The 57,671-nt window shown below is 59.4% G+C and carries 45 protein-coding genes, 1 pseudogene and 1 riboswitch (1 of these 47 running past the window's edge); of the genes and pseudogenes, 20 read left to right on the top strand and 26 right to left on the bottom strand.

Annotated elements, in window-relative coordinates:
• The 3 genes from ACXAF5_RS19345 to ACXAF5_RS19335 all read left to right on the top strand — a co-directional run.
• A protein-coding gene (locus ACXAF5_RS19345) for a helix-turn-helix domain-containing protein (protein WP_474947890.1) crosses the window boundary here: on the top strand, positions 1–495 show its 3' portion. The gene continues 195 nt to the left of window position 1, outside the view; the window shows 495 of its 690 coding nt (coding positions 196–690); its start codon lies beyond the left edge, outside the window; the stop codon is at positions 493–495.
• 118 nt (positions 496–613) lie between these two features.
• Complete coding sequence (locus ACXAF5_RS19340; protein WP_474947889.1) at positions 614–1,246, top strand: TetR/AcrR family transcriptional regulator; 633 nt, start codon at positions 614–616, stop codon at positions 1,244–1,246.
• A 30-nt stretch (positions 1,247–1,276) separates the two neighbouring features.
• Positions 1,277–2,842 carry a 5-guanidino-2-oxopentanoate decarboxylase gene (locus ACXAF5_RS19335; RefSeq protein WP_474947888.1) on the top strand — a complete coding sequence of 522 codons (1,566 nt, stop codon included), beginning with the start codon at positions 1,277–1,279 and terminating at the stop codon, positions 2,840–2,842.
• Between the two features lie 122 nt (positions 2,843–2,964).
• Here ACXAF5_RS19335 and ACXAF5_RS19330 read toward each other — a convergent pair whose 3' ends face one another.
• On the bottom strand, positions 2,965–4,032 hold the full coding sequence (locus tag ACXAF5_RS19330; RefSeq protein ID WP_239367473.1) for an FAD-binding oxidoreductase: 1,068 nt from the start codon (positions 4,030–4,032) through the stop codon (positions 2,965–2,967).
• Between the two features lie 6 nt (positions 4,033–4,038).
• Positions 4,039–5,265, bottom strand: a complete 1,227-nt coding sequence (locus ACXAF5_RS19325; protein ID WP_474947887.1) for an aromatic ring-hydroxylating oxygenase subunit alpha — start codon at positions 5,263–5,265, stop codon at positions 4,039–4,041.
• Positions 5,266–5,405: 140 nt separating this feature from the next.
• A riboswitch (cobalamin riboswitch) is annotated at positions 5,406–5,609 on the bottom strand.
• Between the two features lie 302 nt (positions 5,610–5,911).
• Between ACXAF5_RS19325 and ACXAF5_RS19320 the strand changes: the two genes are divergently transcribed.
• From ACXAF5_RS19320 to ACXAF5_RS19285, 8 genes are all read left to right on the top strand, one after another.
• Entirely contained in the window at positions 5,912–6,928 is a 1,017-nt protein-coding gene (locus ACXAF5_RS19320; protein ID WP_239324239.1) for a C4-dicarboxylate TRAP transporter substrate-binding protein, read from the top strand.
• An 88-nt stretch (positions 6,929–7,016) separates the two neighbouring features.
• The gene (locus ACXAF5_RS19315) at positions 7,017–7,691 is read left to right on the top strand and encodes a TRAP transporter small permease subunit (protein ID WP_474947886.1); all 675 of its coding nucleotides are present in this window, start codon (positions 7,017–7,019) and stop codon (positions 7,689–7,691) included.
• Positions 7,688–9,088: a TRAP transporter large permease gene (locus ACXAF5_RS19310; RefSeq protein ID WP_239324243.1), complete on the top strand. Its 1,401-nt coding sequence runs from the start codon at positions 7,688–7,690 to the stop codon at positions 9,086–9,088. The genes ACXAF5_RS19315 and ACXAF5_RS19310 overlap by 4 nt, the downstream gene beginning before the upstream one ends.
• A gap of 293 nt (positions 9,089–9,381) precedes the next feature.
• Positions 9,382–10,062, top strand: a complete 681-nt coding sequence (locus tag ACXAF5_RS19305; protein WP_474947885.1) for a response regulator — start codon at positions 9,382–9,384, stop codon at positions 10,060–10,062.
• An 86-nt stretch (positions 10,063–10,148) separates the two neighbouring features.
• Positions 10,149–12,416 carry a sensor histidine kinase gene (locus tag ACXAF5_RS19300; protein ID WP_474947884.1) on the top strand — a complete coding sequence of 756 codons (2,268 nt, stop codon included), beginning with the start codon at positions 10,149–10,151 and terminating at the stop codon, positions 12,414–12,416.
• Complete coding sequence (locus tag ACXAF5_RS19295) at positions 12,416–12,886, top strand: response regulator (protein ID WP_239324252.1); 471 nt, start codon at positions 12,416–12,418, stop codon at positions 12,884–12,886. Before ACXAF5_RS19300 ends, ACXAF5_RS19295 begins: the two co-directional genes overlap by 1 nt.
• Complete coding sequence (locus ACXAF5_RS19290; protein WP_474947883.1) at positions 12,879–13,976, top strand: sensor histidine kinase; 1,098 nt, start codon at positions 12,879–12,881, stop codon at positions 13,974–13,976. Before ACXAF5_RS19295 ends, ACXAF5_RS19290 begins: the two co-directional genes overlap by 8 nt.
• Before the next feature lie 213 nt (positions 13,977–14,189).
• Complete coding sequence (locus tag ACXAF5_RS19285; protein WP_474947882.1) at positions 14,190–15,728, top strand: caspase family protein; 1,539 nt, start codon at positions 14,190–14,192, stop codon at positions 15,726–15,728.
• Positions 15,729–15,821: 93 nt separating this feature from the next.
• On the opposite strand, the gene ACXAF5_RS19280 is transcribed toward ACXAF5_RS19285, so the two are convergent.
• Positions 15,822–16,664 (bottom strand): M15 family metallopeptidase, encoded by an 843-nt coding sequence (locus tag ACXAF5_RS19280; protein WP_239324257.1) that lies wholly within the window; start codon positions 16,662–16,664, stop codon positions 15,822–15,824.
• Between the two features lie 178 nt (positions 16,665–16,842).
• On the opposite strand from ACXAF5_RS19280, the gene ACXAF5_RS19275 reads away from it, so the two are divergent.
• A complete protein-coding gene (locus ACXAF5_RS19275; protein WP_474947881.1) occupies positions 16,843–17,406 on the top strand; it encodes an OmpA family protein in 564 nt (187 codons plus the stop codon).
• A 45-nt stretch (positions 17,407–17,451) separates the two neighbouring features.
• On the top strand, positions 17,452–19,635 hold the full coding sequence (locus ACXAF5_RS19270; protein WP_474947880.1) for a serine/threonine protein kinase: 2,184 nt from the start codon (positions 17,452–17,454) through the stop codon (positions 19,633–19,635).
• 42 nt (positions 19,636–19,677) lie between these two features.
• On the opposite strand, the gene ACXAF5_RS19265 is transcribed toward ACXAF5_RS19270, so the two are convergent.
• The 20 genes and pseudogenes from ACXAF5_RS19265 to tssA form a co-directional block, all read right to left on the bottom strand.
• Complete coding sequence (locus ACXAF5_RS19265) at positions 19,678–20,400, bottom strand: PP2C family protein-serine/threonine phosphatase (RefSeq protein ID WP_239324261.1); 723 nt, start codon at positions 20,398–20,400, stop codon at positions 19,678–19,680.
• A complete protein-coding gene (tagF, locus tag ACXAF5_RS19260; RefSeq protein WP_474947879.1) occupies positions 20,397–21,080 on the bottom strand; it encodes a type VI secretion system-associated protein TagF in 684 nt (227 codons plus the stop codon). Before tagF ends, ACXAF5_RS19265 begins: the two co-directional genes overlap by 4 nt.
• Entirely contained in the window at positions 21,080–24,655 is a 3,576-nt protein-coding gene (gene tssM, locus ACXAF5_RS19255; protein ID WP_474947878.1) for a type VI secretion system membrane subunit TssM, read from the bottom strand. The genes tagF and tssM overlap by 1 nt, the downstream gene beginning before the upstream one ends.
• The gene (gene tssL, locus ACXAF5_RS19250) at positions 24,652–26,052 is read right to left on the bottom strand and encodes a type VI secretion system protein TssL, long form (RefSeq protein ID WP_474947877.1); all 1,401 of its coding nucleotides are present in this window, start codon (positions 26,050–26,052) and stop codon (positions 24,652–24,654) included. The genes tssM and tssL overlap by 4 nt, the downstream gene beginning before the upstream one ends.
• 22 nt (positions 26,053–26,074) lie before the next feature.
• Positions 26,075–27,415, bottom strand: coding sequence for a type VI secretion system baseplate subunit TssK (gene tssK, locus ACXAF5_RS19245; RefSeq protein ID WP_474947876.1), 1,341 nt, complete (start codon positions 27,413–27,415; stop codon positions 26,075–26,077).
• 28 nt (positions 27,416–27,443) lie between these two features.
• Complete coding sequence (gene tagH / locus ACXAF5_RS19240) at positions 27,444–28,946, bottom strand: type VI secretion system-associated FHA domain protein TagH (protein ID WP_474947875.1); 1,503 nt, start codon at positions 28,944–28,946, stop codon at positions 27,444–27,446.
• Between the two features lie 99 nt (positions 28,947–29,045).
• Positions 29,046–29,678 (bottom strand): DUF6931 family protein, encoded by a 633-nt coding sequence (locus ACXAF5_RS19235; protein WP_239324273.1) that lies wholly within the window; start codon positions 29,676–29,678, stop codon positions 29,046–29,048.
• Positions 29,679–29,688: 10 nt separating this feature from the next.
• On the bottom strand, positions 29,689–31,881 hold the full coding sequence (locus ACXAF5_RS19230; RefSeq protein WP_474947874.1) for a type VI secretion system Vgr family protein: 2,193 nt from the start codon (positions 31,879–31,881) through the stop codon (positions 29,689–29,691).
• Positions 31,882–31,953: 72 nt separating this feature from the next.
• Positions 31,954–34,752: a type VI secretion system contractile sheath domain-containing protein gene (locus ACXAF5_RS19225; protein ID WP_474947952.1), complete on the bottom strand. Its 2,799-nt coding sequence runs from the start codon at positions 34,750–34,752 to the stop codon at positions 31,954–31,956.
• 747 nt (positions 34,753–35,499) lie between these two features.
• Positions 35,500–36,006: pseudogene (gene tssB, locus ACXAF5_RS19220) on the bottom strand (type VI secretion system contractile sheath small subunit); the annotation flags it as partial.
• Positions 35,999–36,850 (bottom strand): ion transporter, encoded by an 852-nt coding sequence (locus tag ACXAF5_RS19215; RefSeq protein ID WP_474947951.1) that lies wholly within the window; start codon positions 36,848–36,850, stop codon positions 35,999–36,001. The gene ACXAF5_RS19215 and the pseudogene tssB (ACXAF5_RS19220), both read right to left, overlap by 8 nt.
• A 220-nt stretch (positions 36,851–37,070) precedes the next feature.
• The gene (tssH, locus tag ACXAF5_RS19210) at positions 37,071–39,800 is read right to left on the bottom strand and encodes a type VI secretion system ATPase TssH (protein WP_474947873.1); all 2,730 of its coding nucleotides are present in this window, start codon (positions 39,798–39,800) and stop codon (positions 37,071–37,073) included.
• 1 nt (position 39,801) lies between these two features.
• Positions 39,802–40,875, bottom strand: coding sequence for a type VI secretion system baseplate subunit TssG (gene tssG, locus ACXAF5_RS19205; RefSeq protein ID WP_474947872.1), 1,074 nt, complete (start codon positions 40,873–40,875; stop codon positions 39,802–39,804).
• Entirely contained in the window at positions 40,839–42,716 is a 1,878-nt protein-coding gene (tssF, locus tag ACXAF5_RS19200) for a type VI secretion system baseplate subunit TssF (protein WP_474947871.1), read from the bottom strand. Before tssF ends, tssG begins: the two co-directional genes overlap by 37 nt.
• A gap of 1 nt (position 42,717) precedes the next feature.
• Positions 42,718–43,215, bottom strand: a complete 498-nt coding sequence (tssE, locus tag ACXAF5_RS19195; protein WP_474947870.1) for a type VI secretion system baseplate subunit TssE — start codon at positions 43,213–43,215, stop codon at positions 42,718–42,720.
• Positions 43,208–44,011 (bottom strand): type VI secretion system accessory protein TagJ, encoded by an 804-nt coding sequence (locus ACXAF5_RS19190; RefSeq protein ID WP_474947950.1) that lies wholly within the window; start codon positions 44,009–44,011, stop codon positions 43,208–43,210. The genes tssE and ACXAF5_RS19190 overlap by 8 nt, the downstream gene beginning before the upstream one ends.
• 101 nt (positions 44,012–44,112) lie before the next feature.
• Complete coding sequence (locus ACXAF5_RS19185) at positions 44,113–44,613, bottom strand: Hcp family type VI secretion system effector (RefSeq protein ID WP_239324287.1); 501 nt, start codon at positions 44,611–44,613, stop codon at positions 44,113–44,115.
• Between the two features lie 75 nt (positions 44,614–44,688).
• A complete protein-coding gene (gene tssC / locus ACXAF5_RS19180; protein WP_239324289.1) occupies positions 44,689–46,185 on the bottom strand; it encodes a type VI secretion system contractile sheath large subunit in 1,497 nt (498 codons plus the stop codon).
• A 19-nt stretch (positions 46,186–46,204) separates the two neighbouring features.
• Positions 46,205–46,720: a type VI secretion system contractile sheath small subunit gene (tssB, locus tag ACXAF5_RS19175; protein ID WP_139663463.1), complete on the bottom strand. Its 516-nt coding sequence runs from the start codon at positions 46,718–46,720 to the stop codon at positions 46,205–46,207.
• A 77-nt stretch (positions 46,721–46,797) separates the two neighbouring features.
• Entirely contained in the window at positions 46,798–47,853 is a 1,056-nt protein-coding gene (tssA, locus tag ACXAF5_RS19170) for a type VI secretion system protein TssA (protein WP_474947869.1), read from the bottom strand.
• 170 nt (positions 47,854–48,023) lie between these two features.
• Here tssA and ACXAF5_RS19165 point away from each other — a divergent pair, with 170 nt between their 5' ends.
• From ACXAF5_RS19165 to ACXAF5_RS19140, 6 genes are all read left to right on the top strand, one after another.
• Positions 48,024–48,869: a hypothetical protein gene (locus tag ACXAF5_RS19165; RefSeq protein ID WP_474947868.1), complete on the top strand. Its 846-nt coding sequence runs from the start codon at positions 48,024–48,026 to the stop codon at positions 48,867–48,869.
• Between the two features lie 52 nt (positions 48,870–48,921).
• A complete protein-coding gene (locus ACXAF5_RS19160; protein WP_474947867.1) occupies positions 48,922–49,344 on the top strand; it encodes a hypothetical protein in 423 nt (140 codons plus the stop codon).
• 2 nt (positions 49,345–49,346) lie between these two features.
• Positions 49,347–49,994, top strand: a complete 648-nt coding sequence (locus ACXAF5_RS19155; RefSeq protein WP_474947866.1) for a MotA/TolQ/ExbB proton channel family protein — start codon at positions 49,347–49,349, stop codon at positions 49,992–49,994.
• On the top strand, positions 49,991–50,401 hold the full coding sequence (locus ACXAF5_RS19150; RefSeq protein WP_474947865.1) for an ExbD/TolR family protein: 411 nt from the start codon (positions 49,991–49,993) through the stop codon (positions 50,399–50,401). Before ACXAF5_RS19155 ends, ACXAF5_RS19150 begins: the two co-directional genes overlap by 4 nt.
• Positions 50,398–50,811: an ExbD/TolR family protein gene (locus tag ACXAF5_RS19145; protein WP_474947864.1), complete on the top strand. Its 414-nt coding sequence runs from the start codon at positions 50,398–50,400 to the stop codon at positions 50,809–50,811. Before ACXAF5_RS19150 ends, ACXAF5_RS19145 begins: the two co-directional genes overlap by 4 nt.
• 311 nt (positions 50,812–51,122) lie before the next feature.
• Positions 51,123–52,433, top strand: a complete 1,311-nt coding sequence (locus ACXAF5_RS19140) for a DUF4384 domain-containing protein (RefSeq protein WP_474947863.1) — start codon at positions 51,123–51,125, stop codon at positions 52,431–52,433.
• 9 nt (positions 52,434–52,442) lie between these two features.
• Here the strand turns inward: ACXAF5_RS19140 and ACXAF5_RS19135 are convergent, their stop codons facing one another.
• Positions 52,443–53,933, bottom strand: coding sequence for a caspase family protein (locus ACXAF5_RS19135; protein WP_474947862.1), 1,491 nt, complete (start codon positions 53,931–53,933; stop codon positions 52,443–52,445).
• Between the two features lie 217 nt (positions 53,934–54,150).
• Between ACXAF5_RS19135 and ACXAF5_RS19130 the strand changes: the two genes are divergently transcribed.
• On the top strand, positions 54,151–55,191 hold the full coding sequence (locus tag ACXAF5_RS19130) for an OmpA family protein (RefSeq protein ID WP_474947861.1): 1,041 nt from the start codon (positions 54,151–54,153) through the stop codon (positions 55,189–55,191).
• A gap of 54 nt (positions 55,192–55,245) precedes the next feature.
• On the opposite strand, the gene ACXAF5_RS19125 is transcribed toward ACXAF5_RS19130, so the two are convergent.
• Together ACXAF5_RS19125 and ACXAF5_RS19120 are read right to left on the bottom strand one after the other, a co-directional pair.
• The gene (locus ACXAF5_RS19125; protein WP_474947860.1) at positions 55,246–56,370 is read right to left on the bottom strand and encodes a ParB/RepB/Spo0J family partition protein; all 1,125 of its coding nucleotides are present in this window, start codon (positions 56,368–56,370) and stop codon (positions 55,246–55,248) included.
• Positions 56,367–57,671 (bottom strand): AAA family ATPase, encoded by a 1,305-nt coding sequence (locus ACXAF5_RS19120; RefSeq protein ID WP_239324305.1) that lies wholly within the window; start codon positions 57,669–57,671, stop codon positions 56,367–56,369. The genes ACXAF5_RS19125 and ACXAF5_RS19120 overlap by 4 nt, the downstream gene beginning before the upstream one ends.

Raw genomic sequence — 57,671 nt, 5'->3', positions numbered from 1 at the left:
CGCACGGGCCTTGCGGTTTCGACCATTTACAAGATCGAAAACGGCAAAGTGTCTCCGAGTTTTGAGAATCTGCTGCGACTCGCACGGGGGTATGGCGTCGGCCTGGAGAAGCTGATTGCAGAGCCGGAAGGCGAGGTCACGACGACGCGCCTCACGGTGACGCGCGCGGGTCAGGGGCGTTCCGTCGAGGGCAAAGCCTATGCCTATGAAATCCTGTGCAACGGCCTCACCGGCAAGAAAATCATCCCGCTCATCGGAACTGTTGGCGCCGCAGGCGGGACCACGCCCGAACATCTTGACCGGCATGATGGCGAAGAGCTCCTGTTCATACTCGCAGGAGAGGTCGAATTGCGCGTGGAACACTATGAGCCGGTGATCTTGAAGGCCGGAGATTGCGCCTACTATGACAGTACCATGCGGCACGGGGTGCGCAGTACAGGGGCCGAGGATGCGCGTGTATTCTGGGCGTGCACGCATATCGAGGGGCTTGATTGAGTATCCTCACGGCCCTCTGGGGACATGGAAGTTGATCTCAGGCTATGTGGTCTGATCCACTTTAGCCTTGATTTCCGCACCCTGTTGCACGAATGTGCAATAAATCGTGGGGTCTGGAATGTCTGACAGCAAACCTAAATTTCGCCGGGAAAGCCCGGAGCTGCGCCGTGAGCAGCTTGTCGAAGCCACACTGCGGGTGATTGCGCGCAAGGGGGTTTCGGCAGCGACCGTGCGCGAAATCTCGGCCGAGGCCGGCGTTGCCTTCAGCCTGATCCGGCATCACTTTCGCACCAAAGAAGATCTGATGTATGCGGCCTATTCCTTTCACATGCAGAAGATGGCGCATCTCTCCCTGTCGTCGGCGACGGATACAGACCGGACACTCGCGGACCGATTGCGCCAATGTATTCGGGACACGCTCTCTCCGCCGGTGACCAACGGGGCCGGTTTGCAGATCTGGGCGGGTTTCATTCAGATGGTTCCGCATGATGAGCGGATGAAACAGATCCACATCGATACCTATCTCGGCTTTCGCAATGCACTGGAGCCGTTGATCACAGAAGCGCTCGAAGCCCGTGGCGCGCCCGTCGACCCGGCCTTGGTCGAACAGAAGGCGATCGCCTGCAACGCGGTCCTCGACGGGCTTTGGCTCGAAGGGTCGATGCTGCCGGACATGCTGCCGCCGGAGAAGTTGATCGCAGTGGCAGAGGCGACCCTATTCGCCATTCTGGGGTTGCCAGCAAAGAGCTGACCCCGACCAAGGAAGATACAAGGAGAAAGCATGCCTACGATCGGTCAAGCCCTGGCGCAGAACCTCGTTGATCGCGGGGTTGAGGTGGTTTTTGGCATCCCCGGAGTGCATACCATCGAACTCTACCGTGGGATCGAAGCTGCCGACATTCGTCACGTTACACCGCGTCATGAACAGGGGGCGGGCTTCATGGCGGATGGCTATGCGCGTGTGTCCGGCAAACCTGGCGTCGTGTTCGTGATCACCGGCCCGGGGTTGGTCAATACGCTGACGCCCATGGCGCAGGCACGTGCCGACAGTTCCCCCATGATCGTGGTAACGGGTGTCAACCGCCGCGACAGCCTTGGCAAGGGGCTGGGCCTGCTTCATGAACTGCCCGATCAGTTGGGATTGTCGAAAACAGTATCAAAGCACGCCGAGCAGGTTGAGGACGCAGCCGGGCTCGACGGGGCGCTGGGTCGTGCGTTTGCCGGGCTCGCCGGACGGCCGGCGCCCGTGCATATCGAGGTGCCGACGGACGTCATGGGCCTGCAAGGTCCGGATGATCTGTCGCTGACCGATGCCCCCGCCCCCGGTGACCCGGATCTTGCGCCCATCCTGGCACGTCTCGCAGAGTGCGCGCGCCCCGTCATCATCGCCGGTGGCGGTTGCCGCAGACAGGACGCGGTGCTCACCCAATTGGCGGAGAAACTCGACGCACCCGTGGTGCAAACCGTCAATGCGCGCGGATTGATGCATGGGCATGCGCTCACCGTCGCCGCCAGCCCGTCGCTGCACGCCGTCCGGGAGCTGATCGAAGACGCCGATTGCGTGCTTGCGCTTGGCACTGAGCTTGGTCCGACCGACTACGATATGTACGCGACAGGAAGCTACCCGAGGATGGCGTCCTTGTTGCGCATCGACATATGCGCCGATCAACTGCGCCGCCACCCGGCGGAGGTCACGGTGACCGGTGATCTGGATCGGTGCCTTTCGCGACTGGCTGCCGAGATCGACAGCAAGCCCGGGACTGGTGGCGCGGGCCGCGCAGAGGCTGCACGCAATGCGGCGCTGCGCGAAATCGACACCACCGCACCTGGCTATGGTGCGTTGATCGAGCAGATCGAAACCCTGCGGGATGCGGCCCCGGGCGCGATCATGGTCGGGGATTCCACGCAAGCGGTGTATGCCGCAAACCTGGCTTACGATCACGACCGCCCCGGCGGCTGGTTCAACGGGGCCACCGGCTTCGGTGCGCTCGGGTTTGCGATCCCGGCTGCGATCGGGGCCGCCATCGCCGATCCGACCGCACCTGTCATCGCGCTCATGGGCGATGGCGGCGCTCAGTTCACCTTGCCGGAACTGGGTGTGGCGAGCGACGAGAACATCCCCATCCTGTTCGTGGTCTGGAACAACAACGCATTCCTCGAGATCGCGAACTCCATGGAAGCCGCAGGCATTAAGGCCACTGGATGCCACCCCGGAGCACCGGATTTCGAGGCAGTATCCGCCGCCTATGGTCTCGGTTTCAAACGCACGTCCCCAGATCAGCTGCGTGCCGCGCTTGCTGACCTTTTTCCTCTCTCGGGTCCGATGCTGCTGGAAATCGAAATGTAGGGACCCACACCAGGGCGTGCCTTGCCCACCGCCTCGTGAGGATATGACCTGCCCTCAACGACAGAAGCCGCGCTCGTGGAACCGGGCGCGGCTTCTTGCCAATCCGACAGGTGAAAGTCGGCTCAGACTTCGACCGACACCTTGCCGATCGGGTTCGAGCAACAGGCGAGAATGTAGCCTGCCTCGATGTCATCATCCGAAATCCCACCGTTGTGCACCATATGCACATCGCCGGAGGTTTTCTTCACCTTGCACGTGCCGCAGACCCCAAAGGTGCAGCCGGATGGGATATTGAGGCCATTTGCACGCGCGGCTGCCAGAACCGTATCCGTCTCGGCCACCTTGGCAGTGACACCGGAAGTTGCGAAGGTGATTTCGGCCTTGGCGTCATCATCAAGCACAACATCATCGAGATCCGGCTGATCAGCTTCATTCGCGACCGGCGCGTGAAAGCTCTCCTGATGATAGTTGTCCATGTCAAAGCCGAGACCGGCCAGCGCGTCCCGGACCGCCTGCATGAATGGTTCCGGACCACAGCAGTAGACCTCGCGCTCCAGATAGTCCGGCGCCATCAGGCCCAGCATCAACTGATTGAACACGCCCTGGTAGCCTGTCCAGGGGCGGTAGAGATCAGGCTCTTCCACCACGAACTTTAGGTCGAGCCCTTCGGAACGGCTGGCCATCTGCTCCAGGCGTTGCCGGAAAATGATCTCCGACGGCCGCTTGGCACAGTTCACAAAAACGATGTCCAGATCATCCCCGTCGTCCCACATGCTGGTGGTCATCGACATCATCGGCGTGATGCCCGATCCGGCGGAAATGAAAAGGAACTTTTTCGACTGGCTGCCGGCGTTCGTGAACAACCCCGCCGGGCCGATGCCTCTGATCCGCACCCCCGGCTTCAGATTGTCGAGCATCCAGCGCGTTCCGATGCTGTCCGGCTGCGCCTTCGCGGTGATGGTGATCGTGCGCGGGCGCGATGGCGACGAGGAGATCGTGTAGGTGCGGTGCACGGGGCCACCGGGAACCGGAATCTCAAGCGTCATGAACTGGCCGGGATCAAAGTCGAACAAGGCACCGGACGGCGCCTTGAAGGTGAAGGACGCGGTATTGTCCATCTCCGGTATGATGGAGACACATTCCAGCATCTCCGTATCATTCCAGATCGCGCGTTCACTCATTTTGGGCATTTGGTCTTACTCCGCCGCGATGGCTTGGGGATCGCGGTTGCGCTTAAGGGTATTGAGGTACCACTCCACGAATTGCAGCACGCCGCTTTCCTGCACCGCGGAATACGGCCCGGGCTGATAGGCGGGGGAGTTGATACCCATCTGGTTGTACTCGACGACCTCGCGGTCCTCGTCATTGGTGGCGACCCAGACTTCGGTCAGGCGATTGAGATCGTAGTCCACGCCCTCGACCGCGTCCTTGTTCACCAACCATTTGGTGGTCACTTCGGTTTCCGTCGGGCTGATCGGGGTGACGCGGAACACGATGGAGTGGTCCGACAGGAAGTGGTTCCAGGTGGTCGGATAGTGAAATTTCAACAAGGAGCCGGCATCGGCAAACGCCGCCCGCCCCAGCCAGCGCCGCACCGCCGTCTTGCCATCCAGGGTATAGCTTTCAGCGCCTTCCTTGAGCGGCATGCGGGCAATCCGAAACTGCCCGTCGTCGTTCAGGAAGAAGCTTGACGGCATACCGGCCCCTTCGCAACGGTCGAAATGCGCTTGCAGGTTGGCGGGGGTTTCGCCGCCCTCGATACCGGTGATCGACGGATCATCGGGGAAGGTCCGGCACAGGGAGGGGTGGTTGCCGCCGCAGTGATAACACTCGCGGTTGTTCTCCCAGACCAGTTTCCAGTTGCCCTTCTCCACGATCGAACTCTCGTAGGCCACTTTGGCGTTCGACAGGTCGTGCACGTCCAGATAGGGGCGAACCGTGTCGGCAAACGCGTCAAAGCTCGGGGCGTCCTCCGCAAGACAGATATAGACCAGCCCCGACAGTTCGCGGCAGTGGACTGTCTTGAGCCCGTGTTGTGCAGGGTCGAAATCCGGTCCCATATCCCGAGCCCAAAGCAGACGCCCGTCCAGCTCGTAGGTCCACTGATGGTAGGGGCACACCAGTTTCGGATTGTTGCCTTTCTTCGCCTTGCAGATGACAGACCCGCGATGCCGACAGGAATTGTGGAACGCCCGGATCACATCATCGCTGCCGCGCACGATGATGACATTAAAGGCCCCAACCTGATGGGTCACATAGCTGCCGGGCTTTTCCAGTTCGCAGGCGGGAATGGCAAAGAGCCACTCCTTGTAGAAGATCTCTTGTAGATCGGTCTCGAACACCTCGGCGTCGGTATAGAACGCCTGCGCGAGCGCATGACCCGGCGTATGATTGGCGATCAGCGCATTGAGATTGCTGTTCATTCCCTGACTCTCCTGCCGCCTGCTCGCGATCCTGAGACGGAGCGTCACGCGGTTGGTTTTTGTGCAGATGGCAATGGGAATCCGTCAGGTCGCAACGGAGGAAGCCGCGCCCTTCAAGATGCCCAAACCGCCACCCGCGGTTGACGATATCTTTCGAGGCTGGTTTCCGGGCTCAGGAGAAGACCAGATGGTCCAAGTGCGACGCCTTCCCGGGTTCCTCCCCCCAGTGGCCGATGTCACACCCGCTGTCTCCATGACCGTTGCGGGGGCAGCGCCGGATTTACACCGGCTTCCCAATTCTCCACCCGGACACGCCGGGCGGCACCTCTGGGACCGAGTTGTACCGAGATTCGCAAATCCCGATCTGCGATTTGCGACATTGTTTATTTGGTTCGAGACAAGGCGCGGATTCCCGGTGCGCTGCAGCGGCCCTGTCGACATGGTCTTGCCGGGACGGCCGCCGGCTAGTGCAGGCTAAGTCCAATCCGTGACGAGGTTCTTCTCAATCCGCTGTGGAACGCCTTGCTACGCAGCGTCTGCCGCGTTCACCGGCGATCGGATCCAACTTTTGGGTTGGCAAACCGGGGCATAATGGTGATCCTGCGCCCATACCGCGCACTTCAGATGCGTAATTGGGGAGGAAATTATGAAAAATGTCTTGGGGCTTACCGCCCTCGCAACCCTGACCTGTGCCTTTGCCGCCGAAGCCATGGCGACCGAGTGGAACGTGTCCGTCTGGGGCAAACGCCGCGCCTTTACGGAACACGTCGAAAAACTGGCGGAGTTGGTTTCGGAAAAGACCGATGGCGCGTTCACCATGAACATCAGCTACGGCGGCCTGTCCAAGAACCGCGAAAACCTCGATGGTATTTCCATTGGTGCGTTCGAGATGGCGCAATTCTGCGCGGGATATCACCGCGACAAGAACCGCGTCATTACCGTTTTGGAGCTGCCCTTCCTCGGTGTTTCCAACCTGGAGGAAGAAGTTGCCGTTTCCGCGGCCGTCTATGGCCACCCGGCAGCCACTGACGAGATGGCGCAGTGGAATGCGAAGCTGCTGATGACGTCTCCGATGCCACAGTACAATATCGTCGGCACCGGCGAAGCGCGCGACGAGCTGGCCGAATTCGAAGGCATGCGCGTGCGTGCCACGGGCGGGATCGGCGAAGCCTTTAAAGCTGTTGGCGCAGTGCCGACCTCGGTCACCGCAACCGAAGCCTACCAGGCCATGGAGTCTGGCGTCGTCGACACGGTCGCATTCGCTCAGCATGCGCATCTGTCCTTCGGCACCATCAATCGCGCCGACTGGTGGACGGCAAACCTGAACCCTGGCACCGTGAATTGCCCTGTTGTGGTGAACATCGACGCCTATGAGAGCCTGTCCGACTCCGAGCGCGAGGCCCTCGACAGCTCGATCCCGGAAGCACTGGATCACTATCTGGCCAACTATGGCGAACTCCTGAAGAAATGGGACGCCGTTCTGGAGGAAAAAGGGGTCGAGAAAGTCGAGATCTCAGATGAGGTCCTGGCTGAGTTCCGCGCCACCGCAGCGGATCCGATCCGCGAAGCCTGGATCAAGGACATGGAGGCGCAAGGGCTGCCCGGGCAGGAACTGTATGATCTTGTTCAGAAAACCCTGAGCGACCATCGCAACGGCAGCTGATCGCACTGCGATCACATCGGGCCCGGATCTTCAGAGCCGGGCCCGTACCTATTCTATTCACCGATAAAGACAACAACCGGGGGCAGGAATGGCAGGTTCATCAACCGTGCTCAGTGATTCCAGTGTAATCTCGCGGCTGGACAGGGCGTTGCTGCCGATCGAAAGAGCAACAGCCCTCCTGTCCGGACTGGCCGCTTTTTCGCTGATGTTCCTTGCCGCGTATTCCGTGGCCGGTCGCCAATTGGACCGGACGTTTCTGGCCCCTGTTTTCGACCGGCTTGGTCTGATGGACGGCCCCCTGCCCGGCTACGTTGACTATATCGAAGCGCTGATGCCGCTGATCGCCATTCTGGGCGTGTCCTACGTACAGCGGGAGGGTGCGCATATCCGCATGGATATTCTTGTGGGACGGTTGCATGGACGGGCACTTTGGTTGTTCGAGTTTGTCACCGTGCTGTGCATGCTTGTGCTGGTGTTTGCGCTTGTCTGGGGATCCTGGGCGCATTTTGACAGATCATTTGATTGTGCACGCCCGCTGTGTTCGCGCGACAGTTCGATCGACATCGGTCTGCCGATCTGGCCGTCGAAACTGGTGGTGCCTGTCGCCCTCGCCGTCTTGAGCGCCAGACTGCTGTTGCAGCTCGTGGCCTATGCCCGTGCCTTCGTCCTTGGGCTGCACAGCCCGGCCGCAGTACCGTTGATTCAATCTGTCGCAGAGCAGGCCGCTGCCGAAGCCGATCAACTCAAGGAGCACGATAAATGAGCGATATCGAGATCGGTCTCTGGGTCAGCGGGGCAATGCTGGTCCTGGTCGTGCTCGGCATGCGGGTGGCTTTTGCAGCTGGCCTGGCGGGGTTTGCAGGCCTGGTGTGGCTGCGCTGGAACGGGTTCGACTACGATCCTGAGCGCTTTGGAAAATCTGTCGAAATCAGCGTCAAGATCGCCGGCCAGGTCCCGCATTCCAAGGTGTCCAGCCAGGCGCTGAGCCTGATACCCACCTTCATCCTGATCGGGTACCTTGCCTATTACGCGCAAATGACCACGGCCCTGTTCGAAGCCGCCAAACGCTGGGTTGCCTGGGTCCCCGGCGGGCTCGCGGTCTCGACCGTGTTTGCCACAGCGGGCTTTGCCGCCGTGTCCGGCGCATCCGTCGCCACAGCGGCGGTGTTCGCGCGTATCGGCATTCCTGAGATGCTGGCGGTGGGATACAACAAACGGTTTGCTGCGGGCGTCGTGGCCGCAGGCGGAACCCTTGCCTCACTCATCCCCCCCTCTGCGATTCTGGTGATCTATGCCATTATCGTCGAGCAGGATGTGGGCAAACTTCTGCTGGCGGGCTTTATCCCCGGGGCATTCTCGGCGGTTGTCTATGCGGGTCTCATCATCGCCATTGCCATGATCTTCAAGACGGTTGGACCTCCTGTCACGGGCTTCACCTGGCGTGAACGGCTGGTGTCCCTACCCCCGGCATTGCCGATCCTGGCAGTCGTGGTGATCATCATTTTCTTTGTCTACAATCCCTTTGGCGAGGCTTGGGGCACTCCGACCGAGGGTGGCGCGGTCGGCGCGTTCATCGTCTTCATCATGGCCCTGATCCGCGGCATGCGTCTGCGCCAGTTGCGGGACGCCTTGCTGGAAACGGCCAAGCTCACGATCATGATCTTCACCATCATCTGGGGTGTCCTGATCTACGTCCGTTTCCTCGGTTATGCAGACCTGCCCCATGCCTTCGCGGATTGGATTTCCTCTCTGTCCGCGCCTCCGATGCTGATCCTGATCTGCATTCTCCTCGCCTATGCCGTGCTGGGCATGTTCATGGACGCGATCGGAATGCTGCTTCTCACCTTGCCCGTAGTCTACCCCGCCGTGATGGCGCTGAACGGCGGCGAGTTGGTGTCCGCGTCGGATTCGGCCTTCGGCATGTCCGGGCCGATGTGTGCCATCTGGTTTGGCATTCTGGTGGTGAAAATGGCAGAGTTCTGCCTGATCACACCACCGATCGGCCTGAATTGTTTTGTCGTCGCAGGTGTGCGGGAGGATCTTTCGGTACAGGATGTGTTTCGCGGGGTCATGCCCTTCTTTATCGCCGATGCCGTCACGATCGCGCTTCTGGTTGCATTCCCGATGATCGTTCTCTGGCTCCCCGGCCTCGCCAGTTGAACGCCTTTGCGCCCGCTTTATTGTTTCTGCCCTGGGCGCAAAGGCGGCGCAAAAAATACATTCCACATCCACAATTCCATGTAATCCACCCCTTTCGCCATGGCGCGAAAGGGGTTCATTAATTCAATTCGACAAGTCTTTCCTTTGAAGCAGCCCAAACACCAATGATACCCTTGGTTGTGAAGGTTGGTCATTGTACCGCAGGCTAGAACAGCCGCTTTGTGTGAGTAAAAGGTCAAGAAATGTCGAATATGCATGTTCACGATTACCCGTTGACGACGGGAGCAAAACCGATGCTCCTGAACGTCCTTTCCATTGATGACGACGAAATCGACCGGATGCGATTGCTGAAGATCTGCAGAAAAGCCGGTCTGATGGTTGATTTCACCGAAGCTGCCAATCTCGATGAAATGCGGGAATGCCTGGAGATTGACAGCTACGACCTTGTCTTTATCGATCATGACCTTGGCATGGACACGGGCTTGGATGCCCTCGGGATTCTGCTGTCCCACGAAGAGCAGGTCAACGCGGTTCCGATCATGCTGACCTCCTCCGTCGACTATCATATTGCGGTCGAGGCCATGCGGCGCGGATGTGCCGACTACATCGTGAAGGACGAGCTGACGGTCGACTCCCTGATCAAGTCGGTAACATCCGCGATCGAACGGCGCGCGCTCTATGGTGCGCTCACCGATGCCCGGGCGTCCGAATCGGAACTGAAATCAGTCTTTGAAAAATTCATGGTCAGCTGTGGCCCGGAGATGCGCGAACTACTGCGTCGCAGCATGATGGGAGTCAGAGCCGTCAAGATGCAGGCCCGCAGCGACGATGCCGTTGACCCGACTTTGTTGTCAAACTTGTCCATGTTCGAGCGCAGCGCAAAAGACCTGGTCGCGTTTATGGATGATCTAGAAAGTGTTGTTGGCGCTGGTCGGCGTTTGACAGTCAACGAATTGCGCAAACGCATTCAATAAAGTCTGGGCTCAGCCGTTGCAGGAATGAACAGAAACGTGGTTCGACAATTGATCCGAACCAATCCCGCCAAAGACTTGCCGAGGAGATGGCAGGCGTGTCATTGAAATGGATTTCAATCAAAACCAAAGTTGCATTGGGTGTATGCCTTATTCTAGGCGTCTCTTTTGCTGTGTTCTTTTCGCTCAGCTATCGAGACACCAGTCAGCGCATTCGTCAGCATACTGAACAGCTGATCGCACAAAACCATCAGACGCATTCACGCTATATTCTCGATACGCTGACAACCATGTCTCAAGATGCAGAGACGATTGTGGGATTTCCGCCCATTGCGGGGATATTTCGCTCCTTGATGACGCCCTCGGGCATAGATCCTTATGACGGATCGAGCCTGACGCATTGGCGGAAACGGCTGGAAACGCTTTTTGTCAGCCTCATTCAGAATCGCGATGCCTATAGTCAAATTCGGCTTTTGCTCCCACAGCGCAACTGGCGAGAATTTGTCCGCGTGGACAGCATCAACGGCTCGGTGCGGATTACATCGCAGGATGAGTTGCAGGCCAAGGGCGATGAGCCTTATGTCCGGACGCTGGTATCCGGGTCCTCGGAAGAAAGTCAGTTCTCTCATGTCACGCGCAATCGGGAACATGGGGTCGCATCAGGACCGCCCACCCTGAGATCGTTGAAGCGGATCGCCGATATCGACGGCAACCTGATCGGCGCGATTGTCATAAACGCGCATATCGCTGAGCTTTTTGCCCTGCCAAAGACTGGCAACGAGATCGGTCAAACGTATTATGCCATCGAAAACAAGACCTCAGCAGGGACACTTCTTGGCCCTGAGGACATGCGCTTTGCCGTGCAGGCAGAGAGCGGAGAAAGTCTGGAAGCAGTCGACGACATCTTCACGACAGGAGAAGGTCAGCTGGTTGCCGGTGACAGCAACACCGGGATCTTTGTCACCCGCGTCGATCTCAGTTCTCACAACATCCCGTTCACAATCCGCATCGCTTCCTTTGTGGATCTGCGTCAAATGCTGGCAGCGGCTCGAACGGCACTTCTTCACAATGTTCTGAATGCGCTGGGATTAACCCTCTCCGCGTCCTGCATGGGTTATTTTTTGACCTCGCGGCTGCTTGCGCCCTTGGAAAAACTCCTAACTGATATTCGATCCAGCAGCAGTTCCTTGCGCCCCGTTCCCGAAGAGTTTGACGGACACGATGAAGTTTCTGTTATTGCAAAAGAATTTTCACATCTCACCAATGATCTCATTCGCGAAACACAGCGCCTGGAAATGGTGCTCAGCAATGCTGCAGAGGGCGTTGTCACGCTTCGCGAAGACGGATCAATCGAAGACGTGAACCCGGCAGCGACGCAGATCCTCGGCCTCGCTGCCCCGCGCCTGATCGGGCGCAGGTTGGCGGATGTTCTGCACTGCGACCCAGAGTTGACGAGGTCCAATCTGATGCACCGCGCGGACTCAGATGAGCCTCTGCGCTTTTCTGTTACCTGCCGACACGGAGCGTCAGAAAGCACAATTCTGCAAGTCGCGGTGCAGCGCGCCCTCTACGCTGAGGGAACGCGCTTTATTGTCATGCTCCGTGACATCACGACAGAGACCTTTGCCGCGCAAAAAGCCGACGCGCTGATTGCAGCGTTGAAGAGGTCAAATGCAGAGCTGGATCAATTTGCATATATCGCATCCCACGACCTAAAGGCGCCATTGCGGGTTATCAACAATGCCATTTCCTGGCTTGAGGAGGATTTGGAACCCTATCTCAATGACGACACCCGCGAGAGCATGCATCTGCTGCAAAGCCGCGCCAATCGTATGGAGCGCTTGCTCAACGATCTCTTGCAGCATTCTCGGATCGGCCGGGTGGCTGAACCGGAGACACAGATCTCGGGACGTGAGCTGGCGGACGAATTGCTGGGATTACTCGAAGTGCCTGACGGCATGACGGTCAGGTTCGCAGAGAGCTTCCTCAAGCTGCGCTTCCGCAAATTGCCGCTCGAAACGGTACTGGTCAATCTGCTGAGCAACAGCATCCGACATCACGACCGCCCCCATGGCGCGATCGAAGTATCCGTGGAAGAAGAGGCCGGGTTCCTGCGGTTCCGGGTCGAAGATGACGGCCCGGGTATTGAGCCTATCTACCATGATCGCATCTTCGAGGTGTTCCAAACCCTTCAGTCCCGAGATCAACTGGAGGGCAGCGGTATGGGTTTGGCCTTTGTTAAGAAACACATCGAGGTTGCAGGTGGAGAGATTCAGGTGATCTCCGATGGAAACCGCGGAACTGTATTCGAATTCCGTTGGCCGCGTGACCTACGGCAACAAAACGAGGCTGCATAATGTCTTCTTCCCACCCCGCAGGTCACCGCGACATCAAGATCATCCTCGTTGAGGATGATGACGGTGATGCCAAGGCGATCCACCGCGCGTTCAAGAAAGCTCGGATTGCGAACCCATTGACCCGCTTCAAGAACGGATCGGACGCGTTGGCCTATCTCAAGGGGGAAACGGATCGCCAGCCTCCTCAGCAGTTTATTGTGCTCAGTGATATCAACATGCCGCGCATGTCCGGTATCGAACTTGTGGAAGCCCTGCGCGACGACCCGGCTCTGTGTCGCACATTGTTCTTCGTGCTGACCACGTCCGATGATGAACGCGATATCTCGGCTGCCTATTCCAACAATGTCGCGGGGTATATTCTGAAATCCCGGGCTGGCGACATGTTCATCGAACTCATGTCGGTCATGGACAGTTTCTGGCGGTATGTCGAACTGCCCGTCATCGATGTTCGGAGAGGCTCACATGGTTGATAAAAGCATACTGATTGTTGAAGACGACCGTGGTGATCGCAAACTTATGCAGCGATACCTATCAGGCCTTTACCCCGAGGCTACAATTCTCGAGGCAGAAAACGGCGAGGCCGCCACCGCGCATGCGGATCAGGATGTGGAAGTCATCTTTCTCGACTATCTCCTCCCGGGGGTCTCCGGGTTGGATCTGCTGTCGAGTTTCCTTCGCTGTTGGCCGCATTCCGTCATCTTCATCATGACCGGCCAGGGGGACGAAGAAGTCGCCAAGAGCGCGATCCTGAGTGGCGCAGCGGATTATATCGCAAAATCAACCATTACCCCCGATGCGCTCAACCGCATGATTGGCAACGGGCTGCAGGTTGCCCGGATGAAGTGGCGTATCGAGGAACACCAGAAAGAGCTGCAGCAATTCTCGGATGTTCTTGTACACGACCTCCGCGCCCCCATTCGGGCGATCAAGTTTCTCAGCGACCAAATACTCGAAGACTTTGAAGCCGGGGACCTGGACGAAGTTAAGCGTGAGTTCGATCTGATGAAACGCTCGGTCTCCAAGATGTCGGATCTCATCGAACGGCTCGCCAGTCACATCAATCCGCATACCGAAGGCATGCCAGAACAGGTAAGTGCCGAAAGCCTGGTCGAGGCTGCCAGTCTGGCCCTGGCGCAGGATATCTCCAATTCCGGAGCAGTGGTCGAGACCAACCTATCTGATGTCGACGTGCTGTGTTTTCCGCCAGACGTGTCCCAGCTTTTGCAAAACTTGATCGGCAATTCCATAAAGTACCGCGGTGACGCAACACCGAGGATAGATATTTCCGCCAAACCGGTCGGCGACGGGGTTCAGTTTTCGATTTCAGACAATGGTATCGGAGTGCCCAAAGAATACCGAGCACGGATATTCGAGCCATTCAAACGCCTTCAGCGCAGCAGTGACCTGCCAGGAACCGGGCTGGGTCTGGCCACCTGTGCCAAAATCGCCAAACGGCACAATGGTGCGATCTGGTGCGATACCGCAGTTGAGCAGGGGACCACGATACATTTCACATTGAAGATGCGCCCAAACATGTCGCGGATACAGAGGCGGGCGTGAATGCAGCGATCTGCCCCGATATTATAATCCAACAAACGGCGCGCACGGCGTTTGGATCGCTCCGGACACACCGTCAATCGCACCAGTCGCTTTGCTCGACCCGGTAACGGCGGCGTGACTCGGCCCCCATGAGGAAGAGTGCGTTCTTCGCAAACCGCTTAAAACAGGGTATCCTTACGGCAATTGATTTCTCAAACCCCCGTGAGTCCTTGCATGTTTGTGAACTTTCGCACCGTGGTCCGTCAGCCTTTGGTCCTGCTGTTTTTCCTAAGCTGTGTCGCGACACTGTCATCCGTGGTGCGGGTGGCTGCTGCCAATGATCGAATCGCATTGATCATTGGCATGTCCGAATATGCGCATCTCCCCGCACTCACCAACACCCGCAACGATGCAGAAGCGATCTCGCGGACATTGGAGACCATCGGCTTTGACGTGACCCTCTCGGTCGACGCCAGCAGCGCCGAAATGGAACGTCTGTTGGACGAGTTTGCATTCAAATCCGAAGTGGCCGACCTTGCGCTGATCTATTTTGCCGGACATGGAATCGAGGTTCAGGGCGAGAATTTTCTGATCCCGGTCGACGCAAAAGTGTCCTCGAACAAGGATGTTCAGGACCAATCCCCGTCACTGAAGGACCTGCTTGCAGCGGTTGACCGCGCCCGCAAGATGAGGATCGTCATCCTCGACAGCTGTCGCGATAACCCGCTGGGGGATGCGATCGACCTGGCAGCCGTGGAAACCGCAAACGGAAACACTCCGGAAGAGACCACACGCGGCGGTGGGGGCCTGGCCGCGGCCAATCCGGATCGCGGGACATTGGTTGCCTTTGCCGCCAAGGACGGACAGGTCGCTTTGGACGGCAAAGGCAACAACAGCCCCTTTGCCCTTTCTCTGATGGAGAAGATGACCCAACCCGGACTGGAAATCAGCCTGATGTTCCGTCAGGTGCGTGACAGCGTTCTGGACCGAACCGGCAACCTGCAAGAACCGCATACATACGGCTCTTTAACCGGCATTCCGTTCTACCTGGCCGGCCCGGCCGAGGGGGACGACGGTCTCGATGCGGGTGATGCCTCCAAAGCCTGGTCTCGTCTGCGCCCCGATCAGGAAGCGCAATTGCTGGCGCTTGCGGATCTCGGGGACACGCGGTCCATGCTGGGCCTGGCCTATATGCGGCTCAACCCGAATGAGGGCCGGTTCGACCCCAAGGCCGCTGTGGATTTTCTGACGCGCGCCGCAGATGCGGGCTCTCCGGAAGCGCAATTCGAACTTGCCAAGCTGTATGAACGTGGAACCGGAGTTGCTCAGGATGAAGCCAAGGCACTGGAACTTTATCGCTCTGCCGCAGAACAGAATTTTGCCGATGCGATCAATGATCTGGGCTTTATGCACTACCAAGGCGGGCTGGGGTTGCCTGCTGATCCGGGCAAGGCGCTCCGGTATTTTGAACGGGCCGCGGATCTGCGCCACCCCCAAGCGCAGTTCAATTTCGCGGCGTTGATCGATGATGGGCATATTCCATCAAAAGGTCCGGAAGACGCGGCAAAATACCTCTATCAGGCGCTCAGGTCCGGAAGTCAGGATGTGCTGAAACTGCTGAGCGAACGACCCAGCATGTTCACGGCGGAAACCCGGCGGGCGCTTCAGGTCCGACTGCGCGACAACAAGTTCTATGCTGGCGCCATTGATGGCGATTTTGGACCGGGGACCCAACGCGGCATCAGAAAGGCATATGGAATAGAGGACGGATAGGCCGCAGAAGCGGTAACTTTTTAGCCTGCATTCGAGGTCAGATCGATCGTGGGCTGGATGCCGCGTGATCAATCGCGAACAGGGGCCCCTGCCCTACAGTCGGCCTTCCGCCAGCCAAAGGTCCAGCTGACGGCGGCTGATTTCAAAATGCATGCTGTCCTCGCGACCAAAGCCTGCGCCCCAGACCCAGCCTTCGTCCTTGAAGAAATCGGCGAGGATCGTCAGACCAAGCTGGGTCTTCCCATCGCCCAACGTATCCAATCGGCCGTCGATATTGAGGTCGACAGCCAAACCGTAGCTATGGGTTGAAAGCGAATTCTGAGTCCCTCGGATACGGCGCACACAGAGCGATCCTGCCGTATTGATCCGCTCATAGAGATCCGGATCCGCTTTTTGAATGTTATCAAAAACGACCTTGAGACTCTCGATGGCGGGCGCGAGCATCCGCACCCGGATCGGCCCGACCTGCTCCAGAACAAGCTTTTCCTTCAAGCGGGCGTTGGTCATCGGCTGACAGTCATCGGTCAGATCTTCGCGTGGACGGCCGAGCTTTTCGGAAAGATATGTGCCGCCGGCAACCTTGAGGCCATCATTCACATTGCGCCGATCCGCGATCAACACGACCTGCGCATATGAGTCCAGAATCGCATTCGGACCGGTTTGCCGAAGCAGGGAGTCCTCTTCGTCCTGAAGATTCGCCGAGGGCGCGACCGACCGGTTCTGGTTGGCGAGCGAGGACAGTTCCTTTTGCAGATCGTCCAGCTTCAGTTGGGTGTCTTCGACCTGCTGACGAAGCAGTTCGATCTCGATCCGCGCTTCGGAGTCCACAGCACCGCTACCGTAGCCTTGTTCTTTGAAAAGATAGGACAATCCGAACCAGAGCGCAGGAGCAGCCAACAAACCAAGCGCGATGATGATAGCGGGTAGAACCTTCATGGCATTCCTTTATCGACAGCTCACTCTTGAATACGGAGGGTCTACCCCCAACCTATCAGCTACAAAAGTGAATTTTATCTTGGAATTCGTGTTCACCGGGATTGCAGCCATTGGCACCAACTGGGGCGTAGTATAAACTCGGCGTAACATTAGAGGAATGATAAGGGAGGGCACATAGATGGTCCGTTTCCGTACCTTGGCAATGTCGTTGTTTACCGCTGCTGTCTGCCTGAGCGCCCCCGTTTCCGCACAGGATCTGTCAGTCGAAGAGATCACTGAAGCCTTCAAAAAGCAAAAGACGCGTGGCCTGGTTATCGTTCCCAACGCGGCAGAAGGCAGTGTCGCCGAAGACACCGAAACTGCGACCGTCGCCGCGGCGGCTGACGCCTACAACGCCCTCGATGAAGCATCGCAGATCAACGTCCAGATTTCCTTCGACTTCGACAGCGCGACTCTTCGCGACGACCAAAAACCCAAGCTTGCCAATATGTGCGCGTCGATGAAGGCGATGGACGACACCGTTTTTCAGATCATCGGTCACACCGACAGTTCCGGATCGGCGACCTACAACGAACGGCTCTCGCTGCTGCGTGCACAGGAAGTGCGCCGGCATTTGGTCAGTGATTGTGGGGTAAGCGCCGACTCGCTCAAGGCGATCGGCATGGGGGAGACCGCGCCATTCAACGCGGAGGACCCGCGCGCGGATGAGAACCGCCGGGTGGAATTTCAGGCCCTGGGCTAACCGTATGAAAAACCGTGTGAAACTATCCAGGCTGGAGAGGCCCGAATGATCGACTCCCGGCCCGGGGACATGTTTCAACCCGGCGATCTGCTGAACAATACCTATCGCATCGAAGCTCTGCTTGGCCGGGGTGGCACGTCAGAGGTATACAAGGCCCGTTCCGAGATTTCCGGCAATGCGGTTGCCCTGAAAATCCTGAAGCAGGAGTTCTCGGGGAACGAGGATTTCACCGTGCTGATGGCGCGGGAAGAGAACATCCGCGAAATCCGTCATGATGCGGTTGTCCGCTATTCGGAAAACCACCGCACGGCCGACGGGCGAATCTATCTGTTGATGGACTATATCGAAGGTCCTGGGCTTGATCAGAAGCTCAAGCAGGGGCCAATGCCGGTAGAAGACCTGCTGACGATTTGCCAACGGGTCAGCGAGGGGTTGCAGGCCGCCCACAAGCGCAAGATCGTGCATCGCGACTTGAGCCCCGATAATATTATTCTGCGCGGGGGCGATCCCTCTCAGGCAGTCATTATCGACTTTGGCATCGCCAAGGATACCAACCCAGGCGCTGAGACCATTGTCGGCAACGAGTTTGCCGGAAAATACTCCTACGCCGCGCCTGAACAAATGAGCGGCCAGACCGACGCCCGATCCGATATCTACTCTCTGGGCGCATTGCTGCTGGCGAATTATCGCGGGCAGTCGCCGTCGTTGGGGGCCAACCCCATGGAAGTGGTGGAAAACAAGCGGAAACCTCTGGTGACCGAGGATCTGCCGCCGCCCTTCAAGACGCTTATCGAACGGATGTGCGCACCTGATCCGGCGGATCGTTTCCAGTCAGCAGCTGAGGTCCTCGATTTTCTCAAGGCACCGGGCGTCGCGGCCGACGGCGACCAGTCCACGCCGCTCGATGCTCTGGTGGGCTCTCCTGCGGAGGCCGTCGAAGATGCGACCATCATCGTGCCGCGTTCCACCGTGCGCCCATCGGGCACCACGCAAGCCGAAGATCCGCTCCCGCCTGCGCGCAAGGGATCCCGCCGCGGCATGATCGTCTTGGTTGTTACACTCCTGCTCGTGATCGGCGGTGCGGGCGCATGGCTGTCGGGCAGCCTCGATCCCTTACTGCGACCATCCTATCCCGTCGCGGATCCGTTTCGCCTGATTGTCGAGCGCAACGAAGGTGGGCCTATCCGCGCCTCTGGCAATGTCCCCGGCGAAGAGGCGCACGCAGCCCTGATGAATGTCATCGATGAAGGGGAGCTTGTCCTTGCCAGCGGCGATATCGCGGAGACCTGGGTACGTGATATCCTGTTTACGCTTGATCCGTTATCCGGCCTCCAGGATTGGCGTCTTGTGGTCGAGAACAACAACGCGAAACTGACAGGCAAAACCTCCGATGCGGCGCTCCTGGCGGATCTCGATGGCTTTTTTGGCGGGGATATGCCCGGAGCCCTGATCGGCATCGTTGAAATCGCGTTCGAGTTGCCGCTCCTGGATCGCGACGTCCCGCGGGACATTGTGGATGCGCACGCAGACTGCGGCCCACTGATCCTTCAGGGCGCGTCGGTTGGCACCGGGTACGCGCCAGATGAGAGCCTGCGTGTCACCGGACAGGTCGCGAGTACAGAAACCCAGATACGCCTATTTGACGAACTCACGAACATCGCGGACGGGCGGGCGGTTGATCTGCAGCTGGAGGTCCTCAATCCGGCACTTTGCATCGTGGAACAACGCTTGCCGAAAGCGCCTCCTGGCGGGGTAACTGTGCGGTACTTTGACGGCAGCACCGGGGACCCGAACCCATCGGGGCGGTTCTTTATTGGTGAAAACCCCGTCATCGACGTCGTCCTCCCCCCCGAGCTGACGGACGGATTTCTGACCGTCTCGATCCTTGATGTAACCGGAAATGTTTTCCATCTGCTGCCCAATATCAACCGGCAGGATCATGAAGTCGGTGCGCTGCGCTCCGGACAGTCGGGGGAGCTACCTCTGCGTGTTGCCTTCAGCCTCGAGGATGCGAGCGCGACAAATGGGATTGCGTTCAAGGTTGATGACAGCACCCTCGGCAAGAGCAAGATCCTCGTCTTGCATTCGGCGGAGCCTCTGTTTGATGGCATGCGCCCAACGGCGGAGAGCGCTGCCAGCTTTGCGGATGCCCTGAAAAAGAGCGCAGCCAATGACGCCGGGCATATCCTTTCACTGGACAGCAGCATTCTGACCACGGCCGAACCTTAGCCGCGCGCGTCTTAACCTGGACAAATCAGGCGCGTTGCCCGGTCAGAGCACGTCGACGACGATCACCGACACATTGTCCGCGCCACCACCGGCCAACGCCAACTGGATGAGCTTATCACTCAGATTATCCAATGGTGTGGAGGACAGTATATCCTCCAGCATCGAAAACGTGGCGTATTTGGTCAGCCCATCGGAACACAACAGAAACCGGTCGCCGGGCGCGGTCTCGCCGCGCACCTTGTCAAGCACAAGCTCACCGGGGATGCCGACGGCTCTGGTGATCGCGTTTGCCTGCGGATGCTGGTCCGCCTCATCCCAGTTCATCTTGCCGGCGAGGACGTATTCCGCCACCGCCGAATGATCCGTCGTCAGCAACTCGATCTGCCGGTTGCGCAAGCGATAGATGCGGCTGTCTCCCGCCCACAAACACAGAAAATAGCCCTGACTGACGGTGAGCACTGCAACCGTCGCTCCGATCGTCGCACCGCCCCGAGTGTCGGATTCTGCCTGTATGGCACGGTGCGCGCCCTGTATCGCATCCCGCAAGGCATGCATTTTCTCTGCCGGGCCAAGGTCCGGAGGAATGGTTGCAACCATATCCGCGATCAGTCGACTGGCGTAATCTCCGGCATCGTGGCCGCCCATTCCATCCGACACCAGCCAGATTTCATGCTCAGACAGGCTCAAGATCGCATCTTCATTGGTCTTGCGAACCAGTCCCGTATGGGTTTGACCAACAAAGCGGGTGTTACGCATTTCAGTCATATCGGCCTGGCCTCTCTCCAGATACTTGCGCCGAGGTCAAAAAGACCCATGGCCTGAGCTTCCGAGGGAAGCCCCTTGCAGGCCAACATCCGCGGACTGCCGTCCAGAACCGCTGACCAGACGGAGAGATCCCGCCCCTGCTGTTCCAGTAGGCCACCCGCGACGGCCACTGGCAAGCGCGACACCTCCCCAACGCCGGTCAAGACTATGGTCTCCCCGCTTGACCGGACCGGAGCAACCGCACGCATATCCGGCACCTTCACCGTTGCCAGCAATTGCGCCAGTCGCTCTTGGTTCATGTTATCTTCAAGACAGTCCAGCGCAATATCTTCCAGACGTTCGAACAGATCCGTATCGCTGAGATGATCGCATCCGACCGGCCCCGGCGTCGGCAAAGCACTGACAAGCGTGAGTGGGAAGCGCCGCCCCACCCGATCCACCGAGGGCATGAGGACGCCGGTCAGTTTCTGTCCTCCGGCCAATCCGGCCGACAGAGTGAACCGCCAGATCGGAGCGGACATGTAGTACTGGTCAAAATGTGGCCCGTACGTGCGCTGCCCAGCGGTCATGATCGACTGAATCCAGGGGTCCCACATCTTTACAAACCCGCTCGGCAGCGACAGTCGAAAGAAGTCGCCGACCGTCGGCATCTTGCCATAGGCTCCGAAACCCGCGGTCATTACATCGACTTCGGGCAAGAGAACTTTGCCATTGCCGGCAGAGCAAATGGGTTCACGGCCGATCCTGCCTGCAATTCAAACAGCGCCAGGCGGCCACCAACGGTAAAGTTCACGCGCCGACGGTCCACCGCATTCGTACGCCTGACTTCGGCTGCGTCAAGCAGTCGGAACCAGGCCCAGGGACCATCCTTGGACAGGATATTCTCGCTGTCACGACGCTGCGGGTTGAGCGTGATCCGCGCCAGCCCCACCGAGCCCGGCCAGGTCACCGCAACGGGCGTCGGCTGACCCATCTTGTGATTGAAAGCAACGGTTGTGCCGTCGATTTCCAAGATCATCTCCTTGGCCTTTGGATCCAACGCCTTGGGCGTGATCTGGAACGGCACCAGCGGCGCTGACCCGGAGGCAAAGAACGCGTCACGGATCTCAGTGGCGTATTGCATCTGGTTCAGCACCGCTTGGCTAATCCCGAGATCCGCCCCCGCACCGGTCGATTTGAAGGTCCAGGGTGTGGTCGACGTATCCACATATTGCGCGAGATGCTGGTTAAAGAACCCGTCGATCATACCGCCCGGTGCGAACAGCTTGGCGAAATCCGCCATTGCGACATCGGCGCGGGCCGACCGATTGAACGGGTATCGGTTGGACAACGCCTGCGTACAAAACGGCAGGACATCCGATTGCCAGGCGGCGTTGATGGATGCCCGTGTCCCTTCGGAGGTAATGCCGGAGGACCCGACCGTGATCTGCTTGGCCCAGCGTTGCATCGGCCCCTGATACTGGCTCGCCGCTTGCTGGAACTGGAGCAGCGCCTGGCTGCTGGCTCCTCCTGTGGAAATCCCGCTGATCGTCATCTTGTTCAGTTCCTGATAGACGGTCAGCAACAGCCCCATCAGACCATCCAGCTGCGACGGCTGCCCCTCGGGGGCGTCCACCATCTGATGCAACCACGCGAACCGGTTCTCGACAAATTTCCCCGGTGGAAGCTGCTGTTGCCCGCCTTGCGTGGTTGCGGACTTCATCAGAGCTTCCAACAAGATTTCGCCTTGCAAAGACAGGCTGGAGCGCGCTTCGAGGCTCGCGACCTGACCGATGCCATCATTGACGGCAGAGGTGTCGAGCGCAGATTGAGATTGCGTCAGTTGCGTTTCCTTGGCCACCGCGCGCAAGACGTTCTCGATCGGAGAGCTGGCCCCGGACAAGATGCGCGTAACATCCACGGCCTGGTTCAGCGATTGCAACGGGATGACGTCCAGATCCCCCAAGAGATCATCGTAGCGCCCGATAAAGTCGTTGTAATAGAGATCCAGCACGTCGCGGCTCAAGGACAGCAGCGCCGCCTCGCTCTGTGCCTCCTGGCTGCTGTCACCGAGGACCCACGCTTCACTCTGCAAGCGGTTGGAGACGCTCACGGCCTCGGTCAGAAAGACGTTGTTGAAGCCGTTGTAGGTAAAGATCCCCTCGATCCCCTCCGCCATCGGCTTACCCGAATTCCGGGTCATGACGCGCGTGACCTCCGGTCCGCCGACATCGGTCAATCGCCACTGCGGCAGCTCGGTCGCGGCCCGGGAATTGATGATCCCCGAATAGACCCGCTGGGACATCGGCATCTCGGCCAAAACCCCACGTGCCTGCGCAATCAAGTCACCGTTCAGCGCGATTTCCTCCATTGGCTGGGACAGAAGCGCATCGAGGTGATCGTTCAGATCTGCACGCAATTGCTGTCGAACCACACCGGAATATGTCACCTCGGACCAGTCATTGTTGAGGAACTCCTTGACCAGATCCGGGTTCATGGGCCCTTGCAACCCAAGCATCAGATAGATCTTCAGCGCTTCATAGAGCGCGTCGACGTCATTGATGTTCCCGGCAATCTGCTCTTCCAGCCGAACCAATAGCCGCGGCAGGAAGCGGCGGTTCAGCGCGGAACGGTAGGTTTGGGCCCCTTGGGTGCCGATCACCTCGCCCTGATACAGGCCGTAGGTTTCTGAAAGCGCCGGTTCCGGCGTGGACAAAACGGGGTTCCCCGGCAGATCCCGCAGATGGTTGAGGGCCGCCACCACAGGAACGAGATCGGTGTCACCAACCGGGCTTTGCGGCAGCGCCGCGGCTGCAGTCTGATACTCATCGACCTGCGCACTGGCCTTTGCAATCAATGCCTTGTTCTTGAGGAACGAATTGACCCACAAGCCCCCCATCGCCACGCTGACAAGAATGGTGGCAGCAACGGCGACACGGCGCGCCCAGCGATAACGCCGCTCAATCTTGTCATCCGACGACACCAGCCCTGCTTCCGGGAACATGACGCCCTCGAACAGACGGGTCAGAAAGTACGAACGCCCAGTGCCCTTGCCAGACCCGATCGCCTGTCGGCCAATGCCGAAGGTCTGAGCCATGCCGAGCATCAACCGGTCGATGGGGGTGCCTTCCTGAGTGCCCGAGGCAAGGTAGACACCACGCAACATCTGCCTCTTTTGGTAGGCATTGTCCTGAAAGACCTCTTTCAGGAACTCGCGCGCCACCCCGCGCACAGAGGCAACTTGCGAGGGAAAGCCCGCCACCAGCGCCCGACGCTGCGGATCGGTTTCCGCCTGCATCTTTTCCATAAGCTGGGCGTTCAGCTGCCCGAGCAAACCTGCAAATTCCTCATCAAATCGGGTAATCGGGTCCGCATCGGACTTGGCCTTGGCCAACGGCAGGGTGAAGCCCCAGACCTGCTCGCGTTCTTCCTTGCCAAGCGTGTCGTAATACTCCTGAAAACCTGCGATCAAGTCCGCCTTGGTAAAGACGACATAGACCGGAAAGCGCACGCCGAGACGTTCGCGCAGTTCGGCGAGCCGATTGCGAATGGCGGTGGCATGGGCCTTTTGCGTCAACTCATCCTGCAGGGAGAGGTCGGAGAGCGAAATCGCAATGATCGCCCCGTTGATCGGCTGACGCTTGCGATATTTCTTCAAGAGGTTGAGGAAGCCGAGCCAGGCAGCATTGTCGGTTTCCTGATCGCTTTCCTGCGTCGTATAGCGGCCCGCCGTATCGATCAGGACAGCCTTGTTGGTGAACCACCAGTCGCAATTCCGCGTGCCGCCGACACCGCCAATCGCAGCCTTGCCCAGTTTGTCGGCCAATGGAAACTGCAGGCCGGAGTTCACGATGGCGGTGGTCTTGCCCGCGCCGGGCGGACCAATCATGATGTACCAGGGCAGTTGATTGAGGTGCTTGCGCCCGTTCTTGGACTTCCGCAGCTCGGTCAGAGCCGTCTTGAACTTGCCTTTCAGCTCGACAAGTTCCTCACCAATGACATCATCCTCCGCGGTATCGACAGCCTCGGCGATTTCTTCGGTCATCTGACGGTCCCGCCGTGCCCGGATCAGAGCGATCAGCAGCAGCGTCAGCAAGGTCAGCACCCACAGGACGCCGATGGCAATCAGCCGCGACGACACACTGTCAAACGGACGCCAGGTATCAGAGCCGATGAAAGGCGCAAAATACCAGATACAGGCCGATAGCGCCGCTGCCAGCAGGATCAGGATGGTATAAATCGAGCGAAACAACGGCAGGATAAAGCGACGGATCATTCTTGCACCTCCTGCACAAGCAGGACTTCAATTCTTCGGTTCTTGGCACGCCCTTCGCGGGTGGCGTTGTCCGCGATCGGCTCTTTGTCCGCGCGCCCCTCGGCCGACAGCCGTTCCGGAGCGCTCAACTCGTCCGCCATGCGCGCCATAACGGATTTGGCACGGGCCAGAGACAGGGCCATGTTTGATGGGAAACGCGCAGACCGGATCGGCACATTGTCGGAATGCCCCACAACAATCACGCGGCCCGGTTCATCGTTCAGCGCCTCTGCCACCCGGTCGATCGGGTCATCAAAAGCGGCTTTCAGCTGATCCGAGCCAGACCCGAACATGCCGGAGCCCGCCAAACGTATGGTCAGCGTATTGCCCTTGGGAAAGACCTCGACGATGCCGTCCTTGATCTCCTGATCCAGGAAACCGGCGACCTTTGCCACCTGCTGCTCGATGGTGGGGACCGGTGGCGGTGGCGGCGGTGGCGGAGCGCGGCGCTCCAATGTGGCGACCTGCCCTGCTTCGACGGTCTGCATCTTGCCAATGACCCGTTCGGTGTTCGACGACAGCGCCCAACTCAGCCCAACAAACTGTCCCGCCAGCAAAACGGCAGCAACCGCGATAGAGATCCAAACCAACCGCCAGGCGGAACGCACCACAAAGGGTTTTACGACGCCTTTCCAGTTCGGTGACAGTTCCCACTCGACCTGACCACGCTGGCCGCGGATGATCCGGGCCAGAGCAGCGCGAATTTGCAGGTGTTTCTCGGATCCGCCCGGCTCCACCCGCAAGCGCCCCTCGAACCCCAGCGACATGCACATATAGAGAAACTCCAGCATGTCGATATTGGTTGCAGGTTCTTTCTCCAAACGCGCAAGCAGATCATAAAAACGGTCACCGCCGACGGTTTCACGGTGGAAGGTGCCGACCATGGACTGCAAACCCCAGGCAGATTGTCCGCCCCATGGCGTATTCAACACAACATCATCCAATGTCGCGCACAGCGCATAGCGCGCAATTTTTACAGTTTGCGCTGGGATGCCTGCCTGCAGGGCACGATTTTCAAAAGCACGCACCTCTCCGACCACACTCTGGCGCAGCTTGTCGGGGTCCATATGCTGCGCCCGGTTGCGGATCCGGCTGATCAGCGCAAACAGCGCCGTTGCGCAAGCCGTCAGCTGGTTCATCCCTGTCAGCGCGACCGCTGGCGCCTTGGGCCCCGACGTCGAGGCCGCCGGCGCCGATCGCGGCACGCCAAATGCCGCATCACCGCCCGAGGCAACGGGCTGCGGTGCTGGTGCGCTGGGTGCCTGCGGCTGTGCCGCACGCCGGCCACCGGGATTGGGCCGGATCACCGTTTTGTCGGTGTCGCCCGGCTCTGCAAAAGGATCGTCGAAATCGCCCATTGGCATACTCCCTCAGCCGCGCTCACGCATTGCGAATAGCCCAAAGCTCCATGCTGAGCCCCGGGTATTGGCCGGACACATGTACGGCGATACCACCGGACGTGGTCATCTTGCCCCAATAGGGGCTTTCGGCATCCATCTCGAAATACACGACCCCCGAATGATAGGGGATCTGGCGCGGCGCAACCGGCAACGGCCGCAGAGTGATCCCCGGCAAGGCTGAGTTTACCAGTTGGCGGATTTCCTCGACCGGGCCGATCTTTGCCTGCCCTGCAAAGTGACGCCGCACATCCTCGGCCGGCACATCCGCCTTGACCGCAAGCACAAAGCCCGAGTTGCCGATCAGTTTGCGATCCGCAATCACGCCCACGGAGATACCATATTTGCGCGGTTCCAGTTTGATCGGGATCGCCGTCTGCTCAAGAACCGAACTCAGGTATTGCCGCAAGACCCGGATAACCGGCGCGAAACAGGCGCTCAGGTTATCGTGAGTGTAGGGCGGAAATTCCGGCACAACCTTGTCAGTGCTCATAAACGCAGACAACTCGCCCGCCAGGCCGGTTGCGATGGTGAACAGGCGCTCGGGGTGCAGGTTTTCAATTTCGCGCAGGTGACGCACCATCGGCAGGCTGCGGTTGACCAGCGCCAAAAGCATAAAGTCAGACACATCTGCAACGCCGCGCGCGCCGCCCGCTTCGGACAACCGACCAGAGAGCGCCTCCATCCGGTGCGCCAGCAGCCCCTCCAACTCCCGGAGGAAGTCATTGAGAGGTGCGGCGGCCCGAATGTCCAGAACCGACGGAATAAACGACTGATCGAGAACGATCTCCTTATCTGCCCGCACTTCAATGATGCGCGCCACGGGGATCGCCAGAAGATCCGCCATATCGTCTACTTCAAGGGCGAACTGCAACCGCAGCTTACCCACATCCAGTTCGACAGGCTTGCGATCGACAGAGGTCACATCGGTCACCTCCTGCTTGCCCGGACGCAACCGGCTGGCAGATCGCTCTGCGCCCGTCAGGTCGACCTCTGTCCCGCCCTGGCGTCGCTGCGGAACGGTTACATAGACGATGCAATCCTTGATGGTCTGCGGCACCTCGAGGGCGGGGGGGTGATCATCCGCCATGGGCACCCGGAAAACGGCGCCATCGTGGGTCAGCCCTTCGCAGGACTTCAGGGCAAACTGGCCGATTTTCAATGCTTCGAAATCAATCTCGACCCCCGTCAGCCCCCACGCGTAGGGCACCAGTCGCCGTGCAAGGCCAGCGACCTGGGCTTCCATATATCGATCAGCCTGTTGGAAATGATGAGGCTGCAAAAACAACCCCTCGGTCCAAAGCACCTTGCTGTCCCAGGACACTCGGCTCTCCTTTCGTTGTCACCGGCGCCTAGGCGTCGGATTCCTCTTTCAACCGATCCATCTGAGCCTTGTAGGCCCGAGCGAACTCGCGGCTGAACAGATCATGAAACTCGTTTTCCGCCTGATCGGAGATTTCGGCATAATGCTCCTCGTAGACGTCCCAATACTGGGCTTTCCTGTTCCGCAACAGGCCACCCAGACCACCCTTTTTTTCAATCTGGGCTTCCAGCAACTTGGGATCCAACTTGGCAAGCACCCCTTTAAGCGCCGCCTCCATGCCGGTCACCATCGCAATCTCATGCGCCTTGATGTCCCGTAGCGCTTCCTCCGCGGCTGCTTCCGCGTCCAGATAACCACGCGCCTTGGGTTTGACCATCGCCTCGATCGCCTGCTCGGGCGAGATCGAGAACTTCAACGGATTGTTGCCGCCGGCAGAGATCATCGTCTGTTCGATCCGAAACTCCGACTTGATCGACGTCCGCGTCATCAGGATTTCCCGCAGGCCGATGATGAAGGTCTTCATGACCCGGCCCATGCGATCCATCATTGTATCGTATTCATCGGCAGGAACAGAGAGATCGTCCACCGCCAGCGCATCCAGGAAAGCCTGCGCTGCACCGCTCTCGTCGGCGCTGGACCGCGGCGCCTCCGCCGGGGACGCTGTCGTTTTGGCGGGTGCAACATCCTGCCGCGCCGTGGCTGCCTGCGCTTCTGTCTCTGCAACCGGATCGGCCTCTACTGATGGCGGCGCTGTGGCGGGCTCAGGATTTGGGCGCTTTGTCTCTTGTCTCTCCGGCGGTGCCGGGGGACGGTCCTGGTTCCCGGAGTCCCCTGCAATGCCAGAGAAAAACTCGTCGTCCCAGTCATCCGGAATTACATTTGGTTGCGGGGCGTGTTGCGGCGAGAACCCGTCCTGCGCGGCAGGATTATGTGCAGGCAGACTCGCCCCCTGCCCCTGACGTCCGTCATCGGGTTGTTCGAAGAACGGATCCTCCTCTTCGCCCATGGGCGGCAGAAGGTCATCAATTGGGTCCACCGGGTTGATCTGCGACGGTCCCGTTGGCGCGCTTTCCCCAAGAAGATCATCCAGAAAATCCCCACCGGGTCCGGCATCGTCAAGCAGAGCCAGAGGATCCGGCGCATTCTCAGCCCGCCCGGGTGACAAAGGATCGGCCGCCGCAGGCTCCATCGCAAGCGGATCCGGAAGCGCTGCGTCCTGTGTGATCTCGACCGCCAACTCGTACGATCCGACGGTCAGCACATCACCGTCATTCAGCGGTGTGGGCGTCGGCCCCAAGGGCATCTTCCCGTAGTTGAGAAAGGTTCCGTTTGAACTCAGATCGACAACAGCCACATGACTGCCGTGATCTTCGATCACACAGTGATTACGCGACAACATCTGGTCCGGATCGGGCAGGACCACATCATTGGTCGCCCCGCGCCCGATCGTCAGGCTGGGTCCGCGCAGCACCAGGGGCGCTGCATCAGACGGCATGGTGCCGGAAGACTGGAAACGCAACCTCACGCCCATAGCGCGCCTGCCTCCCTGCCATGTTGGCACACGGTGTTTCCAGCCCTGTTGTCACCCTCTCGCGCGGGACTGCCCATAATATCGTTCTCCTGTTCGGGCCTAGGTGGATTCCGAAGCAATTTCCGGGGCCTCGGCAGCACCTGCATCCGCAGTGCCTACACGGCCATTGCCACCTCGAGCAATATCCAGCGCACGCTCGATCAGTATATAGCCATGTTCTTCAAACTTATCAGATAATTGACCCAAGGCCACCATATTCATGGCAAAGGCGGCGGCCTCTGCCGCCCCCGCCGGCGCCGGATATTGACGCAGATCACCCGGACCAAGCGTGCCGTCATGATACGTCACCGCCCAAGCGCAGTTCACCGTGTCATCATCCACATAAGCATGGTCGATCGTAATCCGCGCCGCTTGACGGTTGTCTTCCGTCGGGTCCAGAACCCAGGCCTCCGAAGTGGCAAGCGACGGCGGATCCTTGGGACTGCGCGGACCGATATAATCGCGCGCTGCCAAACAGGCCCACCACACCCGCTCACGCGGGGGCAGAAGGATACCCATCAGCCGCAACAGATCGATCATCGCCTTCTTGTCATACAGCTCCTTCAGCACGACGGGCGCGGTGGCGCTGACTTCGCACTCAAGGGGGGTTTTCAACAGAACCTGCTGCCGCGAGAGGATCTTCGCGACAGGTTCTTTTGGCAGTTTCACCAGTTTTTCAAACATCTCAGCCATGTCTTCGCGCCTAGTTGATCATGGTGACGCCGCCCTTAAGGGTCAGCATTCCATCGCCCTTGACGGTGGTCAGGGGAGATTTCGCTTCTAGCATCCCATCGGCCTCGAGTTTGATCATCGGGCCACTAATCGTAACACCCGAGTTATCGATTTTAATCGATGACCCACCTACGGTCAGCGTGATTTCCATGCCAGCGGAAATCGCGATCTTGCCAGCCGAGGCCTCGGTTGTGATGTTCCCGAGGCTGACGGTTTCCGTGTGATCACCCTGGCTGATGGTTTCGGTCAGATTGCCCTGTCCGATCGTCACGTCGACATTGCCCGTGTCGATATTCTCGGTCAGGTTCCCGGTCTCGATCGTCATCGTTTTGTTACCGGTCTCGATGGTTTCGGTGTAGTCGCCCGTCTTTACGGTTTCGACCTTGTTACCCGTCTCCACGATTTCGGTTCGGTCGCCGGACTTCACCGTCTCGTTCATATGCTGTTCGATGGTCAGGTCGTAGGATTTTTCATCAACAGAGGTGACCTCCTTGTCGATCGCATCCAGGCCCACCGTCATCGACAATCGATCCTTCACCAGCGTCTGATGATACTTCTGCGCCTGGATGCGCATCAGTTCGGAGTCTTTCTTGTCGTCGAACATCAACTCGTTGTAGCCACCGCCGCCTTTCGACGAATTCGTCTTGATGCCAAGTTGGGTCTGATCGTCGGGATACTTGTAGGGCGGCTTGGTTTCCGCGTTGTAGAGCATGCCGGTGATGATCGGTCGATCCGGGTTGCCATCCTCGAACTGAACCACCACCTCTTGACCGATCCGGGGCACTGCAACCATCCCCCAATCCTTGCCCGACCAGGGGGTCATCACGCGCACGAAACAACAGGATGTTTCGTTCTTCTTGCCCTCACGGTCCCAGTGGAACTGGATTTTGACCCGGCCGTGTTCATCGGTCAGGATTTCCTCGCCAGACGTCCCCACGACGGTGGCCGTCTGAACTCCCGGCACCTCAGGCCAGGGCGTGACGCGCGGCGCTCGATACTGAACCGATTTCTCGATCACCCGGAAGGTGTTGGCGTAGCTGTCCTTTTCTATTTCCTTCGGAAAGTCGAGGTTCTGTGCCTTCAGATCGCGACGCATTTCCTCCGCGTCGCCCTTTCCCTTGGCCCCTCTGTCGCGCTCTCCGAATTCGCTGTCGACCTTGAGGTAGTGAACCGCCTCCACCACAAGGAAATCCTTGTTGCTGTCGCTATCCTCATGCTTCGTCAGCTTGAACGTATAGCCGGCACCAAGGGTGCGCAGCGACGACGCACCGCGCCATTGCTGATAGGTCAACGCCTCCGCATCCATGCGCGCCCGGGCGAATGTGGTGCCCAGTCCAGTCTCCTTGCGATAATGCGCCTGGTAGTCGTACACCTCAAAGGTCTTGTACTGGTGCTTGCCCTTCGATTGGGCGTCGCTGACCTTGAGATCCGCCTGTGGCGTGTTGAAGTCAAAGTCGTTGAGCGTGACCTTGCCCCTTGTGACCCGTTCGATCTTGCTCAACTCCGCCACATGCTCGCCCCGACGCCGATCCGCATCGTCGCGAATGTGGAATTCTGCGGTGGCGTTCTCACTTATGGGTTTGTGCGCGCTGAGACCATCTGCCAACACCAGTTTTTCAGCGGTGGACTGGCTGGTGTTGCTGTCAAAGAAGAAGTAGATCCCCTCTTCCTCCATCAACCGGCAGATGAAGGCATAGTCGCTTTCGCGATACTGCAAGCAGTATTCCCGTTTCTCATAGCTCCCGGACAGGCTGTCCTTGTAGTCCGAGAACCCGTGTTCCGACAGGATCTGCTTGATAATGTCGGGCGCTGACAGGTTCTGAAAGACCCGGCAATCCTCGGTTCGGGTCAACAACCAGAACCAGGGTCTGACCTCGGCCACGAACTGGGTATACCCATCGCGGAAGCCAAAGTTCTCGACCGAGATACACAGGCCGGAGAATTTCTGCTCCTTGCCCTCCTCGGTGACCACATGCACATTCATGGTCTGCCCCACCAGATCGTCTAGCGATACGGCAGAGTTGCGGGACTGGAATTCGATCGTCGTCTCGGTAAGTTTGCTCAATCCTTCGCGCACGATGGCGCGGCGCATCATAAGCCCTTTTACCGAATAAGACCCAGACATCCAGACGACGTCATTTTCATGGGCTTTGCTTTCGGTCATGGCTTCTCCTTTCGGTCCCGGGCACCGGCGAGGCGCGCCTCAGCCCTGGGCAAAGAGTTTCGGAATACAAAGTCACAGGTCATTCAAAAGTGCCTCTAGATCGGCGTCTATATCGCCGTCCAAATCAGAATCGTCATCATCACCAAATCCGGCGAGAAGCGCGTCGAGATCATCATCGCCGCCCTCGCCATCGTCGTCAAAATTCAAATCAAGCTCTGAGTCGTCATCCGTGCTGTCCGGCGCTGATTCAGGCCGGGGCGGTGTGGGGTCCGCCGGCGAGGGCGCAGGGGCAGGCTCGCCCGTCCACGGCCCCAGCAGCGCCTCGCCGCGCAGCGAGTTGAACGACGTCAAACGAATTTCATCCCGCCCCCGCACTGCTGCGATCGGCATGAAGCCTCGCTCCTTTGCGGCAGCAATCTTATCAAGATCGACGTTCCGTTCGGTGCAAGGCAACGCCACCTGATCACCGAAACGGTCCGTCACGTAATGATATGGCATATCCCCCAGCGACATGATCGATCCGAGTTGGAGCGATGCACCGTTCTCTTTGAAGGATTTTGCCATCAGGATTGCCGCCAGAACCACCGGGTTGCCCCATAGCATGCCGCGCAAGCCCTCGCTCTGGGTGAATTCCTCGAAATCAAACGGATCAATCGGTTCGCCTTTGGCCCCATAGGGTCGGCGCAACAGGAAGCGCGGGGTCAACAGTCCGAGATGGCCGGCCTCGACCATTCCGGCAAGCGTATCCCAGGCGTCAGCCACCAGTTTGGGGCGCTCGTCCTTGGGATGATCCCAGAAGGCAGGCGTCACGGATGCCAGAAAGGGGGCATCGACATGCGCCGCGACCCGGGCGAAGCGGCCCAGCAATTCCGCATGCGGCGGTGTTTCCTCAAACGTATAGAGCCCAATCAACGCCGAATAGGCGCCACGGCCGTTCTCCGCATCCATCGGCTCTTCTGTCAAAAGCCGCACAAATCCGCTTTGTGACAAGTCTTCCTGGGCGGCGAGATCGGCGGCGATTTCCTCCGCAGATACGTCATAGAGCATCACCTCCAGCGTATCATCCACTTCAACCGACCTCTGGATCAGGTCCAAGGATCGCCATTGCGCCTCGACCGACTGGAATTCCGGATGATGCAATACCAGTCGCATCGCATCAGATAGCGCCAGATCAACTGCGTCCTGCATGGCCCCGAGATTGGGGTCCGGCAGGGCGCGGATATGCGGACCAACAACGCGCGCCAGCATGTCGTCCACCGGAGACGCTTCGCGCAACCTGTTGCCCGTGTCACCGATCAGCTTTTGAAAATCGCTCAGCCGTCTGTCCGCAGGCACAGCATTGCCGCCGGACCGCGCTTTGGGCGCACGGATCGGCGTGCCATGCGCCTCTGCCCAAGCCGCCAATGTCTTCATGGCGTGGTCCTTGGTGGTGCCGCTCTGTAGCTGTTTGCGCAGCCCGACAAGCTCCGAGAACAGCGTGACATTGTCATAGAGCTCATCCGGATGCAGGTCGTCGAACTCTCCCAGCTTGACGGAAATCCCCGCGCCGTCCTTGCCGATGGGCAGCACAAGCTCAGTGGCGAAACTCTCGATCACATCCTCGAAGGTATCGGGATCCAGAACCATGGGTTTGCGCTGTGCCAGTGCATCGCCCGTGTCGATCAGGCCCCGGGCGGCGCGGCCCGTGAAATCGCCAAAAACCGCCAACCGAAAGCGCTTGCGCTCCAGTTTTTGCGGCTCGGGACGTTGCGCCGACAGTGTCCCATAAGCCAGTTCGGGCTCCGGTTGTTTCGAAGCGGCCTGCTCCTCGCCGGTTTCTGAATCCGCATCGCCCGCCAGCAGAGCATCCAGGTCGAGATCGCCCTCGGCATCCTCATCAAGGTCCCCCAACAGCGCATCAAGATCTGCCAGATCGTCTTCTTCCTCGGCGGCCGCTGCATCCTCCAGATCACCAAAAAGCGCATCCAGATCATCGTTTTGACTATCGGCTTCCTCCGACTCGTCGAGATCCGCCAAGAGCGCGTCCAGATCAGTTTCGGCTGCCTCGGTGGCGTCGGTCTCGGCGACATCCTCCGGTATGGTCGAAATGTCTTCTGCGTGCGGCGGTTCCGGATTTCCGTCGGGCGCATCGTGATCCGGCAGATCGCCCAGCAGATCCTCAAGGATCGGATCCGATGTGTCCTCATCGGAACTTGGGCCTTCCGACATATCAAGATCATCAAGAAGCGTATCCAGGTCGGCGGAGATCGTGTCCGCATCACCGTCTTCACTGGTGTCGGTTTGATCGCCCGCCGCGTCAGGGTCTGCCGCAACCACGCCGTCCGAGGGCTCATCCTCGTGGGTATCGAGATCAGACAGAAGATAATCAAGGTCTAGATCATCATCTGCGGTTGGGGTTTCGAGATCCTGTTCCGGGGCGTCGGCCTCGATTGCGGACAGGATGTCATCCACTGCTGTGTCGCCCTCGGGAGAAGCATCTCCTACATCGATGTCGGACAGACCAGACAGGATGTCATCCGCACCAAGATCACTTTCGTTTCCGGCTTCAGGCACTGGCAATTGATCCAATACCGTCTCGAGATCCGCGGTTTCCGCATCCGCGGCCTGCTCTACCGGTTCCAATCCGGCAAGGACATCATCCAGATTATCCTGGGCTTCCTCAGTCGCGGCTGGCACGTCCTCCAGCATCGACGCCAGATCGCTCTCTGCCGTGTCGGATGTGGCCTCCACAGGTTCCAACCCCGCCAAAACCTCTGAGACATCAGTCTCCGGTGCCGTTTCAGTGCCACCGAAGTCATCCAGCATATCGGACAACGCGCGTGCGTCGTCTTCGTCATCAGTCTCGAGGACCGGGTCGAGACCCGACAACACATCATCGACGTCAGTCTCTGGTGTGGTCTCCGCCGTGTCCAGCGCGCCGACAACAGTCTCAAGATCGACGGTATCGTCTTGCGTGGGCGTATTTACGACCTCGATCCCCGACAGCACATCATCAACATCAATGCCATCGTCGTCTGTCTCGGCCACTTCGAGGCTCTGAAGCACCTCCTCTACACCCGCAGCGCGAGGAGGCTCGGGAACCTCAGCATCCGCTAGACTGGCCAGCACCTGCTCTGAACCATCAGACTCCGGCGCGGCAGAGATGGGTTCTTGTGCAGAAAGTGCGTCAAGGACGGCCTCGGAATCATCCTGATCGTCCGCCTCGAACGGTGTTTGGGCCGCGAGTGTGCCCAGAGCGTCATCGACGGCTGTGTCCGCACTGACCTCCTCCGGTGCCTGATCCGAAAGCGATTGTAGAACGGAGCCGCGCTGATCCTCCTGCTCAGGCAGGGAGGGCTCTGCCGCAGCCAGGCGCGACAGGGTTTCGTCATGATCAGACTTAGCCGGAACCTCATCGGGCTCGGAGGCAGCCAGAGAAGACAGCACGCTGTCGGCGGCATCTGACACAGGTTCCTCGGTCGGTGCTGCCGCACGCAGATCGGCCAATACATCTGTCGCTGCATCCTCCGTGCCCGCGTCCTCGGGCGCCTGGGCAGCCAACTGCGTCAGAACATCCTCATGCCCGGGTTCCTCCGGCGCAGAGGCCGGTTGCGCATTGCGCAAGCTTTGAAGGGCTGCATCCGCCTCCGCATCGGGCCCTGCCCCCTGCCCCGCCAATGACGACAACAGACTCGGTGATCGCAGGACCGTTTCGATCAGCTCTTCGGCACCGGCCTTGCCATCCATATACGTCATGAGTTGTTCAAGCTGCTGGCGCGCCTCCAGCAACGGCCGCAAGGCATCCACCTTTGCCGCGACCGCCCCCGGTGTGAAATCGGTCATGCTCTCGAAGGTGAGATCGACGGCCAGCGTCCCCTCCCCCGTGAGCGTGTTGGGCACGGTGAAAGCGGCGCGCGGCGCCATCGACCGCATGCGTTCATCAAAATTGTCGGCGTCAATCTCCAGGAATTTCCGATCCGCTATCGCAGGCTGCGGCGTATTCGATTTCCCCACCAGGTCTGCCATGACGCCCATCACAAAGGGCAATTGAACCTTTTTCTCGGCGCCATAGAGTTCCACATCGTATTCGATCTGAACCCGGGGGGCCCGGTTGCGGGCGATGAACTTCTGCGCGCTATCAGTCATCTTTGCCCTCCTGCGTGAGTGCCGCAACTTCCGCTCTCAGGGCGCGGATTTCATCGCGAAGTTCCACAACGTGCCCATCGACGACGTCTGTTTCCGACTTAACCAGATCGCGTAGTTTGTGAATTTCCGCCTCGGTCTCTTCTTCCACCGCCGATTGCATCGTGTTCACCAGAAGACCGATGAAGAGGTTCAGCACGGAAAACGCAGTCACCACAATAAAGGGCACAAAAAACGCCCACGCTGTTGGGTACACCTCCATCACCGGTCGGACGATTCCCATCGACCAACTCTCCAGCGTCATGATCTGGAACAGCGAATACAAAGAGCGCCCAAGCGTGCCAAACCATTCCGGAAACGCCGCGCCATACATCAACGTCGCCATGACCGCGAAAATGTAAAAGACGATGGAGATCATCACGATGACGGCACCCATCCCCGGCAACGCGTCCAGCAATGCCTGCACCACCGCTCGCATCTGCGGGATCACCGACAACAGTCGCATCGCACGCAGGACCCGCAACCCACGCAGAGCAGAGAGCCCCTGCCGATCCGGCAACAGACCCAGCGCAACCACCACAAGGTCAAAGACGTTCCACGCCGAGGAAAAGAACCGCAATCCGTAGGCGTAGAGCTTCATGGCGAGTTCGACGATAAAGATCGCCAGGACCACATTGTCGATTATATCAAGCAGCTCGCCCACGTGGGCCTGCACCACCTTTGAGGTGCCAAGGCCCAGCGTTATCGCATTAAAGATGATCACCCCGAGAATGGCATTGGTAACGCTCGGCCGCTCGATCACGACCTGCGCCCAGGCGCGGCTTCCAAATGTCGGATTGGCGGTCATGTCTGACACGGTTCCTGTCTCCCAAGCTCTTCTGCGCACCCGCTCCGGGGGCAACCGCTCGCGCGGTTGTTGCCTTTTCCGGTTTAACCGGAGGGCTCCCTGCCTTGTCGGTATGGAGCCCGTTTAAATCACACCGCCGCAGCCTCCTGGCGGCACGCGGCTTTTATGGTCCCGGCCGTGTGAGGCGGCGTCTGCATCCACCGCCCCCCACCGGGTGTCTTCAATCGAAACTGTAGGTGAAGTCTCCACCCTCCACTTCGATAGCAACCCGCTTTACTTCCTGCCCTTCCATCAGACGACGTAGAAACTCGTTCGAAATATCCGGCAACATGGAATTGGTCACGATCGCATCGATCATGCGACCACCGCTTTCAAGCTCCTGGCACCGCTCGACAATCGCATCGACGACAGCGTCAGAGTAGCTGAAGGGCACGCCGTGGCTGTCTTCGACCCGCTTTTGAATACGGCCCAACTGAAGTTTGGTGATCTCCGCAATCATGTCGGGCGTCAGTGGATAATAAGGGATTGTCACCATTCGCCCCAGCAGCGCGGGTGGGAAGACCTTCAGCAAAGGATCACGTAGCGCCTTTGCCAGACCTTCCGGATCGGGCAGCAGGTCCGGATCGGAACACATGTCCATCACCATGTCGGACCCGGCGTTGGTCGTCAGCAGGATCAATGTGTTCTTGAAGTCAATGATGCGACCTTCGCCATCTTCCATCACGCCCTTGTCAAAGACCTGAAAGAAGATTTCGTGCACATCGGGGTGCGCTTTCTCGACCTCGTCAAGCAGGACCACGGAATAGGGTTTGCGCCGCACAGCCTCGGTCAGCACGCCCCCCTCGCCATAGCCGACATAGCCGGGAGGTGCCCCTTTCAGACTGCTGACGGTATGGGCCTCTTGATATTCGGACATGTTGATGGTGATGACATTCTGTTCGCCCCCATACATGACTTCGGCCAGCGCCAGCGCGGTCTCCGTCTTACCCACGCCCGACGTCCCGGCAAGCATGAACACACCGATGGGTTTGTTGGGATTGTCGAGCCCGGCACGGCTGGTCTGGATCCGCTTGGCGATCATTTTCATCGCGTGATCCTGACCGATCACGCGTTTGGCAAGGTGTTCTTCCAGACTGAGAATGGTCTGGATCTCGTCCTTCACCATGCGGCCCACAGGAATGCCGGTCCAGTCACCAACCACCGCGGCCACGGCCTGCTGATCGACGATCGGCAACATCAGCGGGCGGTCGCCTTGCAGGCTGACCAATTCGGCGTTCTTCGCCTTGAGCTCTGCCATCAACCCGGCGCGCGCCTCGTCGCTCAGCGGGCTGCCGCCGGCTTCGGTCGCGCCCGTGTCTCCGTCGTCTCCAGACGCCTGCTCGGTATCGACGGGCGCGGCGCCCTCCCGGAGTTTGGCGCGCAGGTCAAGGATGGCGTCCACGCAGGCTTTCTCCCGGTCCCACTGGGCGGTCAAGTCAGACAGGCGCTCTTCCTCTGCAACCTTGGCGGCAGTCACCGCCTCGCGACGATCCGCAACCTCATAGCCGGCCGTCTCGTCCCGACCGATGATCTCCAGTTCGGTGGTCAGCGCCTCGATCCGGCGCTGGCTGTCATCCACTTCTGCCGGGACCGCATGCTGGCTGACCGCAACCCGGGCACAGGCCGTATCCAGAAGGCTCACCGACTTATCCGGCAACTGGCGGGCCGGGATATAGCGCGCCGACAGAGACACAGCGGCCTCGATCCCCTCGTCCAGAACCTGCACGCGGTGGTGTTTCTCCAGCATCGATGCAATGCCACGCATCATCAGCACCGCCTTTGGGATCGACGGCTCTTCCACCTTGACCACCTGGAAACGGCGGGTGAGCGCCGGATCCTTCTCAATGTACTTCTTGTATTCTGCCCATGTGGTTGCACCGATCGTCCGCAGGGTGCCGCGGGCCAGAGCAGGTTTCAGCAGGTTCGCCGCATCGCCGGTGCCGGCGGCCCCGCCAGCCCCGACCAGCGTGTGGGTTTCATCCACGAACATCACGATCGGGGTCGGACTGGCCTGAACCTCGTCGATCACCTGGCGCAGTCGGTTTTCAAACTCGCCCTTCATGCTGGCGCCCGCCTGCAACAAGCCCACATCGAGGACCAGCAAGCGCACGTCCTGCAATGCCGGCGGTACGTCGCCGCGCGCAATTCGGAGCGCAAAGCCCTCGACAACAGCGGTTTTGCCGACGCCGGCCTCCCCTGTGAGGATCGGGTTGTTCTGACGTCGCCGCATCAGAATGTCGACGATCTGACGGATTTCCTCGTCCCGGCCAACGATCGGGTCGATTTCGCCGGCCTTGGCCTGGGCGGTCAGGTCGGTGCAGAATTGCTCCAACGCTTCGCCTTGCCCCATGGCACCCGGCGCCATGGCCGCAGAGGCTTCACCGGGTTCCGCCCCCCCTCCGACGTTGGAGCCGTCTTGCGCGGTCAACCTCTCCTCGGGCGATCCATCAGTGGCCGCGGCAAAATTGTCCGCAAGATCATCTGCTCCGATGCGCGCCAACTCCGGCGACATTGTACTGAGAATATTGCGCAGCGCCGGCGTCTTGAGCATCCCCAGCAGAAGATGGCCGGAGCGTACCTGGCTCGCCGAATACAAGAGCGATCCCCAGACCCAACCGCGCTCCATCGCATCCATGAGATGATCGGACAGATCGGAAATCGTTGACGCGCCACGCGGCAACTGATCCAGCGCCCGTGTCAATTCTGTCGCGATCTTTCCGGTATCAAGGTCATAATGGGCAATGATACGATGAATATCACTGTCCTGCTGCGCCAACAGCTGATGCAGCCAATGCACCAGCTCCACATAAGGGTTCCCGCGCATCTTGCAGAAGACGGTCGCGCTCTCGACAGCCTGATATCCCAGTTTGTTGAGCTTGCCAAAAAGCGCTACACGGCTGATCTCGGTCATATCAGGTCCTTCCCTCTGTCGAGCTGTCTTGCCCTGCGCCGCCGTGCGCGGGGTATAGGTATAAATCATCTGCATCCGGACGGGTTGCGTCCGGGTCCGGGCGGGTACGCACCCAGCTCGTATGCCCCAGGCGCGTGGTCCCGCCGAGGCTGGCACGCGGCACCTCTTCGCCATCGAGGATAAGGTTCACGTCCCAATCAAGGCAATCGCCGACATAGGACCGGACGATGGCGCGCACGCGTTTGAGGCTCTCTCCCCCCGGGAGCAACCTTTCGTAATCCGGCAACGACAAGGGGCCGATCCGGAGTCTGAACTTCGCTGAACGGCTCCAGACCTTGTCACCGATCGATGTGGTTTTCCCAAGCGCCCCCGAGCCCAGTTGCCAGCGGTCATCGGGTTCCAGTTCGAGCCAGGATCCGACGAACTCCTCCAGCTTCACCTCGACGCCGAGGAAGGAGGACAGGATCGAAACCAACCCTTCGGGGTTGCGCGCCTGTTGACCGAGATGACCGGCATAATGCAGCCGCGCCATGTCCGGCATCGCATCACGCCCCTGCAGGTGATCACCGTGGTATCCGGCAAGCGCCGCCACCTTGCGCGCGATCGGGTCGTCACCTCTGTCAAAGCTCACTGCGGGCGAACCCTGGGACCAGGCACGATACAACAGGCTCAACAAACGGTGCGTCAGCATATCAGCAAACGCCACCATGGTTGGGTCCCGATGGTTGCGCTTGCGGTCGCGCGCATATTCCGTCAAATGCAGCGGCAAAGGCCCGGAGGGCCCGAACAGGCCGAAGAACCGGTTTGTCAGGCGCGCGGGCCCTGTGGCGCTCCCGGGTTTGAAATCGGCGATCGTCGACGGGGGAAACGCCAGCTCGGCCTCTTGTCCAAGGCGCAGCGCATCATGGCGTGGCCGCCGGCTTTCACCAAGGCGCGGATGATCCCCGAAATGCGCCTCAAGCACGCGCAACGCCTGGAACAGGTGATGCTCCTGGGGGGAGTCGACAAGGTTGTCGAACAGGGTGTGTTGATCCCGGGTCACAGCGTGCGACCGAGACCTTTCTCTGGTCGCCATCGGGCAATTTCCCCGCGTTTTTCCGTTGTCAGGACGGTTTCGGTAAAGGAGTTGATGCTGGCATAGCCACGAAAGAAGCGCTCCAGCACGGCCCCAAGGGCATAGATATTGGTACCTTCGAAGTAGCTTTCGTCAAAGCCCAGCGACACCTCGATCCCGCGTACGGCCGTCGACAGAACTTCGTCACTCATGAGCCGGACGATCGGCCGGGTGGACACCGACAAGATACCTTCCAGCTGCTTTTCCGTGACCCGATTGCCCAACGGCGCATAAAGCCCGATCAATTCGCGCAGGGCGGACGCGGAATGCCCGGTGTCGCTTTCAGCAATCGACAGGTAGTTGAGGCTCAGATGCGAGATCAATCGCCAAGCCGTGTCGCCCTGAGCCAGAGTCGGATGCGGACGGGTTGGCGATACCGGCAGGGAGATCTTCTTGACCGGCCCGCCATCCGGCAAATGAAAGACATCCTCGTTCCCTGTCGCCAGCAGCATCGGCAAGTCACGATTGGTACACAGGGCGGTCACCGCCAGCTGTTCCAATCCGGCGCTGTAAGGGGCTTGCGCCCTGTCAACCAATGTCAAATAGGCCTCGGACCCGAGGTAGGAAGATCGCACACCACGCAGCCGCTCCTTCTCGGAACGCTGCCGCATCTTGCGCTTCAGGGTATAATAGGCCGGGTGCCCCTCCCCGGCGGCGGTCAGATCCGTGGCTGAATAGAACGGCCGAAACGTGACATCATCCTCGCCGTCACCGCTGATGCCGGTCACCGATTTCAGCGCGTAAATTTCATAATCGAGCCCGGCGGTGCGGTTCGGGATCACGTGGTGCTCTGTGTCCTTGGACAGGACCCGCACCCGGTCGCACCGTTTCTCGAACAGATTCACCGCAGGAACAGCATGCGGTTCAAAGACATCGGGCATAATGATCTGCTCGATATTCTTCATGCCCTCGCGCAGCAGGATATACACATCCACATCCGCGCCCTTGGCCCGTTGAAGAGCCGGCTTCAACCCGGTCAACTCGACAAAGCGGAACCGTTCAGGAAGCGCAAAATACTCCTGCAACAGGCGATAGCCATCAAACACGCGGCGCGGCACCGGCAGCAGGGCTTCGTCCGGCGAAAACCCGGTTTGCCGGACGAAGCCCTGCCGCAATGGCATTTGCCAATCATCGCGTCGATCCGTGCTGCGCCCCACAAGCCCGGACACTTGCGTGCACAGCAGTTCGAGCAAAGGCCAGCTGTTGCCTGCGGCATTGGTCAGGTAGAGGCTGAGATGATCCATATCCAACTCGCGGATCGGTTCACCATCCTTGCGACGCAACCGCAGCCGAATGCCCGCGCGTGCATCATAGCCCTGCGCGACCCCGGCGGCGACAAGTTCACCACGGCCATCGATATATTGCGCTTCTTCAATTTCGATGGGCCAGAGTGTCAGATCCGCCGCGGTACGAAACTCAACCGCAGTCTGGATACCGTCGGTCAATCCGGAGCGCATGGTTGTCCCACGCGACAGCTTGTATCCCGCCTTCACCGCAGAGTTGGAAATATCCGGCTCCAGCCGCGCAATCATCATCGAAGGGGTCGGGGCCAGGTAGTGTGGATAGATGATCTCGAGCAGGTTGGACGTGAAATTGGGGTATTGCAGTTGCAACTCCAATTGCACCCGGGCCGACAGGAAGGCAACGCCCTCCAGCAGACGCTCGACATAGGGGTCGAGCACCTCGACTCCCTCCATGCCGAGGCGCGACGCAATCTTTGGATAGGCGGCCGCAAACTCTGCCCCCATGTCGCGCAGGTAATTCAGTTCCGTCTCGTAATGCTCAAGTAACCGCGTATCCACGTTAACCCCTCCGGTCCATGTGGACTTCGCCTGTTGTGAGATCGACCTTCGAACGCAGATAGAGTTCCAGCGGCATGGGTTGCGCCCACATGTCCGCCCGGATCTCCAAAGCTACGGTCATCTGTGTCGTGTCTTCTGCATCCACCAGCGTGACATCGACCGAGCCATCAATAATTCTGGGTTCATAGGCCTGGATCGCGCTGCGTATGGAATCACGGATTTCCCGCATCTTTTCCTTTGCGGTGAACTCCCCCGTCACCTCATGCAGCCCGTAGTTCAGCACCGAACGTGACACCGACGGAAAACGCTCCTCGTCGATAAAGTGGCCACCATTCTGGGTGTTCAACAGCCAGGACAAATCGCGCTGGATGATTTCCCGCAAGCGCACCACGTCAATGACCCGAGAGTCGCGGGTTTCCTTCCGCTCGCCGGGCGCATCATCTGTGAGCCGATCCAGGAGGGACGGCTGCAAGCGCTCTGCGAGGGTCTTATCAGCCATCGCCGGACGTGCTCCCGTCCATTTTCAGCAGACGCAGATCCATCAAGGCAACGTCGTCCTGGTCTGTGGCAAGAACGCGTTGCCCAAGCCCGCCGAAAGACTCCGCGCCGAGATCAACCCAATCGGTCGACCGCGCAAGCGCCGTCAGCCCCCCCGCCTCGGCAGATCCCGGATACCGCGTCGGCACCAATACCGCCAAGGCCCCGCCGTCCTTGGGCGTCAGGGTTCCGGCCATCCAGACCGCATCGCGCAAATCCGCAGGCTCTTCCAGCTCCAGGGTGTCGATCTTGGAAAACGGCATCCAGAAGTAGCGTCCGTTGACGATCACCTCCAGCACCGGCCCCAAGCGCATATCGGCATCCGCAATCCAGTCGAACCGCTTTTCGTTTAACGTGCCACCTATTGCAGGCGCCGCATCAAAGGCTTTGGCACGTGTCTCTGCCGCTTGTTCGGGCTTCCCCGCCGCGAGGGTTTTTTGCGCCTGGATCAGCAAGGCCAGCCATTCCTCCGGCTCACCGAAGATCAGCGGCTCCTTCTCTCCCTTGAAGACCTTATCGCGGTAGACCTCGCAGATGATTGCCTCGCGATAGGCCTGCGCCATGGTGGTCGCTGCACTGTCCATATCGGCTGACAGCTTCAGCTGGGTGACGGCACGCTTCCAGTCCCCAAGCACGCAAAGAAGTTGGAACAGGAAGATGCGCAGCTTGGCGTTGGAAGGATCCTTGCGGACCTCATCCTGCAATGCGGCCAGAGCCGCCGCCGGGTCACCCGCCTTTAGTTGCTCTTGTGCTGTCATGGACACGAAGCGCTTCCCCCTGAAATTCTATAAGAAATCTATTACTGTCAGTCCCGGGCACTTCAGCGCCCGGGACTTTGATAACACGCAAGGTGCGGGAATTATTCGACCTGGCCGGTCTGAACGTTCCACTTGAAGGTGTTTTCGGTCTTGAGCTTCGCGGTCTTCTGGTCGGTGGACTTGTACTCATGCTCGATCGCGGCATAGGCCATGGTCCAGGTCTCTTCCGGGATGCCGTCCTCGGAGCCGGAGATCGAATAGCTGTCGATCACCACGTCCTTGAGGGTCCAGATCGAGTAAGCTTCGAGACCGGCAGAGGCGCTTTCGCCCGAACGGCACATATGCAGCTTGATTTCCGGACGCACGGTGCCGTTGGCCACGGAGGTCGCCAGCTTGTTGGAAGCGATCCCCATCTGCGAGGTGACTTCGATCTTGCCGAAGTTGGAGTTCGCGTGGCCACGCTGGGTGGAGCCAAGGTCGGACATTTCGACAGCGCGCTCGACATTCCAGCTCAGCGACTGGATCACGATCCACTTGTCGTGGCCCTTCTCGGTCGCGTCGCCGGGGATGTCGGAGATATTAACGAACATGTTCGCAGCCATTGTTCATTCCTTTCAGATCAGATGTTTTCGAGTTCGAAGTTATTTTCGAGTGACGTTGAAATCGGGGTTCTAAAATCAGCCACCCTTTTCGGACGGCAGTTTGGAAACCAGTCTCAAAGATACTGACAGGCCTTCCAGTTGGTAATGAGGACGCAGGAAGAACTTCGAGCTGTAATAGCCCGGGTTGCCTTCGACCTCTTCGACAACCACTTCGGCCGAAGCAAGCGGCTTGCGCGCCTTCTCCGACTCCGAGGAGATGTCGGCATTGAAATCAACGTAATTGTTGATCCAATCCTGTAGCCAGGACTCCATGTCCTGACGGCTCTTGAAAGAGCCAACCTTGTCGCGAACCATGCACTTCAGATAATGCGCAAAGCGGCAGGTTGCGAAAAGATACGGGAGACGCGCCCCGAGGTTCGCGTTGGCGGTGGCATCGGGGTCGTCGTATTCGGCGGGCTTGTGCAGGGACTGCGCGCCGATGAAGGTCGCCACATCGGTGTTCTTGCGGTGGATCAGCGGCATCATGCCGTTCTTGGCCAGCTCCGCCTCGCGGCGGTCATCGATCGCGATTTCGGTCGGGCATTTCTGGTCCACGCCACCATCGGTGGTCGGGAAAGTATGCGAGGGCAGCCCTTCGAGCGTGCCGCCGCTTTCAACGCCGCGGATGCGCGAACACCAGCCATAGCTCTTGAACGAACGGGTGATGTTGGTCGCCATGCCGTAAGCGGCATTGACCCAGCCGTATTTGTTGCTGTCGGCACCCTCGGTGTCTTCTTCAAAGGCAAATTCTTCCACCGGATCTGTCTGAGAGCCATAAGGCAGACGTCCAAGGAACCGCGGCATCGCGAGACCGACATATTTGGCATCCTCGCTGTCGCGCAAGCTCCGCCAGGCCGCATATTCCGGGGTCTGGAAGATCTTGGTCAGATCGCGCGGATTGGACAGTTCCGACCAGCTGTCCATCTGGAACAGCGTCGGCTTGGCCCCGGTGATCAGCGGCGCATGGGCGGCCGCAGCGATCTTGGACATCTCACCCAGAAGCTCGATATCGACGGGCGAATGATCGAAGTGGAAATCCGCCACCAGGCTGCCATAGGGCTCACCCCCCAACTGGCTGAATTCCTCGGTGTAGATCTTCTTGAAGATCGGCGACTGGTCCCAGGCAGTGCCCTTGAACTTTTTCAGGGTCTTGGAGAGCTCTTTCTTGGAGACCGGCATCACCCGGATCTTCAGCATCTCGTCGGTCTCGGTGTTGTTCACCAGATAGTGCAGACCGCGCCAGGCGCTTTCAAGCTGCTGGAACTCTTCGTTGTGCAGGATCAGGTTGACCTGCTCGGTGAGCTTTTTGTCAATCTCGGCCACGATGCTCTCGATCGAGCGGAGCGCATCGTCGGACACCAGGTTGGTGTTGGCCAGTGCCTGCTCGGCCAGCGTCTTGACCGCGGATTCCACGGCGGTCTTTGCCTGGTCGGATTTCGGCCGGAACTCCTTTTGCAGGAGGCTGGCGAATTCGCTGGAACCAAAGGCGGAAGCGCCCTCGGCGGCTTCTGTCTGAAGATCTTGTTCAGCCATATCTGTCCCTCCCTAAAATTTATTCGCCAGCGTCGTCAGCGCCACCGGGGGCGGGCTGCGCGGCCAAAGTCTTCAACAGCGACGGGTCCTGAATGATCTTGGAAATCAGATCCTCGGCCCCGGTCTTACCATCCATATATGTCATAAGATTGGAAAGCTGGGTGCGCGCTTCAAGGAGTTCGCGCAAAGGTTCTACTTTTGCAGCGATTGCGGCCGGCTTGAAATCATCCATGCTCTCGAAGGTGATGTCGACCGCCAGGTTGCCTTCGCCCGTCAGGGTGTTGGGCACGGTGAAAGCCGCGCGGGGCGCCATCGACTTCATGCGATCGTCGAAATTGTCCACGTCGATTTCGAGGAACTTGCGATCCGCAATTGCCGGCTGTTCGACCTCCGACTTCCCGACCAGATCGCTCATCACACCCATTACGAATGGCAGCTGAACCTTCTTTTCGGCGCCGTAGAGCTCGACGTCATATTCAATCTGAACGCGCGGCGCACGGTTGCGCGCGATGAACTTCTGGGAACTGTCTGCCATCTAGGCCTCCTCGATCGTCACTTCTTGTACGGCGCTGGAACAAGGTTCCGTCGCGCCAATTCGGAAATGGGTTTCTATCAATCGTCTTCGTCTTCGATGCCGCCAACCAGATGAACATTCTCCAAACCGCGTGGCGCCATATCATTTATAATGGTCAGGAAATCGGCCCCCACCAGGCGCTTGGCACGCTCCAGAAGCAGCGGCAGTGGGCTCGAGGGTTCCTCGCGCTTGTAATAGGCGATGATCCGGTCGATCGTGTTTGCCACATCGGTCGGCGAATTGATCGCGCCGGGCGCACCACCGCCAACGGGGCGTGATGGTGCTGCAGCGACATCCGCGCCGTCCGTCTCATCTTCCGTCGGGGTCGTCTGGTCCGTTTCTCCCATGCTACCATAAGATCGCATCTTTTGCGTCATCTGCCTCAAGAGCTTCAGGAGCGGGTCCAACTCTGGCCCCTGCCCCGGCGTCTGCTCATCGAAAACAGCCGAGATCGCCCGAATATTCGCTTCGATCGTCTCGATTGCGGAAAAACGTGCATTGAGGACATCGTCATCCGAATCCTGGAAGGCCGCACTGATCGTCGCCGTATCCGGGATGTGATCCATATGTGCCGGCGCTGCGATGAGGCCTTCCGCGATTTCGATATCCCGCATCGAGAACCGCCCAAAGCCCCGGCTCTCGGTCAAAGCTGCCCGGCGCAGCGAGCGGTAGACCGGCGACGGCCCGCCCATGCCATCAGGTTGCCCGCAGATGTCCTGCACCGCATTCACCCGCATGGTGGGATCGCCATCGTCCTCATCCAGCATCGGGTGGCAGGTGTCCCAGAAATCTTCGAGCATCCCCCGCATCAGGGTGGTGACATCGGCAAAGCCTTGCACCCCTTCTGATTGAAGAATTGCGTCAGAAAGGAAAACAGCTGCACGCAGGTCGTGGGCCCGCTCCAGAACGGCCAAAGCCTTGTTCTGAACTTCTCGATAGTCGGGGTCGGTCGCCGGCGTGACCTGATCCCCAATAACCGTTTCTTCACCCGGTTGGGCCGCAAGTTCCATTTCCGTAAAGTCCGGATCATACTCCGGATCGGATCCGCTGGGGGCATCATCCCCCTTGGATTGCAACAGGATGCTCACATCCATTTTGCACTAACCCCCGTCAGCAAAGCGCTTTTTTGTTCTGTCGGAATTGTGAAGCATTCCCACGCCTGCCGCAACGGATAATACCGCGCAACAAAACAATAACTTGACGCAAAGTGAGCCTTGCCGAATGCTCAATGTCAATTGTTTTGAAAGGTTCAGGAGGGTCAGCCATGCAACCGACGCGTATCGAGGGCGGCGATATGAGGACCCTGGTGCGCGAGGGAGCCAAGCGGCGCACGAGTTTCGCCTTTTGCCTGGATGGCAAGAATGACCCGCTGTTGCTGATTCAGCCAGGCAGCAAACCCGAGAAGCTTCGGCCACTGCTGAAGAAGGAAGGCGGTGGACCGCCAATGACTTGGGGGACATTCGTCGTCCGCTCGGACGAGATGGAAATGATCTGTGAGCAGGCCCCCGCGAAGGCGGTCACGAACCTGAAACGGTTCCTGCGCGCCAATAAACCCAAAGTGAATGTGCTGTTTCGCGATGACGGTGGCAATCTGCTGGATAGCCTCAAACCGGAAAAGAGCAAAAATGACGCTGATGTAACGACACTTGACGATGTGGACACCCCGGGAATCGACCCCAAGCTGGTCAAACCGCTGCTGGCACGCGCGAAGCGAATCAAACCAAGAATCGTTCAGGCCCCCGGTCCGCTTGAGCGCAAACTGAAGCGCGGGCTGTCCAAAGCGCTCAGCCTGATCAACGCAGGCAAGCTGGAAGACGCGCAAACGCTGATCACCATGATCGAACAGGCGGTTGCCCGCATCGGTGCGGACCGCGAGGATGCCGATAGCAGTATGAAACGCGCCGACCGCGAACGCCAAACCCGACCGCTTGGCGCGGACCTGAAGCGTGCGAAGAAGTTGCGCACCTCAATGGGGCAGGTTGCCGGCGGCAAGCGGGAAAAGCTGGATCGAGCGCTCCGCGTTGCCGCCCGGCTCCTGAAGCAGCGGGATCATGACAAGGCGCGGGAGGTCATGGACCGTATCGAAGCCGCGCTCGGTGCCGCGATCTGAACCACCCGCCCTCCCCTTCTGAACACGCACAATCCAACGTCGGAGATCCAGAATGCGAAGCCCTCTTCCTGCCCTCCTCGTCGCTATCTCGATTGCGCTTTCGGGACCGGCGCTTGCCGACAGCGGCCGGCTCCTGGTCGAGCTCAACAAGACCGAGAGCATCGAAGGCGGCGGTTGCCGTGCCTTTTTCTTGTTCCGCAATGAAACAGGAAAGAGCTTTGCAGGCTTCGAGATGTCCCTGGCCGTCCTGGACGCACGCGGGGTCATTGATCGGTTGCTGTCCATCGACGCTGCGCCATTGCCCGTGGCGCGCACCACGCTCAAGCTGTTCGAAATTCCGGACCTGAGTTGCACCGACATCTCCGAGGTGCTGCTCCATGACATGACCGCCTGCCAGCCTCAAAACGAGGAAGAAATGGACTGCTTCTCGATCCTGGATCTGGCCTCCCGCTCTGACACGCGCTTGGTGAAATAGACATGGAGCGCCTGCTGGAAAACGTCGGCACCGGCGCACCAATCCTGTTGGTTCTCGCCATACTGTCTTTGCTGTCACTGACCATCATCATCGCCAAGGGTATCGAATTGCGCTCGGTCCTCTCGGGGGAGGACAAGCGGCGCGACGCGATCTCGCGCTGGCGCAAGAACGAGAAGCCCGATGCGCTCCGAATGATCGGAACCCAAACGCCGGCAGATCGCGTTCTGAGCTTTGCGATGTCGGGTACCCTGGAGCGCCTGCGTCCTGCCCTGCTGCAATCGGAGCTTGAGCGCAGAGGCAGCGCCGAGCTTTTGACCCTCGCACACCGTCTCAGGATACTGGAAATTACCGCCATGATCTCCCCCCTGCTTGGACTACTCGGCACCGTGCTGGGAATGATCCAGAGTTTCCAGGAACTTGAACTCGCAGAGGGCGCAGCCAATGCAGCGCTTCTTGCTGGGGGTATATGGCAGGCGTTGCTGACCACCGCCGCCGGTCTTCTGGTGGCGATCCCCGCCGCCATCGCAGCGGGTTTGTATTCCGCACGCATTGAACGGGTCGCCCAGAGCATCGAGCGCAGCATCGGTCAGTTTCTACTCGCCGAAGAGGCCGCCCAGTCCGCAGGAGACGCCACACGCGAAGCCCCATGAAACTGAACCGGCCCGCACGCGCAACCAGTCTGATCTCTCTGGTGCCCATGATCGACGTTCTGTTGATCCTGCTGGTTTTCTTTATGGTAACATCGACGTATCTGAACCTGAACATGTTGCCGGTGCGCAATCCGGCCCCTCAATCCGGCGTCTCAGTCGGCGCTGATCCCGAGGTGGTCTTGATCCGGCTGTCCGCCGATGGCCGCGTCAGGATCGGGAACCGGAATGTGGCGATGGGTCAGTTGCACGAAAACCTGCAGGACTTCACTGCGCGACCGGACACGCTTCGGGTGCTGATCCTGCCCTCCGCCGCTGCAAGCACGCAGTCCTTGGTTTCGGTTCTCGAGACGGTCGCCCAAGCAGATGTTAGGCAGGTTCAGATCCTGCGCCTGGAGGTGCAAAAATGAAGCTTGATCGACCCGCAAGCGGCGCCCGTGGCGAGCCCATTACAGCCCTGATCGATGTGGTGTTCTTTCTGTTGGTGTTCTTCATGCTGATCGGGCGTATGGATGCGACCGCGCCCTTTGACGTTGCGCCACCAGTGGTCTCCAGCGCCGCCAGCCTGCCCTCTGGCGGCGCCACACTCTCGGTTTCGGAACACGGCGCCTTGGCCCTGAATGGTGAACCGGTCGATCAGGCCGCGGTGGCAAAGGCGCTCGCCACACTGCAGGACAGCTCTGACGGCCTGCGACTGCGGATCAATGCCCATCGCGAGGCCAGCTTGCGACATGTCTTGCCCCTCTTGTCAGTGGCCGAGGCTGAAGGTTTTGATGACATCGTTCTGATCGTCACGCCAAGCGGCGCGACAGTCAGGTGACTCTCGCCGAACAACATAACCCACCTGGGTATACGCCCCTTGTGTGGAGCGTTGGGCTTTTGGGTTCGGTAGCTGCGAACACGGCGTTGATTGCGCTTGTTTTGCTCAGCCTGCACCCCGCACCCCCCCGGCATCACTCCGAAACACCAACCGAGCTTCAGGTCACTGCGCACAGCGTGCCACGCAGCAGTGCCTCCCCCTCCGACGCAAGCGGCGCCCCCCTTGACCCGGCCGAACAGAGTTCAAACCCGGTGGGCGCAGGCCCGCTCCCCAGACGCCGGGCCGAGGCTGTCGAGATCGAGGCGCCTTCCGTGGCCACACCCACGCCGCAGGGCGCGCAATTGTCGGCGAGTGCGCCGCCCAGCTCTTCGCTTGCACCTAGCACCGGTGCTCCGACGACGCTCTCATCGCAAGATGCGCCCCAAGAGGTAGTGACCTCTGGCTCTTTGCAGGCCACGCCGCTTGATACGGTCGTTCCGCACCGCACCGAAGCCGCGTCTGCAATCCCCTCCGCGGAAGCAGTGCGCGCCACCGAGGATATCGCCACACCTGAACTGTCTGCGGCGCTCCCCGTAAACGCGCAGCCGCTCGCCGACGTTCAAGAGGTGAGGACGGAAAAAACACCGGCGGAGACACCTGCCGCAGTGTCCTTGCACGCATCAGACCAACCGGCTGCCAGGCTGGATGCCACATTGATCCCTGCCCCCGATCTGGAAGCTCTTGCTCAATCCGGGCAATCCATCGCCGCACTTCCCGCATCCGAGGTGGCATCCTCTCGGCCCGCCGCGCAAGCCAACTCCGAGAAGATCACCGCCGCGCTGGCGTTTGTGGGCACCTCCTCTGGTGATGTCGATCCGCAATCCTTGGCCGCATTTCGCGCCTTTCAGGCCCCCGGCCCTGCGGATCAGGAGGTCCGGGACGGTCTGGCCGCGCAACTCGCCGCCCTACCCTGCGCGCGGGTGCAACTCGCATTCGATCCGGAGACTGCCACCTTGAATGCCACCGGGCACATCCCCGATCACACATTGCGTCCCGAGATCCTCAACGCTTTGCAGTCACAAATGGGGAGCGACATCGCGGTATCGGACAGTCTTCGTATCCTGCCACCACCACAATGCGGCGCGCTTTCTGCCATCTCGGATCTTGGCCTGCCGCAAAGCACGGATCAGACAACGGATCCACGTCTGATTGGACAGGACACCTATGCACGTGCCCTGACCTTCTCTGGTGGGCAACAGCTCTATTTCAACCTCACCGCACCCGATTATCCGGCCTATGTGTACGTCGACTATTTCGACGCCACCGGAAACGTCATTCATCTAAGGCCAAATGCATACGCCCCGCTGACGTTGATCCCACCTGCCGAACAGCTCCATGTGGGCGCGCGCGCCGCAGCGGACACCGGTTTGCAGATCACGGTTGGGCCACCCTATGGTCAGGAAATCGTCGTCGCCTTTGCCAGCTCACACCCGCTCCACCCGGATACCGCTCTGCGACCGCTCTCAGAACCCGCATCGCCGTATCTATCCGACCTGAAGAGCGCCATTGCCGCCGCCCGCGCACAACATACTGATTTCAAAGGAGAATGGGTGTATTTCCTCGTGGTCACGCAAGCGCCCTGACCACGCGCGTCAGTCGCAATCACCCGTCGCCCAGCTCCGCAGTGCCCGCTTCATCACGCCGCCGAAAGGATGCTGCTTTGAAAGGGAGCGCTGAAGGTCGGCCGTCAGATAGGTCCGCGCCTGTGTGCACAGCGCATCGCGCGTCCAGTTGTGGCAATTGCTACAGCTTTGCTCCTTCCAGTATTCCTCGGGCAAACCGGCCACCGGCGGAAAGAGCGGAGATTGTTGCACCAGATGCTCCAGCGTCAGCCCATTGACCTGCTCCAGGTCGCTCTTGAGCGCACTGGTAAAGGAAATAGGACCTGTCTCGATCTGCTCGGACAACGGCTCATCCATCAGGCTTGTGGTCACAGTTGGAACGCCGCCGAGATCGAGATCGGCACCTGCCCCGGTTTGGCGCGCCGCAAGCTCGACCTCTGCAAGTTCCTGGTACCGCCCATCCGGAAAGGCCTGGAGATAAGCTTCTAGAGCGGCTGTACCTGCCTCGTTATGCGCCGCTTCGAACATCGCCGTTTCATCCGTTATCGGATGGCTGCCTTGGGCCGACTCGTCCGTGTTTGACCGATGCGAGATCTCCGCCAGCAAGGCGCGCGCATCGGCTGCATAGGGGCTCTTCCCATAGGACCGCAGGAAGAGCATCAACTGAACCGCATCGCGGCTTTCCCGCGCGAGGTTCCAAAGCTCACGCTCGGCAATCGCCGCATTGGAGCGTGGCTCGGTCCCGGATGAAACTTTGTTGAACACAAAATCGCTGACAAGCGAGCTGCTGTCCCAAGGCGTCTGGCGACCGTCGGTCGCCTCCAGAACGGACCGGCGCACCTGCTTCAGCACCTGTTCGATTGGCTGATTGGCGACGGTCATCTCCCGCGCCAGCGCTTCTGTGAAGGGGCTATTGCCCTCGACACCATCAAGCGCCACCGCACCGGGTGCCGTCGCGTAGGCAAGAAAGGTCCCGGTTGGGGCCTGCATTTCTGCCAGACCATTGTCATTCAGGTCAGCGACGCTCACAAAAGGGTTGTTGCGGCACGCATCGAGGATCACGATGTTGGTGGCGTTTCGGGCCGATGCCATCTGACGCAGGACGGATTGCGCCTCGACGGCCACGAGATCTAGATCCGCCGCATCACTCAGCGCCACATCCACCGGCAGCAGGTAATTGTTGCCAAAGCTCTGCACCCCATGGCCTGCGTAGTAAAACAGGCCGACAGCGCTTTCATCCTTGGCACGAAGCGCACGCCCGAATTGCGCAATGCCCCGCTTCAACTCCACCTGAGTTGCATCGGTGATCAGCGTCACCTCAAAGCCCAGTTCCTCAAGCGAGTCCGCTATCAGCTCTGCATCGTGGACGGGGTTCTCCAATGCCGTCACCGAACCATAGGCCGAATTGCCGACAACCAGCGCCATACGGTCCGCGGCGTGCAAAAGGCCAGCCCAAAGGATGAGCCACAGGGTTGTCGCTGCAAGGAGCCACATCGGCAGGTTCAGACGTCGAGGTATCACGGGTATCTTTCGGTTTGGCCACGGGATCAATTGCCCACCCCAGATTGCCCGGGACGGTGGGCAAGACCAGTATGGCACGCTTTTCTCAACGTGTAATTTACATGTGTTTGCAATTCGAGACCACACGGCGCGCACTGTGCTGTTAGCTCACTGCGCTGGAAATGCTACACTGGCCACCAGGATGCTCCGCAGCGCCAGACCCAAAGGAACCCCAGGCATGAAAAACCGCCTTTACCTATTGTTTTTATTTACTTTTATATTCTCTCCTATCCTCGCGACGGCCAATCCCTTTGCCGGCGGGTGGCGACTGCAGACCGATCAGTCCAACATCGGCTTCCTGTCCGTTAAAAAAGGGACAATTGCGGAATACAGTGGTTTTGCGTCGTTCTCCGGAGCAATTGACCCCACGGGGACAGCCAAAATCTCTGTCGCCCTGGATTCGGTGGACACCAAAATCGACCTCCGCAACGTCCGCATGCGGTTCCTGTTCTTTGAAACCTTCAAGCACAGCGAGGCCGTGATCGAAACATCGCTTGCACCAGCGCAGGTGGCCAATCTGGCAGAGATGCGGAGAAAGACCATCGACTTGTCGGTCGCCCTCACGCTGCACGGGGTAGAAGCCAATGTCACGGCTCCTGTTGCGGTGACATTGCTGGACGACAATACCGTGAACGTCGCAACAGTTCAGCCGATCATTCTGTCCCTCGCCGATTTTGATCTGCTGGGCGGGCTGGCGAAACTTGAAGAAGCTGCCAATGTCACCATCACGCCGGTGGGGATCGTCAGCCTTGACCTGACTTTTACCCGCACGGGAACGGACACCGAGGTTGCCGCGATAGACACACCCTCGGCAGGCAAGAGCGCGGCGCTGGAAACCTCCGGCACCTTCAACCGAGAGGAATGTGTCGGCCGCTTCGAGATTTTGTCGCAAAGTCGCAGCCTGAACTTCCCGCCGAACACGGCTGCCATCACTGACGATGCCAGTGCGTTTCTCGATGTGCTGGCAGATGTGGTGAACCGATGCCCGGACATGAAAGTCGAGGTCGGAGGACATACAGATTCTTGGGGCAAAGCGGCCTGGAACCTCGAGCTGAGCCGACAGAGGGCGGTGGCTGTCGCCAAATACCTGATCTCCAAAGGCGCGGCACAATCCCGGTTGGTCCCCGTTGGATATGGTGAAACCAGCCCGCTTGTCGACAACAACACCCTTGAAAATCGCGCCAAGAACCGCCGCATCGAGTTCAAGGTACTCAATTAAAAAAGGCGCTGTCCCCGCGGGGACAGCGCCATTCATAGCGCGCAGAGCTGGGACCTACTCTTCCAGCTCCGCAAAGAACGCGTGGATCGCCGCCTCCAGCTTGCGTTGATCTACACCCGAGAAGTCACGCTCCATCGCCATTTCAATTCGACCATTGCGGGCCTGACACCGCACTGTCCCCGCGGGGACAGTGCATCGCAATGTGGTCTTGGCCTGCCCGCCCGGTGCCGCCTTCGCCGCCCCATCAGTGGCTTGCTCTGAACTTGCAGAACGCGCAGCTCCTTGGCCACGGCCCGCCAACCATGTCTTCAGAATCTCCAGTTCATCGTCGTGGGTTTCAGCGGCAGCGACGCGAAGGCGACTCCGTAGCTCTGCGCTGGCTGCCTCATCCGCCAACAGAGCGCGCCGCAGATCCAGCCCCAGGTTTCGGGAGATCGCCTCCGGGAAGCGCAGCTCCGCCCCCAAAAGATCAAGCAGCTCTGCGAAGTTGCGAATATAAACCCGTTTCTGGCGCCCAGCCGATGCATAGAGCGTCGCAACCGCAGCATCCAGATCCGGGGCCTCAGTCTCCGGGTCTTCACAGTAGGACACGGCCAACTGCGCCATTTCGGCAAAGGAAATGTCCCGACGCACGAGGTTCTCATCGACCATGCGCCGGTAGAGCCCTTGCAGCGTTTCACCGCGCGCGACCAGGCCAGCCGGGATTGCTGCAAACTCTTCATCACCGGTTTCCTGAAGCAGTTCACGATAGGCCGACATACGGCGAAACCCCTGAACCAGCTGATACCCATCGCCGTCTTCCTCCACCCGAATTGGGTTCGAAAGCCCGATGGTGCGAATGGATTCCTTCAGCTCTGCCAGTTCAGGATCGATTTTGGAAGACCGGTCCCGCGTCAGCTTGGTGACCTTGATTTGATCGAGCGGGATCCGATCGACCACAAGCCCCAGCTTCTTCAGGCGCACGAACTCATGTGCGAGCCTGTCATTCTCGGCGCGAATGGTCTGCTCGACCTCGGCACGCGCGCGCAAGGCTTCGGCGTTTTCGGAAATCGCCTTGGCCATCGGACCGCGGCGATGATCCGGGGAAGGGCCCGCATCCTCGGCATCAGCCTTCTCCGTCCCCGCGGGGACAGCCGGCTCATCCGGGAAATCGATATCAAAGACTCTGCGCTTGCTCATGCCTCATCCTCCAATTTCTCCCAGGCCTCGAGGACATTGCCACGAAATTCTTCATAGGCTTTGTCAAAGGAGACACGCGCGCGGCGCCACGTTTCCCGCGTCATATCCCGATAGTCGATCTCATAGATCGAACTGAGAAACCGGCCGGATTGCTCTACCGCACGGGTCATCTCGATCGGGTGTTCGGTCATGCGATCTCCGAACACTTTCATAAATGCGGACCGCATGGCACGATGAAGATCATTCCCGGACTCATAGCGCGTCAGCAGGAAGCGCACATCCTGGAACACCTTCGGCAGATTGAACGTCCCCGTGGGGACAACGCCATTGAAGGCCGACAGGTCCTCAAGTGCCTCCGACAACTGACCGATGAACGACGTCGTGGAATCATATTCCCAATACCCGGGACCTGACGGGACATAGAGCATATCGGCAGCAAAAACCGCGTTCATCGACTGATAGCCGATTGCCGGTGGGCAATCGAAGATCATCATGTCGTAGTCATCACTCGGAAGCTGATCGAGATACCGCGACACGGCCGCAAAGAAAGACCACTCCGGATTCAGATGGCGGTATTGCGCGGATGCAAATTCGACGAAGGCGGCGTTCGCGCAGGATGGGATCACATCGATCGTTGGCCAGCTGGTCGGTTTGACAAAGTCGGAAATCCTCAGATCCTGCAGCCCCATGCCGGTGATGGAGGAGGGCAGTCGCCGCTCGGGCAGGGCAGATCCACTTTCAGCCCCGCGCACCGAGGCATTCATGCGCTCCGTCTCGCGCACCAGGTCCCGCGCCATGATCCCCCAGACCGTGTAATCCTCCGCCACGTCCGACAACCCCATGGAGTGCGACAGCGTCGCCTGCGGATCAAAATCCACACAGAGCACACGATAGCCATCCAGCGCCGCGGCATGGGCAAAGTGCAAAGCAACCGTCGATTTTCCGGCCCCGCCCTTGAAGTTCGAAATGGCGACGCGGATTGCGCGCTTGCCCGCAGGCCGGCCCGGCATCAGCGATTTCCGGTTGATCTTGATGCGGCGGCGCAGCTCGTTGATTTCGTCCAATGAGTACCATCGCTGGCGCCCGTCTTCCTCCACATGCCCTTGAGGGAGGCTCGGATCAGCGGCCAATCGTCCACGCAGGGTGGACTGGTTCACCTTGAATATCAGCTCGGCAACTTCCCAACTGGAGAACCGTCGAAGGGTCTTTTCCATCTCTGGTGAAAAGGTCTGCTGCCGGATCCAGCTCTGCATCTTCAAAGATTGCGCCTGAAGCGCCGCAAGGTCCTCATGGGTGTACAT

It is taken from the genome of Epibacterium sp. ABV4_022 (assembly GCF_056159345.1).
Note: the sequence above shows the minus strand (reverse complement) of the source record. Positions and strands in the feature narration are given on the sequence as shown.

Bases quoted from the DNA above. Each gene is read 5' to 3' on its own strand.
- ACXAF5_RS19165 (WP_474947868.1), top strand. From the start codon at position 48,024: ATGCAACCGACGCGTATCGAGGGCGGCGATATGAGGACCCTGGTGCGC.
- ACXAF5_RS19280 (WP_239324257.1), bottom strand. From the start codon at position 16,664: ATGAAGGTTCTACCCGCTATCATCATCGCGCTTGGTTTGTTGGCTGCT.
- ACXAF5_RS19120 (WP_239324305.1), bottom strand. From the start codon at position 57,671: ATGTACACCCATGAGGACCTTGCGGCGCTTCAGGCGCAATCTTTGAAG.
- ACXAF5_RS19155 (WP_474947866.1), top strand. From the start codon at position 49,347: ATGGAGCGCCTGCTGGAAAACGTCGGCACCGGCGCACCAATCCTGTTG.
- ACXAF5_RS19125 (WP_474947860.1), bottom strand. From the start codon at position 56,370: ATGAGCAAGCGCAGAGTCTTTGATATCGATTTCCCGGATGAGCCGGCT.
- ACXAF5_RS19335 (WP_474947888.1), top strand. From the start codon at position 1,277: ATGCCTACGATCGGTCAAGCCCTGGCGCAGAACCTCGTTGATCGCGGG.
- ACXAF5_RS19285 (WP_474947882.1), top strand. From the start codon at position 14,190: ATGTTTGTGAACTTTCGCACCGTGGTCCGTCAGCCTTTGGTCCTGCTG.
- ACXAF5_RS19340 (WP_474947889.1), top strand. From the start codon at position 614: ATGTCTGACAGCAAACCTAAATTTCGCCGGGAAAGCCCGGAGCTGCGC.
- ACXAF5_RS19325 (WP_474947887.1), bottom strand. From the start codon at position 5,265: ATGAACAGCAATCTCAATGCGCTGATCGCCAATCATACGCCGGGTCAT.
- tssE (WP_474947870.1), bottom strand. From the start codon at position 43,215: ATGGCTGATAAGACCCTCGCAGAGCGCTTGCAGCCGTCCCTCCTGGAT.
- ACXAF5_RS19160 (WP_474947867.1), top strand. From the start codon at position 48,922: ATGCGAAGCCCTCTTCCTGCCCTCCTCGTCGCTATCTCGATTGCGCTT.
- ACXAF5_RS19190 (WP_474947950.1), bottom strand. From the start codon at position 44,011: ATGACAGCACAAGAGCAACTAAAGGCGGGTGACCCGGCGGCGGCTCTG.
- ACXAF5_RS19235 (WP_239324273.1), bottom strand. From the start codon at position 29,678: ATGGCTGAGATGTTTGAAAAACTGGTGAAACTGCCAAAAGAACCTGTC.
- tssM (WP_474947878.1), bottom strand. From the start codon at position 24,655: ATGATCCGTCGCTTTATCCTGCCGTTGTTTCGCTCGATTTATACCATC.
- tssH (WP_474947873.1), bottom strand. From the start codon at position 39,800: ATGACCGAGATCAGCCGTGTAGCGCTTTTTGGCAAGCTCAACAAACTG.
- ACXAF5_RS19270 (WP_474947880.1), top strand. From the start codon at position 17,452: ATGATCGACTCCCGGCCCGGGGACATGTTTCAACCCGGCGATCTGCTG.
- ACXAF5_RS19150 (WP_474947865.1), top strand. From the start codon at position 49,991: ATGAAACTGAACCGGCCCGCACGCGCAACCAGTCTGATCTCTCTGGTG.
- tagF (WP_474947879.1), bottom strand. From the start codon at position 21,080: ATGACCGCGGGTTTCGGAGCCTATGGCAAGATGCCGACGGTCGGCGAC.
- ACXAF5_RS19305 (WP_474947885.1), top strand. From the start codon at position 9,382: ATGCTCCTGAACGTCCTTTCCATTGATGACGACGAAATCGACCGGATG.
- ACXAF5_RS19295 (WP_239324252.1), top strand. From the start codon at position 12,416: ATGTCTTCTTCCCACCCCGCAGGTCACCGCGACATCAAGATCATCCTC.
- tssB (WP_139663463.1), bottom strand. From the start codon at position 46,720: ATGGCAGACAGTTCCCAGAAGTTCATCGCGCGCAACCGTGCGCCGCGC.
- ACXAF5_RS19130 (WP_474947861.1), top strand. From the start codon at position 54,151: ATGAAAAACCGCCTTTACCTATTGTTTTTATTTACTTTTATATTCTCT.
- ACXAF5_RS19320 (WP_239324239.1), top strand. From the start codon at position 5,912: ATGAAAAATGTCTTGGGGCTTACCGCCCTCGCAACCCTGACCTGTGCC.
- ACXAF5_RS19230 (WP_474947874.1), bottom strand. From the start codon at position 31,881: ATGACCGAAAGCAAAGCCCATGAAAATGACGTCGTCTGGATGTCTGGG.
- ACXAF5_RS19185 (WP_239324287.1), bottom strand. From the start codon at position 44,613: ATGGCTGCGAACATGTTCGTTAATATCTCCGACATCCCCGGCGACGCG.
- ACXAF5_RS19265 (WP_239324261.1), bottom strand. From the start codon at position 20,400: ATGACTGAAATGCGTAACACCCGCTTTGTTGGTCAAACCCATACGGGA.
- ACXAF5_RS19330 (WP_239367473.1), bottom strand. From the start codon at position 4,032: ATGCCCAAAATGAGTGAACGCGCGATCTGGAATGATACGGAGATGCTG.
- ACXAF5_RS19315 (WP_474947886.1), top strand. From the start codon at position 7,017: ATGGCAGGTTCATCAACCGTGCTCAGTGATTCCAGTGTAATCTCGCGG.
- tssA (WP_474947869.1), bottom strand. From the start codon at position 47,853: ATGGATGTGAGCATCCTGTTGCAATCCAAGGGGGATGATGCCCCCAGC.
- ACXAF5_RS19300 (WP_474947884.1), top strand. From the start codon at position 10,149: ATGGCAGGCGTGTCATTGAAATGGATTTCAATCAAAACCAAAGTTGCA.
- ACXAF5_RS19275 (WP_474947881.1), top strand. From the start codon at position 16,843: ATGGTCCGTTTCCGTACCTTGGCAATGTCGTTGTTTACCGCTGCTGTC.
- ACXAF5_RS19145 (WP_474947864.1), top strand. From the start codon at position 50,398: ATGAAGCTTGATCGACCCGCAAGCGGCGCCCGTGGCGAGCCCATTACA.
- ACXAF5_RS19290 (WP_474947883.1), top strand. From the start codon at position 12,879: ATGGTTGATAAAAGCATACTGATTGTTGAAGACGACCGTGGTGATCGC.
- tssC (WP_239324289.1), bottom strand. From the start codon at position 46,185: ATGGCTGAACAAGATCTTCAGACAGAAGCCGCCGAGGGCGCTTCCGCC.
- tssL (WP_474947877.1), bottom strand. From the start codon at position 26,052: ATGGGCGATTTCGACGATCCTTTTGCAGAGCCGGGCGACACCGACAAA.
- tagH (WP_474947875.1), bottom strand. From the start codon at position 28,946: ATGGGCGTGAGGTTGCGTTTCCAGTCTTCCGGCACCATGCCGTCTGAT.
- ACXAF5_RS19215 (WP_474947951.1), bottom strand. From the start codon at position 36,850: ATGACCGCCAATCCGACATTTGGAAGCCGCGCCTGGGCGCAGGTCGTG.
- ACXAF5_RS19310 (WP_239324243.1), top strand. From the start codon at position 7,688: ATGAGCGATATCGAGATCGGTCTCTGGGTCAGCGGGGCAATGCTGGTC.
- tssG (WP_474947872.1), bottom strand. From the start codon at position 40,875: ATGGCGACCAGAGAAAGGTCTCGGTCGCACGCTGTGACCCGGGATCAA.